Genomic DNA, 54,707 nt, shown 5'->3' on the forward strand with positions numbered 1-54,707 from the left:
CGACCTGGCCGACTTCCGGATCGGGCGGGTGCTGGTCGACGGCCGGGCCGGCCGCTACACCCACCGGGCCGGCAAGCTCCGCATCCGCCCGGCGAAGCCGCTCGCGGCGGGCGCCGCGTTCACCGTCGAGGTGCACTACACCGGCAACCCCCGCCCGGTGCGCAGCCCGTGGGGCGGCCTGGGCTGGGAGGAGCTGACCGAGGGCGCGCTGGTGGCCAGCCAGCCGGTCGGCGCGCCGTCCTGGTTCCCGTGCAACGACCGGCCGGCCGACAAGGCGACCTACCAGATCGCGGTGACCACGCCGTCCCCGTTCACCGTGGTGGCGAGCGGCCGGCTGCTGACCCGCACCACCCGGGCGTCCAGCACGACCTGGGTGTACGAGCAGAGCGCGCCGACCTCGACGTACCTGGTGACGGTGTCGATCGGCCACTACCGGGCGGTGCCGCTGGCCGCCCGGCCGGCCGTGCCGCAGACCGGGCACGTGCCGGAGCGGCTGGCCGACGGGTTCGCCCGGGACTTCGCCCGGCAGCCCGAGATGCTGAGCTACTTCGGGCAGGTCTTCGGGCCGTACCCGTTCGGCGAGTACGCGGTCGTCCTCGCCGACGAGGAACTGGACGTCCCGGTGGAGGCGCAGGGCGTCGCCACCTTCGGCACCAACCACCTCGGCGGCGGCTGGGAGCGCGAGCGGCTGATCGCGCACGAGCTGGCCCACCAGTGGTTCGGCAACAGCGTCACGATCGCCGACTGGCGGCACATCTGGCTCAACGAGGGCTTCGCCAAGTACGCGGAGTGGCTCTGGTCCGAGCACGCCGGCGGCCCGGCCGCGGCCACCCGCGCGGCCGTCGCGCACACGCTGCTGGGCGGACAGCCGCAGGACCTGATCCTCGGCGACCCGACCCGGAAGCTGATGTTCGACGACCGGCTGTACCAGCGCGGCGGTCTCGTCGTGCACGCGCTGCGGCGCACGCTGGGCGACGACGCGTTCTTCGCGATGCTGCGCGACTGGACGAGCCTCAACCGGCACGGCGTGGTGAACACGGCCGACCTGCGGGCGCACGCCTCCCGGTACACCACCACCCCGCTCGGCCCGCTCTTCGAGGCCTGGCTGGAACGGCCGGAACTGCCGCCGCTGCCGGGCTGAGCCCGCGTCGGGGCGGGGCGGTCACCCGGTCGGGGGTGCGACCCGTCCGGTCGGGGGTGCGGCTCCTCCGGTCGGGGGTGCGGCTCCTCCGGTCGGGGGCACGGCTGGTCCGGGTCGGGGGCGCTGCCCGTGCGGTCGGGGGCACGGCTGGTCCGGTCGGAGGCGCGGTATATCCGGTCGGCGGCACGGCCGGACTGGGCTACTGTCCGTCCAATGTCGACGACATTCGAAGACCACATGACCGACCTGCCCGCCGAGCTGCTGCCGGTCACCCGCCGCGCCCTGCTGCACCGGGTCGCCGTGGCCCAGGCCGAGGGGCGCGCGCCCGCCGTGGTCGCCGGGGTGGTGCGGGACGGGCAGCCGGTGTGGAGCGGCGCCCGCAGCATGATCGACGGGCACGCGCCCACCCCCGACGTCCAGTTCCGGATCGGCTCGCTCACCAAGACCTTCGTCGCCGTGCTGGTGCTGCGGCTGCGCGACGAGGGGCTGCTCGACCTCGCCGACCCGCTCTCCCGCCACCTGCCCGGCACCGCGGCCGACGACGCGACCGTCGCCCAGCTGCTCTCGCACTCCTCGGGCCTCGCCGCCGAGACCCCCGGCCCGTGGTGGGAGCGGACCGAGGGCTCGCTGCGCCCCGGCCTGGCCGACCTGCTGGAGGCCGAACGCCCGCTGAAGCACCCGGCCGGCCGCCTCCTCCACTACTCCAACCCCGGCTACGCGCTGCTCGGCGCACTGGTGGAGAAGCTGCGCGGCGAGCCCTGGGGCGAGGTGCTGCGCCGCGAGGTGCTGGCCCCGCTCGGCATGGACCGCACCACGCTGCTGCCCGAGCACCCGCACGCCGGGGGCTTCGCCGTCCATCCGTGGGCCGACGTCATGCGGCCCGAACCGCTCACCGACACCGGCCTGATGGGCCCGGCCGGCCAACTCTGGTCCACCGGCGCCGACCTGGCCCGCTGGGCGGCCTTCCTCGCCTCGGGCGACGACGAGGTGCTCGCCACCGGGACGCTCGCCGAGATGCGCCGCCCCGTCGTCGCCCCGCTCGACGACGGGTGGACCACCGCCTTCGGCCTCGGCCTGCAACTGCACCGCCACGAGGGCCGGTTGCTGTACGGGCACTCCGGCTCGATGCCCGGGTTCACGGCGGGCCTCTGGGTCAGCGCGGCCGACGGACTGGCCGCGTACGCCCTCGCCAACGCCACCAGCGGCCCCAGCACCCCTTTGCTGGCCGCCCAGTTGATCGCGCTCACCGCCGAACACGAGCCCCGGCTGCCCGAACCCTGGCGGCCGCTGCCCGAGGTCGACCAGGAGCTGCTGGCGCTCACCGGCCCCTGGTACTGGGGCGCCGCCCCGAACGTCCTGCGGCTGCGGCCCGGCGGCGTCCTGGAGCTCACCCAGCTCGCGGGCGGCACCCGCGGCTCGCGCTTCCGGCCCGAGCCGGACGGCACCTGGACCGGCCTGGACAACTACTACGCGGGCGAGACCCTGCGGGTGGTCCGGCGCTCCGACGGCACGGTCAGCCACCTCGACGTCGGCTCCTTCGTCTACACCCGCGAGCCGTACGGCCCGGCCGACGCCGTCCCGGGCGGCGCCGAGCCGGAGGGCTGGCAGGCGATGTGAGCGGGATGCCTGCGGGCACCGGGTGAGCGGGATGCCCTGCGGCATCGGGTGAGCAGGGTGGGCCGGCCCTGGCCCCCGGGGTGAGCGGGGTGACGACGGGGGTGCCCGGGGTGACCGGGTCCGCGGGGGCGTACGTGGCAGCCGTACGCCCCCGTTGTCCACCCCCTGCGGGCGAGCGCCCGGTGCCGAGCAGGTGACCGGCGGGCCACGGGTGGTCCCATTCAACAGGTGCACATCTGCGCTCCCCCGGGCCGCAACGTGGATGCCAACCGACTCGGAGAGACATACCGGGACCGGTTCGCGTCCATGCCCAACCACCTGCGGACCGGGACGGTGCCCTGGTGATCCTCGGCACCGCCGATCGTGCTGCCCTGGAGGGTCCGCCATGACCACCGTCCCCACGTACGCTCCGTCCGCAGTAGCCCCCACTCACGACGCCCCGGCGGTCCCCACCCCCCGCCGCCGGCCCGCCCCGGCCGTGGCCACCGCCACCACCGCCACCACCTACACGGTTTCCCTCGCCCGCGACGAGGACGACGTGCGCGCCGCCCAGCGGCTGCGCCACCAGGTGTTCGGCGCCGAGCTGGGCGCCGTCCTGCACAGCCCGGTGGCGGGCCTGGACGTCGACCCGTTCGACGAGTACTGCGACCACCTCCTGGTCCGCGAGGGCGAGCAGGGCACCGTCGTCGGCACCTACCGGCTGCTGCGCCCCGAGGCGGCCCGGCGGGCCGGACGGCTGTACTCCGAGGGCGAGTTCGACCTGTCCGCCCTGGCGCAGGTCCGCCCCGGCCTGGTCGAGCTCGGGCGCTCCTGCATCCACCCGGACCACCGGGGCAACGGCGCCGTCATCAACCTGATGTGGGGCGGCATCGCCCGCTACCTGGCCGACACCGGCAACACCTGGGTCGGCGGCTGCTGCTCGATCGGCCTCGACGACGGCGGCGCCACCGCGGCCCGGGTCTGGGACACCGTCAGCGCCAAGCACCTGGCCCCCGCCGAGTACCGGGTCGCCCCGCACCGCCGCTGGGACTCCACCGGTGTGCCGCGCGCCGAGCGGGGAGCCCTGCCGGCCCTGCTCCGCGGTTACCTGCGGCTCGGCGCCTGGGTCTGCGGGGAGCCCGCGTACGACCCGGACTTCGACTGCGCCGACCTGTACGTGCTGCTCTCGCTGGAGCGCACCGACCCGCGCTACCTGCGGCACTTCCTCGCCGGAACGCCCGGCACGGGCACCGCGTCATGAGCGTCTGGCTGCCCACGGCGACCTGCCGGCCCGAGACCTGCTTGGCCGACCCCTCGCCGGAGGTCTCCCACGCCCGGCGGGTGCTGCGACTGACGGCCTGTCTGGCGGTGGTCGTGGCGGGGGTGGCGCTCAGCCTGCCGGTCCGCCTCCTCCCCCGCGGCGGGCGGGAGCAGCTGATCCGGCTCTGGGCCCACGTCGTGCTGCGCACGCTCGGGGTGACCGTCCACCTCGCCGGGCCCGGCACCGGCGCCGGGCCCGCTTCCGGGTCCGGGTACGGGTGGTCCGGGAGCGCCGGTCCCGACGGCAGGGACGGGAGCGCCGCGCCCGGTGACGGGGACGGGGGCGGCGGCGGGGGCGGGGTGCTCGTGGTGGCCAACCACGTGTCCTGGCTGGACATCCCGCTGCTGGCCGCCGGACGGCCCGGCCGGTCGCTGGCCAAGGCCGAGGTCCGGCGGTGGCCGGTGCTCGGCCCGCTGGTCGCATGGGGCGGCACCGTGTTCCTGGACCGCGACCGGCTGCGGACGCTGCCGCAGACCGTCACCGCGGTGGCCGAGGTGCTGCGCGCCGGCCACCCGGTGATCGTCTTCCCGGAGGGCTCGACCTGGTGCGGACGGGAGAGCGGTCGCTTCCGGCCCGCGCTGTTCCAGGCCGCGGTGGAGGCCGGCGCCTGCGTCCAGCCGGTGACCATCCGCTACCGGCTGGCGGACGGGCGGCCCACCAGCATCCCCGCCTTCATCGGGGACGACGGGCTGCTCACCTCGCTCTCGCGGGTGGTCGCGGCGCGCGGGCTGGTCGCCGACGTGACCTTCCTGCCGCCGATCCCGCCGCCCGCCCCGCGGCCCGCCCGCTCGGGCGCCCGCCGCGACCTGGCCCGCGCGGCACAGGCGGCGGTCGAGGGGATCCACTGACCGGCCGCCACGACGGCGGCCGGTCAGGCCCGGTGGGCCCCGGCCCCGTGGGCCTCGGCCGAACCCGCCGAGGCCGGCGACTCCGCCGGGTTCGTCGGCTCCGCCGAGTCCGCCGGCTGCGGGCGCCGGGCGGCGAGGGCACCGCCCGGGCCAACCGGTCGGGCCCGGCCGAGCAGTACGGCGACCAGGACGGCGGTGACGGCGAGCGCTGCCGCGCCGCAGAGCACGGCGAGGTGGATGCCGTCGATGAACGCACCGTCCACCGCGTCCCGGACCGGGCCGGAAAGGAGAGCCGACTGCGCCGACGCCCCGGGGCCGCCGGCGCCGTGCAGCGCGCCGGCGGGCGCGTCCGCGATCGGGCCCACCGCCTCCGGCGGGACGCCGAGTCGCTGCAGGGCGGCCGTCAGGGAGTCCGTCAACCGGTTGGTCAGCACGGCGCCCAGCACGGCGATCCCGAGGACACCGCCGAGCTCCCGCAGCGTGTTGACGGTCGCCGAGGCCATCCCCGCCTGCGCCGGGGAGACCCGCATCATCACCGCGATCGACACCGGGGTGAAGGTCAGCCCCATTCCGAGGCCCATCGCGAACAGCGTCCACAGGTACTGCGGGTAGCGGGCGTGGTCGCCGTACAGCGCCAGGCCGCCGAGGCCGGCCGCGCACAGGGCGAGGCCGAGCACCAGCGGCGGCCGGGGGCCGTACCGCGCGGTCAGCCGGCCGGACAGCGGCGCGGCGACCACCAGCATCGCGGTCATCGGCAGCCCGGCGTAGCCGGCCGCGGCCGGGGACCACCCGAGGGTGCCCTGCATCATCAGCGGCAGGAAGAACAGCGCGCCGAACATCCCGAAACTGACCGTGAATCCGCTGAGCAGCGCGCCACCCAGTGCCCCGTCACGGAACAGCCGTAGCTCCAGCATCGGCTCGGCGAGGCGCAGTTCGAGCACCAGGAAGGCGATCAGCAGGACGGCGGACGCGGCGCCGCAGCCGAGCACCCGGGCATCGGTCCAGCCCCGGGACGGCCCTTCGACCAGCGCGTAGACCAGCAGCGCCAGGCCGGTGGCGGACAGCGCGAGGCCGCCGAGGTCGATCCGGCGCGGTCGCGGCGGGATGTCCGGCAGGACGCGCACCGCGAGCAGCAGGCCGGCCGCTCCGATCGGCACGTTGATCCAGAACACGCTGGCCCAGCCGAGGTGCTCGACCATCGGGCCGCCGACCACCGGGCCGACCGAGAGGCCGAGTGCGGAGACCCCGGACCAGGTGGCGATGGCCCCCGCCCGCTCGCGCTCGTCGGTGAAGACGTGCCGCAGCAGGGCGAGGCTGCCGGGGGTGAGCAGCGCCGCCCCGAAGCCCTGGAGCATCCGGGCGCCGACCAGCACACCGATCGTCCCGGCGAGGGCGGCGAGGGCCGAGCCCGCCGTGAACAGGGCGAGGCCGAGGCGGAACACCCGGGTGCGGCCGTACCGGTCGCCGAGCGCGCCACCGGTCAGCACGAGGGCCGCGTAGACCAGGCTGTAGCCCTCGGCGATCCACTGCAGGCCGCTGATCCCGGTGTCCAGGTCCTGCCCGATGCGGGGCAGGGCGTTGTTGACGATGACGTTGTCCAGCATGGACATGAACATGGTGACGCAGAGCGTGAGCAGCGCGAGCCGCCTCCGGCGGGCGCTGGACCCATCCATGGATTCCCTCCCGAGCAAGAGCCCCTAACACCGTTAGGGGCTGGTTCGACAACCACAGATTGCCCCTAACGGTGTTAGATTGCAAGTGGGACATCCACGACGGCACGGGAGGCGTCCGCACGGCCATGACCGAGAACGACACGACCACGCACGGGAGCGGCGAGACCGGACCGGCGAACGACTCCGCCCCGGAGAAGAGCCCCGGGACGCCCGCCCTGACCCGGGAGGTCCTCGCCCAGGCGGCCCTGCGCGTCCTGGAACGGGACGGTCTCGCCGGGCTGTCGATGCGCAAGGTCGCCGCCGAGGTCGGCGTCAAGGCGGCCTCGCTGTACTGGCACGTGCGCAACAAGGAAGAGCTGCTCGACCTGCTCAACGACGCGATCATGGCCTCGGCCGAGCCCCCGCCGCGCGAGGGCGACTGGCGCGTGCAGCTCCGCGGCTACTGCTGGCGTCACCGGCAGCTCCTGCACGACAACCGGGACGCCGCGAAGGTCGTCGCCGGCCGCCTCGCCCCCGGCCCCCACCTGTTCGGGCTGCTGGAGGACCAGCTGGACCGGCTGCGGGAGGCCGGGTTCTCCGATGCGCACGCCGCCCTGACGACCTACCTGCTGAGCTCGTTCGTCCAGGGGTTCGTCCTGCAGGAGCAGTCGCCGATCTCGGCCGCCGAGGCCGGCGGCGCCAGCCGGCTCGACGCCGTCACCGCCGTTCGCGACCGCTTCCTCGCCCTGCCCGTGGAGGTCTTCCCCAACCTGGTCGAGCTGGCCGGAGACCTCACCGAGCCCGACCTCGACGTCCGGTTCGAGTTCTGCGTGGAGCGCATCCTCGACGGCCTCGCGACGCTGCTGCCGCCGGAACGGCGCTGACCGGACGGGGCCGGCCCGGGTCGAACCGGGCCGGGGCGGGCCGCAGCGGGCCGGGCCGGGTGCACGGGCCCGGCCCGATGCTTCCGACCGCCCCACCCGTACCGGGGCTGCGGGGTAGGCTCGCCGGGCGCCCGCCCGTACGACCACGGAGGAGTCACCGATGCCCGGCCCGTACCCGCTCTACGAACCGTACGCCCAGGGCCTGTTGGACGTCGGCGACGGACAGCGGATGCACTGGAACGCCTCCGGCGACCCGACCGGGACCCCGGCCGCGGTGGTGCACGGCGGGCCCGGATCCGGCCACAACCCGCGCGCCCGGCGGTACTTCGACCCGGAGCGCTACCACGTCGTCCAGTTCGACCAGCGCGGCTGCGGGCAGAGCCTGCCGCACGCCGCCGATCCGTCGACCGGGATGGAGCACAACACCACCGGTCACCTGATCGCCGACATGGAGCGGCTGCGAGCGCACCTCGGCATCGACAAGTGGCTGCTGTACGGCGGCTCCTGGGGCTCGACGCTGATCCTCGCGTACGCCCAGGCCCACCCGGACCGGGTCTCCGGGATCGTGCTCTGCGGGGTCACCACGACCGACGCCGACGAACTCGACTGGCTCTACCGGGGCGTCAGCCGGCTGATCCCCGGCCCCTGGGAGGAGTTCCGGGACTTCCTGCCCGCCGCCGACCGGGACGGCGACCTCCTCGCCGCCTACAGCCGACTGCTCGACAGCCCCGACGAGACGGTCCGACGGGCCGCCGCCAACGCCTGGGCCGCCTGGGAGGACGCGGTCATCTCGCACGAGGCGCTGGGCAAGCCGAACGCGTACTCCGACCGCCCCTCCGACGCCCTGATGGCCTTCACCCGGATCACCGCGCACTACTTCGCGCGCGGGGCCTTCCTGGAGGACGGACAACTGCTGCGCGACGCCGGGCGGCTGGCCGGGATCCCGGCCGAACTGATCCACGGCCGGCTGGACCTCGGCGCACCGCTCGGCATCGCCTGGAAGCTCGCCAAGGCCTGGCCCGACGCCCGCCTGACCGTCGTCGACGAGTCCGGGCACACCGGGAGCCCGCGGATGACGGAAGCGGTCCTGGCCGCGATCGAGCGCTTCGCCTGAGCCACCGGGACCCGGCCGGCGGGCCGCGATCCGCGAGGGCGCGGCCGACCCGTTCGTCCCAAGTGGCCCATACCAATGACCCCCTACGATACGACGCATGATCGCCTACGCCCCGGCCGCCCTGTTCTTCCTGTTGTTCGGAGTCGGGGTGCTGCGCGACCGCCGCCGGTTCAGCAACGCCGTCCTCCTCGGCATCGCCGTCTCGCTCCTCTCGCTCGCCCTGCTCACCGAACTCCGCAGAGCACCCAGCCTGGTGGTGGAGGGCGTGGCGGCCGCGATCATCCTGCTGCCGGCCTTCGGCACCGTGGCCCTGGTCTGGTTCCTGATCGCCAACGGGATGACCATGATCCGCAAGGAGGGCCGGCGGCCCGCCAACCTGCTGTCGCTGCTCGCCGGGCTGGGCATCATCGCCGTCACCCTGCTGCTGCTCGCCGCCCTCGCCACCGGCTCCCGGCGGCTCGCCGTCCTGGCGGGCACCGCCGTCCTGGTGGTGCTCTACGTCTCGTTCCTGTTCGTCTGCTTCGTCGGCTACGCCTTCCTGTACAGCCGTCACCGACCGCGCCGGAACGTCGACTTCGTGGTCGTCCTCGGCTCCGGGCTGATCGACGGCGAGCGCGTCCCCCCGCTGCTGGCCAGCCGGCTGAACCGGGGCCGCGAGGCGTACGAGAAGCAGGCCGCGCGGGGCAACCCGCCGGTGCTGATCACCTCGGGCGGCCAGGGACCGGACGAGAAGCTGCCGGAGGCCCACGCGATGGCCGACTACCTGACCGAACGCGGCTTCCCGGCCGAGCACATCGAACGGGAGGACCGCTCGCGCACCACCGAGGAGAACCTGCTCCTCAGCAAGGCCGTCATGGAGCGGGCCAAGCCCGACTACCGGTGCGTCGTGGTCACCAACAACTTCCACGCCTTCCGGGCGGCGCTGCTCGCCCGCAAGACCGGCGTCAACGGGCACGTCCTCGGTTCGCCCACCGCCCGGTACTACTGGCCGACCGCGACCATCCGCGAGTTCGCGGCGGTGTTCCTCGCACACAAGCTCGTCAACTTCGGGATCTGCGGCCTCCTCGCGCTCTGCGGGGTGCTCGCGGCGCTCTGAGCCGGCCCGGCTCCGGGTTCCGGGTTCCGGGTTCCGGGTTCCGGGTTCCGCCGGGGTACGTAGGGCTTCGTCGGGGTTCGTGGGGCTCCGTGACGGTTCGTGGGCTCCGTGGGGCTCCGTCGGGCTCCGCCGACTTGTGCCCCGGCTGCTTCTGCGGCCGGGGCACGGCCGTCCCACCGGATGCTCGCCCGCTCCTCGGACCCGTCAGACCGCCGGACGGGGGGCCAGGACGGCGCACGTGGTGGTGGCGTGCGCGTAGAGCTTGCCGTTCTCCGTGCCGATCACCCGGGCTTCGGCGGTCGCCATCGTCCGGCCCAGGTGCAGCACCTCGGCCTCGCAGCGCACGGGCGCCGAGTCCGCGAACAGCGGCCGCAGCATGTGCACGTTCAGCTGGGTGGTCGTGTAACCCAGCCCGGCGGGCAGCTTGCTCAGCACGGCGCAGCCGAGTGCCGAGTCGAGAAGGGTGGCCAGGTAGCCGCCGTGCACGGTGTTCATCGGGTTGTGCAGGTGGTCGCCGAAGTGGCCCTCGAACACGGCCGTTCCCGGCTTCACCTCGGTGAGGTGGAAGCCCATGGTGCTGCAGATCGAGGGCTCCGGGATCCGCCCGGCGATCCACTCCAGCAGGATCTCCTCTCCGGTCAGGTGGGAGTACTCGGCGATCGGCGGGCCGGCCGTCCAGGTGTGGGTCCGGGTGCGCAGCTCCTGGCCGTCCGGGCGCTGCTGCTCGTCGGAGTCGATCTCGGAAGTCGTCATGAGATCAACCTGCCCGGTTCGGTGATCCGTCTCAAGTGCCTTCCGGTGTACGGCGGGTCGACCTCCGTTCGACCCGCGCCCGGCGCGGTGGCCGGACCATGGCGGATCGCGCCATGCGCGGGCGGCGGACCTCGGGTGACCACCACATGGCTCCGGGGGGCGCGGCGCGCCACGCTGCACGGGATCCGCCCCCGCTCCTCCCCCACCCAGGAGTCCCCCATGCCCCTGCGCCCCTTCGCCACCGCGCTGCTGGCCGTTGCCGCAGTCGCGGTCCCCACCGCCGCGCCCGCCGGCGCCTCCACCTCCACCACCGCGACCACGACCACGACCACGACCGCCGCCGCCGCCGCCGCCGTGAGCGGGACGTTCCAGCAGGTCACCGGGTTCGGTCCGAACCCGGGCAACCTGGCGATGTACACCTACACCCCCGCTGCGCTGCCCACCGGCGCGCCCCTGGTGGTCGCCCTGCACGGCTGTGTGCAGAGCGCCACCGACTACTACCGCGACTCCGGCTGGACCACGTTCGCCGACCGGTACGGCTTCGCCGTGGTGTTCCCGCAGACGGGCAGCGCCAACAACAGCCTGTCCTGCTTCAGCTGGTTCGACGCGGGCAAGGACTCCCGGGGCGTCGGCGAGGCCGAGTCGGTGGTCGAGATGGTCACCAAGGCCGAGGCCCTGTACGGCTCGGACGCCCGGCGGGTGTTCGTGACCGGGCTCTCCGCGGGCGGCGGGATGACCGCCGACCTGCTGGCCGACTACCCCGACGTGTTCGCCGGCGGGGCGGTCGACTCCGGTCTGCCCGCCCACTGCGCCACCACCCAGGGCGCCGCCTCGGGCTGCCAGAACAGCGACCAGGGGCTCACGCCGACGCAGTGGGGTGACAAGGTCCGGGCCGCGTACCCGGGATACACCGGACCGTGGCCCCGGGTGGCGATCTGGCAGGGCAGCGCCGACACCGTCGTCCGGCCGGTGAACGCGACCGAACTGCGCGACCAGTGGACCGACGTCCAGGGCGTCGACTCCCGGCCCACCGGCACCCGGAGCCTCCCGGGCGGCACCAGCCAGGAGCTCTACGCCGACGCGGCCGGACGCCCCGTCGTGGCACTGTTCACGGTCAGCGGGATGGGCCACGGACTGGCCGTCCACCCGGGCTCCGGCGACGACCGGTGCGGGGCGACCGGCGCCTACTTCCTCGACACCATCTGCTCCAGCTACTACACCGCCCAGTTCTGGGGCCTGGACGGCGGCACCGGACCGACCTCCCCCGGCCTGCCCGCCCCGACCGGGTTGACCGCGACCCCGGCCGGGGTGAACTCCATCACCCTCGACTGGCAGACCGTCAGCGGTGCGGCCTCGTACCGGGTCTACCGCGACGGCAGCCAGGTCGGCAGCACGGACGGACCGTCGTTCACCGACACCGGTCTCGCCGCCGGCACGACCTACGGCTACGCCGTGGCGGCGGTCGACGCGACCGGCACGGTGGGCGCCCGATCGACGGCGGTCACCGCGACCACCTCGGGGAGCGCTCCCCGGTGTTTCACTGCGAGCAACTACGCCCAGGTGCTGGCCGGCCGCGCCACCCAGAGCAGCGGCCTGACCTACGCGCTCGGCTCGGGCCAGAGCATGGGCCTCTGGAACATCTTCGTCACCCACACCCTCAAGCAGACCGGCCCCAGCTACTTCGTCCTCGCCGACGGCCAGTGCTGAGCTGACGGCAAGCAACGCGGCACCCACGAACGCCGCGATGCTCTCCGGCCCCGGCTCCGGCCCCGGCCCCGGCTCCGACTCCGACTCCGACTCCGGGGTCATCCCACCCCCTCTCGCGTCCGCAGCCCGGCGAACAGGTCGCTCTCGACCCCGCCCGCCCCGAGGGCCCCGCCTGCCTCGTCCGCTCCGTCTGCCTCGTCGGCTGCGGGCACCAGGCTGCGGGCCAGGTGGTAGTCCTCGGTCGGCCAGACCTCGCGCTCGATGTCCCGGGGGTGGGCCATGAACGCGACTCCCGGGGCGACCTGGGTGGCGTGCGCCAGCAGCGCCGCGTCCCGTACGGCGAACTGCTCGGCGCACGCGATCCGGGTGGTGGTCGCCAGGGCGGGCGGGATGTCTGGCCACTCGGCGAGCAACTCGCCCATGGCCGACGGGACGCCGCGCTGCGTCATGCCGTCGTGCAGCGCCTGGAACCAGGCCCGGGACAGCGCCAGGTGGTAGTAGAGCTTGGAGGCCCGCCAGGGCTCGCCCGCCCCGGGGTAGCGCACCGGGTCGGCGGCGGCCTCGAACGCCGCCACGGTGACCCGGTGGGTCATCACGTGGTCCGGGTGCGGGTACCCGCCGGTCGCGTCGTAGGTGATGACCACGTGCGGACGGAACTCACGGATCAGCGCGACCAGCGGCGCGGCGGCGACGTCGAGCGGTTGGGCGGCGAAGCAGCCCTCGGGCAGCGGCTCGTCCGGCCCCGGCATCCCGGAGTCGACGAAACCGAGGAACTGCTGGCGCACCCCGAGGATCTCCCGGGCGGCCGCCATCTCCTCACGCCGGATCCGGGCGAGGTCGGCCCGGACCTCGGGGCGGTCCATCGCCGGGTTGAGCACCGAGCCGCGCTCACCGCCGGTGCAGGTGGCGACCAGGACCTCCACCCCCTCGGCGGCATAACGGGCGAGGGTGGCCGCGCCCTTGCTCGACTCGTCGTCGGGGTGCGCGTGCACGGTGAGCAGGCGCAGATCGCCGGGGTGCTTGGTGAACACGGGGACCTCCATGGGATCGAGGGGTCGATCAGTCGACCGAAGGACTGTCGGTCCAGGGCGGCCACTCAAGGGCCGCGGACCGGGAAGACGTGACTGACGACCGGTCAGGCATCGGCGTTCTTACGGGTGTTCGGGTAGAGCCAGGCCGGTGCGATCGCCAGCGCGGACAGGGCCAGCACCCACCAGAAGGTCTCCCCGAAGGCCGCGCCCGGTCGCTCCGGATAACCGTGCTGCGCCTGCTGGAGGACCAGCGTCAGCACGGCCGTGCCGAGCGCCCCACCGACCCGGTTCAGCACGTTGACCGCGCCGGCCGCCGCCGGGACCTGGGCCTTCTCGACGCTCCCGTACACCGCCGCCAGGCCGGGGATCGCAATGATCCCCATGCCCGCGCCGCGCAGCGCCAGCGAGCCGGCGATCAGCCAGTGAGCGGGATCGGAGCCGCTTCCCAGCCGGGTGAAGGCGAGCGTGCCGACCAGCGAGCAGGCGATGCCGATCATGATCAGCGGACGGGGCGCGAAGCGGTCGGTTATTCGGGCGGCCAGCATCGCGGTGACCGCCGTACCGAGGGCCTGCGGGGCGAGCAGCAGTCCGGCCTCCACCGCCCCGGCGTGCTGCACCTGCTGGTAGTAGAGCGGCACCAGGAACATCGAGCTGTAGAGCGCGGCGCCCTGCAGGAAGCTGTTCGCCGTGGCCACGGAGAAGCCGCGCCGGGCGAACAGCCGCAGGTCGATCAGCGGCGCCCGGACACCGCCGCGCCCCAGCCGCAGTGCGTACCCGCCGTAGACCGTCACCAGCACGGCCCCCGTGGCGAGGACGGCCCAGCCGACCGACCCGCCGTCACCGATCGTCGAGAACCCGTAGAGCAGTCCGGTCAGGCCGGGCGAGAGCAGCAGCAGGCCGGTCACGTCCAGCCGGGGCTTCGGCGCCTCGGACGCCTCGTCGGCCGGCAGCCAGCGGGCGGCCAGCAGCAGCGTCAGCAACCCGACCGGGATGTTCAGCAGGAACATCCACCGCCAGTCGAGGTGCTCCAGCACCAGCCCGCCGAGGATCGGCCCCAGGACGGGCGCCAAGCTGATCGGGAGCATCAGGGTGCCCATCACGCGCCCGACCCTGGACGGCCCGGCCGCCTGTACGATGATCGCCTGACCGAGCGGTTGGATCATCCCGCCGCCGATCCCCTGCAGCACCCGGAAGGCGATCAGACTGCCCGTCGACCAGGCCAGGCCGCACAGCGCCGATCCGAGGACGAACAGGACGACCGAGGCCAGCCACGCCCGCCGGGCCCCGAACCGGCCGGCGGCCCAGCCCGAGAGCGGCATGGTCAACGAGATCGCCAGCAGGTACCCGGTGGCCACCCACTGCACCGCCGCGATCGAGCTGTGCAGATCGCGGCCGACGGAGTCGATGCCGACGTTCACGATCGTGGCGTCCAGCAGCGCCAGGATCGGGCCCAGCGCGAGTACCGAGGCCATCTTCCACAGGCCCGGCGGAATCGCCTCCGGTTCCGGCGCGCGGACTCCCCCGCGGCCCTTCGCAGTGACGGATGTGGTCATGCGCCCTCCCCTTGGCAGCCCCTTGAGCGAACCGCCCTACGACCCTCCGGAGGTCAATCCGGCGGGCGGTCGCCCCGGCGGTCACCCCGACCGCCCGAGAAGAACTTAGGACGGACACAGTGATTGGGTCAAGCCTAATTCCTGTACCCGACCCAGCGAACTGCGCTAGGCTCCCCGCCATGACCGAGACCGGGACCACGCCGAACCTCCGCGAGCTCAACAAGCGCCGCACCCGCGAGGCGATCTCGCACGCCGCGACCAGGCTCTTCATCGAGCAGGGCTTCGACCGGACGACCATCGCCGAGGTCGCGGCCGCCGCGGGCGTCGCCAAGATGACCGTCACCAACCACTTCCCGCGCAAGGAGGACCTCTTCTTCGACCTGCACGAGGAACTCGTCGGCCGGCTCGCCCGGGCCGTGGCCGAGCGCGCGCCCGGCGAGTCCGCGCTCGCCGCGCTGCGCCGCGACTGCCTGGCCGGGATCGACCGCCACGACGCCCGGCTCGGCTTCTCCGGCCCGGCGTTCGTCCGCACGGTCTTCGACAGCCCGGCCCTGGTCGCCCGGCTGCGCGAGGTGCACGAGCAGAGCGAGACGGCCCTCGCCGAGGCGCTCGCCGAGGCCGTGCACGAGAGACCCGTCGGCTTCGAGAGCCGGGTCGCCGCCGCGCTGCTCGCCGCCGTCGACCGGGCGGTGTTCACCGAGGTGCTGCGTCGCGTCCTGGCCGACGAGGCGCCCGCCGCGATCGCCGCCGCGGTGCGGCCCTCGGCCGTGCAGGCCTACGACCGCCTGGAGGGAGCGCTGGGCGGCTTCGCCGTGCGGGAACCCGGCGGTCCGGCCGGAACGGAGAACCCTTGACGAAAGGTTGACCTGCTCACGGCAGAAGATTGACGATCACCGCCTCTATCGTCGGCCCATGCCCTCACAGCCCATCAGGCCCACCACGCTGCCGGTCCTGCCGTACCGCAAGCCCACCCGGGGCCGTGACTACTGGGTCCTGAACGACGTCCTGCCCGATCCGGACGCCGTCCGTGAGCGCTGCCTGGCCCGCGGCGAGTGGACCGAGGGATACCCGCACCGCCCCGAGACCTGGCCCGGCCTGCGCACCATGCCGGGCCTGGAGCCCGGCGAACTGGCCCGGGTCGAGGCCCTGGTCCGCAAGGCCACCGGCGCCTCCCGGCTCTGGGTGCAGAGCACCCCGGGCGGCGGCACGCTCAACCACAACTGCGTCCAGGTGGTCGGCGCCGGGGAGTCGGAGTCCCGCCCGCACACCGACTCCCGCGCGCTCTGCCGCTACGCCGCCGTGCTCTACCTCAGCCCGGGCGCCCCCAAGGACGCCGGCACCAGCTTCTACCGCCAGCAGTTCCCCGGCGGCCGCCTCGGCGGCAACGTGGTCGACGCCCCGCACAACAACCTCGTCGAGGCGCTCGGCACCCGCCGCGTGCCCGCCGACCACTTCGTCGAGGACGTCCGCGTCCCGAACCGCTACAACCAACTGCTGCTCTACAACGCCAACCTCATCCACAGCGCCACCGGCTACTACGGCAACGAGCTGGCGGAGCGCCGGATGACGGCGGTGTTCTTCTGGATGGCCTGACGGTGTGACGGCCCGACGTCGCCGCGGCCCTGCCGGGCTCGATGGCTCGCCGGCCGTACGCCGCGGCGCACGCCGCCGGGCGGCTCAGGGGGCCCCGACGTGCGCCAGGCTCGCCCGCGTCAGCGCCGCCGCCCACCGGGCCAGGTCCTTCGCCCCGACGAGCGCCGCCAACCCCTCGGGGCTCGTCGGCAGCCCCAGCGTCCGGGCCTCCGCCAGCACCCGCTCGTCGAAGTACGGCCGTAGTGACGGCCAGACCGCCTGCGCCTCGCGCCGGAAGATCCCGGCGCCGACCGGCCCGATCCGGGGGAACTCCTGCAGCAGCTCCCCGATCCGCCCCGACTCGCCGCCGGCCTCCTCCCGCAGCCGCCGCAGGTCACCGTGCCAACGGTCGAGCAGCAGCTCGGCGCCCTTCCCGAGCGCGGTGGCGGTGCTCTCGTCGTACCGCACGTAGTGGGCCCGGCCGAGCGCGGCGATGAGCGTGCCGCGTCGGGCACCGACCATCGCGCGCGGCGTCCGCAGCCCGGCGGCCGACAGCTCGCGCGCCGCCGCCGTCGCGGTGTCGGCGCTGATCCGCACGGAGCACAGCACGGTCAGGACGAGCAGCCGGTAGAGCGGCGAGGGCTTGTCGCGCAGCGTGATCCCGGCCTCCTCCGCGTAGGTGCGGCCGAACCGGTCCAGCAGCTCGGAAACGGTCGTCTCCACGGCCATCGCCTCCTCCCTTCCACGCTTGCCCGGATTCGGACCCTTCGCACCAGGGGACGCTCGCCGCATGGACAAGCACGCAACCGACCGGCCCTCGACCGGCCCCGGCCCGACCGACCACGGCCGCCGGGACCACGACCCGACGAACCACGACCGCCCGGACCACGACGACCAGGACCGGCCCGCCGTGCCGCCGACCGAGACGATCCGCCCCGAGTGGGCCTCGATCGACGAACTGCCCACCGCCGAACTGCTCCGCCTGATGAACGCCGAGGACCGCACGGTCGCCGCCGTCGTCGGGGGGCAGCTGGAGCGGATCACCACCGTTGTCGACGCGGTGTCCGCACGAATGGCGCACGGCGGACGGCTGGTCTACGCCGGGGCGGGAACGGCCGGCCGGCTCGGTGTGCTGGACGCCGCCGAGTGCCCGCCGACCTTCGGCACCGACCCGGCACTCGTCGTCGGCCTGATCGCAGGCGGCCGGACGGCCGTGACCCAGGCCGCCGAGGGCGCCGAGGACCGCCCCGACCTCGCCGAGGCCGACGTGGCCGCGATCGCCCTCACCCCCGCCGACACCCTGGTCGGGATCTCCGCCTCCGGGCGCACGCCGTACGCGGTGGCGGCCGTCCGGGCCGCGCGGGCCGTCGGCGCCCTGACCGTCGGGCTGGCCTGCAACCGCGGCTCGGCGCTGGCGGCCGCCGCCGAGCTGGCCGTCGAGGTGGAGGTGGGCCCCGAGGTGCTGGCCGGCTCGACCCGGCTCAAGGCGGGCACCGCACAGAAACTGGTGCTCAACATGGTGTCGACGGCCGTGATGGTCCGCCTCGGCCGGACGTACGGAAACCTGATGGTCGACCTCCGGGCCACCAACACCAAGCTGCGCGAGCGCGCCCGCCGGATCGTCGCCGAGGCCACCGGAGCCGACGACCGGAGCATCAGCCACGCCCTCGGCGCGACCGACGGGCGGACCAAGGACGCCATCCTGCTCCTGCTCTCCGACGTGGACGCCCCCACCGCGGCCCGGCTCCTCACCACCGCGAACGGCCACCTGCGCGAGGCCCTGAGGGCAGCCCGCGACAGCCGGTCCGTACCGACGCCCTTCCCTCCGGGTGGCCCGGCCTGAACGGAACGGCGGACCCGTACGCCGGCGGCGACGGTGGCTGCTGCTGCGGCGACTGCGCGAACCGGCCGGGTCAGTCCTGGTCCAGCGCGGCCAGCGCGTCGCCGACCAGCCGGGTGGCGAAGTCGTTGCCGTTGCCGGAGATCCGGTTGATGTACTCGGCGAGCAGGACCGCAGTGGCCTCCAGGGGGTTCATCTCGGCCTCCGTCCAGGGGCCGTACTGGGCGCGCCACAGCGTCGGGCTCAGGCCGCTCCCCGCCGCGATGAGCAGCGCGGCCATCGTGGGGACCACCTCCGGACGGAAGGTCCTCGGCATCATCCGCATCGTGGCCACCAGACTGGGCACCACGTGGTCGACCGCGTCCTCGTCGTGCTCCTCGAACGCCGATCGCAGCCATTTCATGTACATGTAGATGAGCGTGCAGACGCCTTCCAGCAACTCCTCGGCCTCCGTGGGGCCGAAGGACGCGACGATCTCGTCGACCATCCGCTGCCGTTCCGGGTCGGTCCCGCTCTTCCCGTCGTGGACGGCTCTGAGCCGGGAGTCGATCACCAGCAGTGCTGCACTCACATCGCCTACGGGAGCGTGTGCGGGGTCGCAGGGCGGCACGGGACTCCTTCTGAAGCATCCGGGTGGTGGTTCCGGCGCGTCCCAGCGTAGGCCGCCGGCCGGACGGCGTCCGGCGCATCGCACCGGACCACCCCTGCGGGTGACGCGCCCGGAACGCCGCCCCGGTGTCCGCAGCAGTGGCGCGCGGTGGACGGGCAGAATCCGACGGATCGTCACGAGGAGGTCCGATGAAGATCCCCGGCCCCGAACCCCGGCCGGACGGCGGGGTGGGCGCCATCGCGCGGGCGGGCGGGCTGCACGCCTACCAGCTGTGGCTGCACGCCGAGTTCGGACCGGTCGCGCGCTTCCAGCTGCCCGGTGCCGGGACGGCCGTGTCGATCGCCGACCCGGTGCTGCTGGAGGCCACGGCCCACCTCGACGAGCGGCCGGAGCGGCTCTTCTCCTTCCTGGACCCGTTGTTCGAGGCGGGAAACCTCCAGGTGCTCCCGGCCGAGGAGCACACCCCGTGGCGCCGGCTGCTGCTCACGGTCCTGGCCGGACGGCCCTCGCACGAACGGCACTTCGCCCGTTTCGCGGCCCTGGCGACCGGACTCGCCGACCGCTGGGCCGCCCTGCCCACCGGCGGGCCCGTCGAACTCCAACGGGAACTCACCGGGCTCTCCCTCCGGATGATCTGCGGATACGCCGTGGGCGGTGAGGTCGAGGACCCGGACGCCGTGGTCGAGGCCTTCGAAGTGGTGCTCACCGACTACCTGGAGCGTCTCTACCTGCTCCCGCCGGAGCAGACCGCGGACCGCCGCGCCGACCGGAGCGCACAGGCGCTCGCCCGACTGCGGGCGACGGTCGACCGGGTGATCGCGGCGCACCGTCCGGGCCGCCCCGGCGACCGCAGCGACCTGATCGGCGCCCTCGTCGAGGCCGGCGAACGCCCCGCGCGGATCCGCGACACCGTCCTCGCGATGATGCTGGCCGCCCACCACACCACGGGCGTGGCCGTCTCCTGGACCCTGCACCTGCTCGGCGCGCACCCGCAGGAGACCGGGCGCGTCACCGAGGAGCTCGATCGCGTGCTCGGTGACCGCGCGGCGCCGGACCACGCCGACCTGCGGCGCCTGCCGTACCTCGGCATGGTCCTCCGGGAATCGCTCCGCCGCTACCCGCCCGGCCCGTACGGCGCCCGGCGGACCAGCGGACCACTGGCCGTCGGCGGGTACCTGATCCCCGCCGGGGCGGTCGTCTTCTACCCGTTCTGGGCCGTCCACCTGAACCCCGCGTACTGGCCCGAGCCGGAACGGTTCCGGCCGGAGCGCTTCACCCCGGAGGAGTCGGCCGGCCGCCCCCGGCTGGCGTGGATCCCGTTCGGCCTGGGCCCGCGCGGCTGCGAGGGGGCCGGACTGGCCACCGTCGAGGCGCTGTTGCTGCTTGCCGTCCTGCTCAAGCGCTTCCGCTTCCGGCCCGTGCCCGGCCACCCGGTGGTCCCGATCGAGCGGTTCGTCCTCCGGGCCGCCGACGACATCCGCATGCTGGTGAGCCCGCGGGCGGCGTAGTCTCCGGCCCCTGTACCGCCGCGCCGACCCCACTCCACGGCCAGCCACTCCACGGCCACCCCGCACCGCGGCTACGGCGCACCGCGGCTACGGCGCGTCGTCGCGCAGGGTGAGCACGTAGGTGGCGGTGAGCGCCACGGCGCGGTCGTCGTCCCCGGCCAGCCCCGCGAGGGCGCGTGACGCCGTGCTGCCCGGGATGTCCGCGAGCGCCTGGGTCAGCCGTCGGCGGGCCGGCGTGCCGGTGGTGCCGAGGGCGAGGCGGTCGACGAGCCCGGTGGCGATCCGGTCCGCCGACACGGGGTCAGCCGCCAAGGTGCTCAACGCGTCGGCCGCGTCGGCGTCGTTCCTCGCCCCGACGATCATGTCGATCAGCGTCGGGACCGCGTCGGCCACTCCGCGTTCGCCGAGCGCCAGGGCCGCGTACCCGCGGACCACGACGTCGGGGTGCGCGAGGGCGTCCCGCAGCACCGCGGTCGCCCCGTCGGTCGGGAGCTCGGCGACGGACCGGACGGCACGTTCGCGCACCGCCGCCTCGGGCGAGCCCAGCCCCTTCGCCAACGGCGCGACCGCATCCTCGCCCGACTGCGCCAGGGCCCAGCGGAGGGCTCCCGCGACGTTCGGGTCCGACTCGCCCAGCACCGCCTCGGCCAGGGCCTCCACCGGTACGGACGTCTCCTCGACGGCGGAGACCGCGGACAGCGCCGCGCGCTGCCGCGCCCCCGCGTTGTTGGACTCCAGCGCCTGGAGGAGCGAGACGATCCTGAGGACGTCCTCCCAACCGCCCGGCTCCGCGGCACCGATCCGCCGCAGCCGGGTGAGCAGCTCCGTCTCCGCCGCGATGCGGTCCAGCGTCCGGTGGATCAGGTCGTCGACGAGCTCGGCGGGCGCGAAGCCGGGATCGTCGAGGGCACGTCCGACGTCGCTCAGCGACAGCCCCAGTGAGCGCAGGCTCTCGATGTGGAAGATCCGCCGGATGTTCTCCTCGGAGTACTCCCGGTAGCCGGAGCCGGTCCGACCCGACGGCCGGACCAGGCCGAGCGATTCGTAGTGCCTGAGCATGCGGGCACTGACCCCGGACCGCTGCGCGACGTCACCGATCAACACTGGCTACCGGCCCTCCTTGTCGGCCCCGCCGAGCGCGACGACGCGCTTCGCCTCCTCGATCGCGAACTCGAATCCCGCGTCCGGGTCCCGCCACAACCCTTCCGTGGCGATCGCGTGCGCACGCACGAGGGGGTCGGGATCCGTCCCGGCGGCGCCGAGGACCGGCAGCATCACCTCCCCGAGCGCGATCAGCGCCCGACTGAGGCTCAGCTGCGTCGCCCGGTCGCCGCGCCCGAGCTGCGTGGCCAACCCTACGGCCAGTCCGTGCTCCGCACCTTCGGGCACCAGCACGACCGCCGCCCGCCAGGCGCTGCGGGCGACCTCCTCGTCGGCGTCGGACAGCAGCGCCGGCGTGATCGCCGGCCACGCCCGCCGGTCCCCGATCTTGGAGAGCGTGTGCAGGGCCTGGCTCCGTGCCTGCGCACGCTCCGAGCGGACCTCGTCGAGCAGCGCCGGGACGGTCGTCCCCGCCGCGTGGCGGGTGAGTGCCCAGGTGAGCATCTCGCGCACGGAGAAGTCGGGTTCGACCGCACACCGCTCGATCAGCCTGCCCACCGACCCCGGGTCGGGCGTCGTGCCGATCGCCAGCGCCGCCTGCAACCGGACCGACGGGGCGTCGTTCTCCAGCGCCCGGAGGGCTGGGCTCATGGCCGTGGCCGCGGCCGTGGCGGTGCTCGTGGCCGTGGCTGTGGCCGTGCTCGTGGCCGTGGTCGTGTTCTCCGTCGACATGGTCATCCGGACCACCTCCTCGGCCACAGTGAAGGCCTTGTCACCGTGTCAAGGTCAAGCGGAGCCGGACCGCAGTCGCGGACCGGCGGTCGCGGGAGAGCGGCCTTCCGCAACGAGCGGCGCCGCCGGGCTTCAGCCCAGCCGGAGGTCCCCCGTCGTCACGACTGCGCCGAGGCGCGGGAAGTCCAGTTCCACCGACGCCCGGTGCTCCTCCGCCGTGAGCGCGGCCATCGCGTCCTCGACGAACACCAGCTCGTAGCCGTGGTCGGCGGCCGCGCGGGCGCTCGACTCCACCCCGAGGTTGGTGGCGATCCCGGCGAACACCACGGTCTCCACACCCCGCTCCCGGAACAGCTCGTGCAGGCCGGTGCCCTGGAAGGCGCCGATGGTGCGCTTGACCACCACCTCGTCGGCCACCGCCTCGACCTCCGCGAGCAGTTCGCTCCCGGGCGGCTGCTCCGCGACGTTCGGCCGCTCGACCCGGACGGCGACGACCGGGGCACCGGCGGCGCGGAAGGACCGGGCGAGCTCCAACGAGGCCGCCACCACGTCCGAACCGGGGCGCGGTGCCAGCGGGTTGGCGACGATTCGGTCCATCAGGTCGATCAGGACCAGGGCCGTGCTGCGGGGATCAAGGGTGGTCATGACGCCAACCTAGCCCACTCCCCGGCGCGCCCGACTCGGGCGCCTCGGGCGACTCTGGCGACTCGGGCGCCGACGGCGACGCCGAAGAGGCCGACTCCCGGGCGATCTCGGCCCGGAACCCCTCGATCATCACGCGCAGCCCGTACTCGAAGTCGGCGTCGTGGTCGGTCATCCGCAGCACGTCGACCGCCTCGCGCAGCAGCGGCAGCTCACGCAGCGCGTCGTCCGGGAACGGCGGCCGCTCGCGGTGCGCGGCGTCCTGCCGCCACGCCTGCTCCTCCGTGACCCAGCCCATGATGTACCGGTCGACGGTCAGCAGCAGCCGCAGCGCCGTGCGCGGGCGCAGCCCGGCCCGGCAGAGGGCGCTCAACTGGGCCTCGACGGCCGGGAGTTCCTCCTCGGTGGGCAGGGTGCCTGCGTGCACCCGGGCGCCGTCGCGGTAGGCGAGCAGGGCGTTGCGCTTGGCGCGGGCGTCGGCGGCGATCCACTCCGGCCAGTGCTCCGGATCCGGTTCGCGGTCGGGCGGGAGCGCCTCGGCGAGCATCGCCTCGGCCATCAGGTCGAGCAGTTCCCGCTTGCTCTTGAAGTGCCAGTACAGCGCCGGTGACTGGACGCCGAGTTCGCGGGCGAGCCGGCGGGTGGTCAGCCCTTCGATGCCCTCCTCGTTGAGCAGGCGCAGCGCGGTGCGCACCACCTCGTCGCGTTGCAGCGCCATCCGTTCGGCCTCCCGGGTCAATCGCTTGCCAGGCCCACCTTATCGCCGATAAGTTCCCGAGGTGGAACTTATCGGCGATAAGGAGGGCCGTCGCGGCGACGGCCACGAAGGGACCAACACCCGTATGACCTCAGCCCCCGACGCCCCCGACGCCCCCGACACGCCCGGCACACCCGACGCCCACGGCTCGCCCGACCCACCCGACCGCCTCCGGTCCCGGCTGCTCCCGAACACCGCCCCCTGGCGGTTCTCCCGGGACTTCCGCCTGGCCTGGACCTCCGGCACGATCACCCTGTTCGGCTCGATCTTCACCATGACGGCGATCCCCCTGCAGATCGCCGACCTCACCGGCTCACCGTGGGCCGTGGGTGCGGTCGGCGCGGTGGAACTCGTGCCCACCGTCCTGTTCGGCCTCTACGGCGGCGTCCTCGCCGACCGGGCGGACCGCCGCACGGTCGCCCTGGTCTCCGAGGTGGCACTGGCCGTGCTCAGCGCCCTGCTGCTGGCCAACGCCCTGCTCGGCACCCCCGCCGTCTGGCCGCTCTACGCCGCCGCCGGGCTGGCGGCGGCACTGCAGGGCATCCAGCAGCCCTCGGTCGAGGCGATGATCCCGCGGCTGGTGCCGCACGATCAGCTGGTGGCGGCGGGGGCACTGCTCTCGCTGCGCTGGAGCGTCGGCGGGGTGGCGGGCCCCGCCGCCGCCGGTCTGCTGATCGCGACGGCCGGGGTCCCGGCCGCCTTCCTGGTCGACCTCGGCACCTTCTTGCTCTCGATCGCCCTGCTCGCCCGGATCCGTCCCGTCCCCTCGGAGCGGGACGCCGAGAGGCCCCGGCTGGGCGAGTTCGTCGCGGGCGCCCGGTACGCCGCCCGGCGGCCCGACCTGATCGGCACCCACCTGGCCGACCTCGCCGCCACCGTCTTCGCGCTGCCCACCGCGCTGTTCCCGTTCCTGGCGGAGGACCTGGACGCCACCTGGGCGCTCGGCCTGCTCTACTCGGCCAGTGCGGTGGGCGGCCTGATCGCCGCGGCGACCGGCGGCTGGACGGAGCGGGTGCACCGGCACGGCCGACCGGTCGTGCTCTCCGCCGCCCTGGTCGGCGCGGCGACGGCTGCCGCCGCCTTCGCCCCGGGCCTGTGGGTCGTCCTGCTCTGCCTGGTCGTCGCGGGCAGCGCGCACTGGATCGGCGACACCTTCCGCAGCGCGATCTGGAACCAGTCCATCCCGGACGAACTCCGGGGCCGTGCCGCCGGGTTGGAGATGCTGATCGGTTCCGCCGGGCCGGCCCTGGGGGACCTCCGGGCCGGCGGCCTCGCCGCCCGGCAGGGCATCCGGGCCGCGCTGCGGACCGGCGGCCTGCTCTGCTTCGGCAGCGCCGCGCTCCTGCCCGCCGCGCTCCCCGCGCTCTGGCGTTACGACCAGCGCGCACACCCCGCGCCACCGTCGTCCGAACCGTCCACCCAGCCGACCGCCGAACCGGCCACCCAACAGGCCGGCCAACCGGCCACCGAACGGGCCGCCGAACCGGCCGCGGAGCCCAGCTCGTGAGACAGGCACCTCCGGACCCAGCGGCGCGCTCACGCCGTGAGTGGCCGGGTCGACGCCGCGATCGGCGCCGGGAGTTCGGTCCGCCCGCGCAGGTAGCGGTCCACCGCCGCAGCAACTGCCCGCCCCTCGGCGATGGCCCAGACGATCAGCGACTGTCCGCGCCCGGCGTCCCCGGCGACGAACACGCCCTCCGCCGTGGTGCCGAAACCGTCGTCCCTGGCCAGGGTGCCCTCCGGCCCGGTGGCGAGGCCGAGTTGGGCGAAGAGCCGCTGGTCCGGCTCGGGCCCGGTGAAGCCGAGGGCGAGCAGGGCCAGCTGCGCCGGCAGGATCCGCTCGGTGCCGGCCCGTGGGCTGCGGTCGGCGGGTTCGGCCTCGGCCAGGCGGACGGCGGCGAGTCGGCCGCCCGGGCCCGCTTCGAAGCGGACGGTGACCGCCGCGAAGACCCGGGGCCCGGCCGCGGCGGCGCCGGACTCCTCGTGCGAGGTGGTCTCCCGGTACACCTTGGGATGGACCGGCCAGGGCTGCCCGGACGCCCGACGCTCCGGCGGGCGCGGGTTGATGTCCAACTGGGTGACCGACGCGGCGCCCTGGCGCAGCGCCGTGCCCAGGCAGTCGGCCGCGGTGTCCCCGCCGCCGACGATCACCACGTGGCGGCCCTCGGCGGAGAGCGGCGAGGCCGCGCAGTCACCCTCGTCCACCCGGTTCGCCCAGGTCAGGTAGTCCATGGCCTGGTGCACCCCGGACAGGTCGCGCCCCGGCACCGGAAGCTCCCGGCGGGCCGTCGCACCCACCGCGACGACCAGCGCGTCGTACTCGGCCCGCAGGTCCTCGCCCGGCACGTCCCGGCCGACCCACACCCCGGTGCGGAACGTGGTGCCCTCGGCCCGCAGCTGGTCGAGCCGCCGCTCCAGCCGGTGCTTCTCCAGCCGGAACGGCGGGATGCCGTACCGCAGCAGCCCGCCCGGCCGGTCGGCCCGCTCGTACACCGTGGTGGCGTGCCCGGCACGGGTCAGCTGCTGGGCGGCGGCCAGCCCGGCCGGGCCCGATCCGATCACCGCGACCCGCCGCCCGCCGCCCCGTCCGCCGACCCGCTCGGGCTGGTGCGGCCCGTCCCAGCCCTCGTCCAGGGCCCGGTCGGCGATCGCCAGCTCGACGTTCTTGATGGTCACCGCGGCCCCGTCGATCGCCAGTACGCAGGCGCTCTCGCAGGGGGCCGGGCAGAGCCGCCCGGTGAACTCCGGGAAGTTGTTGGTCGCCAGCAGCCGGGCCGCGGCCGCCCGCCAGTCCTCCGCCGCCACCAGCTGGTTCCACTCCGGCACCAGGTTCCCCAGCGGGCAGGCGTTGTGGCAGAACGGCAGCCCGCAGTCCATGCACCGCTCCGCCTGCCCGCCGACCACCGGCAGCAGCGCACCCGGCCGGTACACCTCCCGCCAGTCCCCCAGCCGCTCCCGCACGTCCCGCCGCGCCCGCTCCGCGCGCGGGGTGGTGAAGAAGGCCATCCGGTCTGCCATCGCGGCCTCCGGCAGGGCGTGCCGACACTGACCAGGCGGCCCACCCGGCGGCACGCCACCGTGTGGCCACCGTACGCCCACGAATGAGCACGCGGAAGAGGCAGCCGGTCGCACCCGCCCGACCGCCCCTCCGACCCGCGCGAATCCGCCGTGAGCACGCCAGGGACAATCTCCGTCATGACCCACACCGTGCTGATCGCCGAGGACGACCGGGCCATCCGCGACTCGCTCGTCCGCGCGCTGATGCTGGAGGGCTACCGGGTGCGGATCGCCGCGAACGGCACCCAGACCCTGGCCGTCCTCGCCGAACAGCGCCCGGACGTCCTGGTGCTCGACGTGATGATGCCCGAGCCGAACGGCCTGGAGGTCTGCCGCCGGCTGCGCGCCGCCGGCGACCGCACCCCGGTGCTGATGCTCACCGCCCGGGTGGAGGTCCCGGACCGCATCGCCGGGCTGGACGCCGGGGCCGACGACTACCTGGTCAAGCCCTTCGACGTGAACGAGCTGTTCGCCCGCCTGCGGGCCCTGCTGCGCCGCGACCGGAACGCCCCGACCGCCGAGGTCCTGAGCGTCGCGGACCTGCGGGTCGAACCGCCCGCCCGACGGGCCTGGCGGGCCGGCGAGGAGCTGGAGCTGTCCCGCACCGAGTTCGACCTGCTGGAGCTGCTGGCCCGGCACGCCGGCGCCGTCCTCGACCAGGCCACCCTGTACGAGCGGATCTGGGGCTACGACTTCGGCCCCGGTTCGAAGAACCTCGCCGTCTTCATCGGCTACCTGCGCCGCAAGCTCGACCGCCCCGGCCTGACCCCGCTCATCCACACCGTCCGCGGCGTCGGCTACACGCTGCGCGAGCCGTGAGCGGCCCGGCGCCGCGCCGCCCGCGCCTGCCGCGCCCGGGCCTGCGCACCACCCTCTCGCTCGCCTTCGCCGCGATCGCCGCCCTGGTGGCGGTCCTGATCGGCGCGCTCGGCTACCACGCCGCCGCCCGGCTGATCACGGACGACGAGACGGCCGACTTCGGCGCGGCCGTCGACTCCGTCGCCCGGCAGGCCTCGCACGAGACCCTCTTCCCGGGCGACTTCGCGGGCCCCAGCGGCCTGAGCGACGACCTGCTGCGCCCGATCCGGGTGACCTCGCAGGCGCTCGCCCCCGACGCCCGGCTGCTCCCCGGCACCGCCCGGCTCGACCTGCCGTCGACGCCGACGGACCTCGAACTCGCCCGGACCGACGAGCCCGGCCGTACCGTGACCGGGCTGCGCCGGCTGCACGGGGACACCCTCCGGGTGGGTGTGGTGTCGCTCGGCGGCCACCGCGGCGCCGTCCAGATCATCCAGCAGGTCGGCCCCACCGAGCAGCTGCTGGCCGCCCTGCGGGTCCGCACCTCCGCCCTGGTGGCGGTCGTCGCGGTGATCGCGGGCGGAGCCGGCTGGCTGCTCGCCGGACGGATCACCAGCCGGCTGGTGCGGCTCACCGAGGCGGCCGAGCTGGTCGCCGCGAGCGGGCGGCTGGACGTCCCGGTGCCGGCCGCCGGATCGGACGAGGTGGGCCGGCTCGGCCGGGCCTTCGACCGGATGCTCGTCCGGCTCGCCACCGCCAAGGAGAACCAGCGCCGCCTCGTCCAGGACGCCGGACACGAGCTGCGCACCCCGCTGACCAGCCTGCGCACCAACCTCGCCGTGCTGCCCGCCCTGGACCGGTTGCCGCCCGCCGAGCAGGCTGCTCTGATGGCCGATCTTACCGATGAGGCAAGGGAGTTGACCCAGCTGGTGGAGGAGCTGGTGGCGCTTGCCGCGGAGCGCAGGTCGGACGGGCCGCCGACGGAGGTGGTGCTGGCCGAGGTGGTCCGCGGGGCCGCCGCCCAGGCCCGCCGGCGCAGCGACCGGGAGATCCTGGTGGACGCGGACGACACCGTGGTCACCGCCCACCCGGACGCGCTGGCCCGCGCGGTGGGCAATCTGCTGGAGAACGCGGCCAAGTTCGACCCGGCCGGCGCGGGCCCGATCGAGGTGGTGGTGCGCGGCCCGCGGGTGGAGGTGCGCGACCGCGGCCCGGGCATCGACGAGGCCGACCTCGACCGGGTCTTCGACCGCTTCTACCGGGCCACCGCCGCCCGCAGCCTGCCCGGTTCGGGGCTGGGCCTGGCGATCGTGCACGAGGTGGCCCGCTCGCACGGCGGCACCGCCTTCGCCGCCAACCGCGAGGGCGGCGGCGCGGTGATCGGCTTCACGCTCGGCGGCTGACGGGCCCGGAGGCCGGGCCCGGTGCGCCCCCGAGGCCGGCCCCCGAACCCGGGAACCGGCCGGACGTCAGGCCCGGACGGACGTCAGCAGTCCCCGCCCGAGCCAGTCGGCGTCGTCCTCCACCCCGGGCAGGACGAAGAAGTACCCCCCGCCGGTCGGCGAGATGTAGTCCACCAGGGGCTCCCCGATGAGCCGGGTCTGGGTGGCCTCGAACTGCCGCACCACGTCCTGCTGGTAGCAGCAGAACACCAGGCCCATGTCCAGGTTGCCCGCCTTGTCGATGCCCCGGTCGTAGTTGAAGCCGCGGCGCAGGATGCGCGAGTCGTCGGTGTCGGCGGTGCGCGGATTGGCGAGGCGGATGTGCGCGTCGAGCGGGATCGCCTTGCCGTCCGGGTCCTTGGCGTAGTCCGGTGCGTCGGTCTCCCGGTGGCCGTCGAGCGGAGCGCCGGTGTCGCGGCGGCGGCCGAACATCTTCTCCTGCTCGGTGAGGGTGACGCGGTCCCAGAACTCGATCAGCATCCGGATGATCCGGATCACCTGGTAGCTGCCGCCGACGGCCCAGGCGGGCTCGCCCGTCGCGCCGTTCACCCAGATCAGCCGGTCCGTCTCCCGGGCCGAGCCGGTGTCCGGGTTGACGATGCCGTCCTTGAAGCCGAGCAGGTTGCGCTGGGCGCCGTCCGGCCGGGACTGGTTCTGGAAGCCGTCGATCCGCCAGAGGACCTGCAGCGCGCCCCGCGTGTGCCGGGTGATGTCGCGCAGCGCGTGCAGCACGGTGTCCTGGCGGTCGGCGCAGATCTGCAGCGAGAGGTCGCCGTGCAGTTCGGTGGCCTGCAGGTTGTCGTTGGGGAAGGTCTTCATCGGCGTCAGCTTGAGCGGCTTGGCCTTGGCGAGCCCGTAGCGGTCGTCGAAGAGGGAGGCCCCGACGCCGACCGTGACGGTCAGGTTGTCGGTGGGGAGGGTCGGGCCGAGGATGCCGCTGTCCGAGGGCGGCGCGCCGACGCCGAGGTCGGGCGGGGTGCCCCCGGCGGTGAGGAAGCGGATCCGCTCGGTCAGGGTCCGGAGGAGGTCTTCGAGGCTCTTGCGGTCCTGGGCGATCACCTGGCACGAGACGAAGGCCGCGTGCGCGGGGGCCGGGGTGGTGATCCCGGCCTGGTGGGCGCCGTGGAACGGGACGGCCCCGCTCGCCGACTGCCGGGTGTCCCCGGCGGAGGCCGGGCCGGCCCCGAGCGTGAGGGCGCCGCCGGCGAGCGCGGCCGCTCCGGCCCCGGCACCCAGCGCGGCCCGGACGACGCTGCGCCGGGCCGGACGGGCCGGGCAGCCGCTCTCCGACACGGCCCCGGCGGAGGCCCGGCCCAGGACCTGGGCCCCGGTCTGGGCATCGGTCCGAGCAGTGGCCTGAGCGGCGCCCTCGGCGGCGTCCCGGACGGTGGTGTGCGGGTACGGGCAGGAGCCGGCGGCTGCGGTGTCGTCGGTCATCAGGCGGCCTTCCGGATTTCGAGCAGGGCGGGGATCGGAGCGAGGTCTTCGAGCAGCTGGCCGGTGGCGCCGTCGAGTTGACGGCGGGTGTCGGCGGGCAGCCGGTCGACCGGGGTCCAGCCCTCGGGCGTGCGGGCGGCGGCGACGAGGTCGCCGACCCGCTCCATCCCGGCGTTCACCCGGACCAGCAGCTGCGGGTCCCGCTCGTCGAGCAGCGGCTGCAGCAGGGTCAGCAGCTCCTGGGTGCCCGCCAGGTTGGCCTGGGCGGTCGCCAGGTTGGTGCCGCTGCCCATGTCGGTGTCGCCGGTCAGCTCGAACTGGAGGGTGTTCTCCAGGATCTCGTGGGCGCGCAGCGGCAGGTCGGCCGGGTCGAAGTCCTGCGCCGGGAAGTCGTGCACCAGCTTGGCGACGTTCTGCGCCAGCTCGTCGGCGACGGGCGTCAGCTCGGCGGCGGACTGGCCGTGCCAGAGGCCGTACTCCAGGCGCAGGAAGCCGGTGAAGCCCGGGTCCCGGTACTTGTCGGGGAGGCCGTCGGGGCGCCCGTCGATCTTTCCGTCGAGGTCGGCGAAGGTGCCGTAGGCCGCGCCGAGCGAGGCGTACCGCAGGTGCGCGGTGAGCCAGTCGGCCCTGGCGGTGGCGAGGTCGCCGGAGTGCACGTCGGTCTGGAGCTTCTGGGTCTGCGTCATGAGGGTCGCGAGGCCCTGGTCGACGTAGCCCCGGTAGCCGTCGAGCGGGCCCTGGAGGTCGTCCTCGGCGACCGGCTTGACGGCCTTGACCTCGCTGCCGCCGCTGATGTGCACGGCGGCGGAGGTGACGGCGTTGCCGCCGGTGGGCACGCAGCGCCAGGCGTAGTCGCCCGCGCCGATGGTGGCGGTCAGGGCCCTGGTGGTGCCGGGGGCCAGGCCTTCGACCTCGCCGTAGACCGCGCCCGTGCCCGGGTTCACCAGGTACACCTCGGAGACCTTGTCGCCGGCGTTGTGCATCTGGAACACCTGCTGGCCGGGGCGGGGTGTGCCGAAGCCCCTGCCGCAGTCCCGCTCGGAGACGGTGACGGTGGCGGAGCCGGCCGGCTTGCCGTCGCTGACCGCGATCACGGCGCCGGCCACCACGACCGGCACGGCGACCAGCGCGGTCGGCAGCACCCAGCGTGGACGTCCGGCGCGGGCCGGCTCCGCCTTCTCCTCGGCGGGCCCGGCGTCCTCGGCGGGCGCGGCGCCTTCGGCGGACGCGGCAGCGGAACCCGCGGCCGGCGCCGCGGCCGGCGTGGCCGCACCGCCCCGGACGCCCTCGATGAACATCGTCATCACGATCCCCAGGTACGCGACGTAGCCGACGACCTGCAGGACCGTCATGGTGACGGTCAGGTTGAGCGTGCCCTGGACGAGCGTGGCGTACCAGGACGAGGCGTCCAGGTGCCCGCTCAGGTCGAAGGCGTACGTGCCGCGCCCGCCTACCAGGCCGGACTCCTGGAGGTCGCGCAGGCCGTAGCCGAGCACGCCCGCCGCGACGACGATCAGACCGGCGCCGGTGACGGTGAAGAACCGGGTGAGGTTCATCGTCAGCGCCCGCCGGTACAGGCCCCAGCACAGCCCGGTGGAGAGCAGCAGGCCGACGGCCGCGCCGATCAGCGGGCCGGTGGACTCCCCGGCGGTGCGCACGTTGGTCCACAGGAAGAGCGAGGTCTCCAGGCCCTCGCGGGCGACCGCGAGGAAGCTGGTGAGGACCAGCGCGCCGGCGCCCATCGCCAGCGAGGCCCTGACCTTCTCCTTCAGCTCGGCGGAGAGGGTACGGGCCGAGCGGCGCATCCAGAACACCATGGCGGTGACGAAGCCGACCGCGACGAGGCTGAGCACCCCGCCGAACGCCTCCTGGGCGCGGCCTGAGAGGTTGGCGGCGGTGAAGGTGAGCACGGCGCCGAAGCTCAGACTGAGCGCCAGGGCCGCCGCGACGCCCGTCCACACCTGGGGCAGACGGCCCTTCTGACCGCCCCGGACCAGCGTGGCGACCAGGATCGACACGATCAGTCCGGCTTCCAGCCCCTCGCGCAGCCCGATCAGGAAGCTGGGAAACGCCTCATCCCACATGCAGCGGGCTCCTCCCCCGGGCCGTGCCGGGCCGTCACCTGTCCTCGCCCACCGCGGTGGCGGTGTGGCGGCACGGCCGAACGCCCCGGACACGGCGGTCCGGGGCGTTGCGGCTTAGCTTAGGCAAACCTTAGAGGCGTGCAGGTCAACTGCACCCCTGCTTCAGGTAAGGGTTCGGTATGGGAACCTCCGTGCGTTTCCCGACGCGGCACGTCGGCGGGCCGACTCGGCCAGCACCGGCGGCACGGTCAACGCCCTCAGTGCCGGCAGCGCGGTCGCCGCCCGGCCGTCACCCCCACCACTGCTCGGGCACCGGCTCCGGCTCGGCCGGGACCGTCACCGGTTCGGCGCAGCGCACCAGCAGGTCGCCCGCCTCCGTCTCGGCGACCAGGTAGCCGCGCTCGCGCAACACGAGCGCGGCCGCGCCGCTCACCGCCGCGCGCGCCTCCCGGGTGGGCGGTCCGTCCGGGTCCGCGCCCGGCGTCCAGCCGACCACCACGCCCTCGGGGTGGTGGTCGATCCACAGCGGTGAGGCGCCCGGCGCGGTGTCGAACCCGGCCCGGGCCAGGGCCTCGGTGACGTCCTCGAAGAGTTCACGGTGATCCACCATTGGCGCAGCGTAGGCCGCGGACCGCGCGACCCCGGGGCACGGCGCGCGCCGAACGGCTCCAGTGGCACCCGACCGCAGCATCGGCACCCGTTGGACCGACCGGCGGCCAGCCGATCGGGCGTCAGGAACCCCCGTCCGGACCGACACGCACGGCCGGACGGGCCGATGGACGTGCACAGTCGGCCCCCTGCCGACAGCATGACAGAGTAAGCGCTCCATCACCCTGAGCAACGGGTCCAGCGGGCCGCGCAGGTCCGCGCGCCGGTCCGGCCGGCGGGCCCGTATCGAGAGGTCCCATGATCACAACACTTCGCCGGCCGCCGTTCCCGCCGACGGGGCTCCGGTCCGGCACGTCGAGGACGCCGGGGAGCACGTCGTGAGAGCCGACCAGCAGTCGCAGCCGGGACCGGTGACCAGCACCCGCGCCAAGCCCGCGAACGCGGCCGAATCCCTGGCCGACTGGACCGACGGCCGGCTCGGCATCTACTCCCTGGCCAAGGCCAACCTGCGCAAGATCTTCCCGGACCACTGGTCCTTCATGCTGGGCGAGATCGCGCTCTACACCTTCGTCATCATCATCCTCACCGGTGTCTGGCTGACCATGTTCTTCCAGCCGAGCATGAGCGAGGTCATCTACGACGGGACGTACGTCCCGCTCAGGGGCATCGAGATGTCCCAGGCCTACGCCTCGACGCTCGACATCAGCTTCGACATCCGCGGCGGCCTGCTGATGCGCCAGATCCACCACTGGTCGGCGATCGTCTTCGTCGCCGCGATGCTGACGCACATGATGCGCGTCTTCTTCACGGGCGCGTTCCGCAAGCCGCGCGAGATCAACTGGATCTTCGGCGCGGCGCTGCTGTTCCTCGGCATGTTCGACGGCTTCATGGGCTACTCGCTGCCGGACGACCTGCTCTCCGGCACCGGCATCCGGTTCATGGAGGGCGCGATCCTGGCCGTGCCCATCGTCGGCACCTACCTGCAGTTCTTCATCTTCGGCGGCCAGTTCCCGGGCTTCGTCATCATCCCGCGGCTGTTCACCGTCCACATCCTGCTGATCCCGGGGATCATGGTGGGCCTGCTCGCGGCGCACCTGATCCTGGTCTTCTACCACAAGCACACCCAGTTCGCCGGGCCCGGCCGGACCAACGACAACGTGGTCGGCATGCCACTGCTGCCGGTCTACACGGCCAAGGCGGGCGGCTTCTTCTTCCTGGTCTTCGGCGTGGTCTCGGTCATGTCGGCGATCGCCACGGTGAACCCGATCTGGGCGTACGGCCCGTACCGGCCCGACCAGGTGTCCACCGACGCCCAGCCGGACTGGTACATGGGGTTCTCCGAGGGCCTGATCCGGGTGATGCCCGGCTGGGAGGTCAGCGTCTGGGGCGGCCACACCCTCAACCTCGGGGTGTTCATCCCGCTGATGGTCTTCCCGCTCGTCCTGGTGGCCATCTGGGCCTACCCGTTCGTGGAGGCCTGGGCCGCCGGGGACCGCGGCGAGCACCACATCGCCGACCGGCCGCGCAACGCCCCGGTCCGCACGGCCTTCGGCGCGGCCTGGATGGGCCTCTACCTGGTCCTGCTGATCGGCGGCGGCAACGACCTGCTGGCCACCCACTTCCGCCTGTCGATCAACGCGATCACCTACGCGGTGCGGATCGGCGTCTTCGTCGTGCCGATCGTCGTCTTCGTGATCGTCAAGCGCTGGTGCCTGGGCCTGCAGCGGCGGGACAAGGAGAAGGTCCTGCACGGCCGGGAGACCGGCGTCATCAAGCGCCTGCAGCACGGCGAGTACGTCGAGATCCACGACCCGCTGTCGCCGGGCCGGCTCTACACCCTCACGTCGCACGACCAGCCGCAGCCCGGGGTCCTGCCACCGGAGGTGGACGAGAACGGGGTGGTCCGCAAGACGGGTCTGTGGACCCGCGCCCGGGTGAAGCTGTCCCGCGGCTTCTACGGCCGGGGCAGCCAGATCCCGAAGCCCACCGCCGAGGAGCACGAGGAGGTCACCAGCGGCCACGGCCACCACTGATCCGCTCCCGGGCAGGACGAGGGCCCGCCGCGCCGGAAACGGCACGGCGGGCCCTCGTCCTGCGTGTCGGTCGTGCGGACCGGACGGGCGGGCTCAGCCCCGCAGGGCCGCCGGGACGACGGCGAACAGCGCCGCCGCGATGGTGACGGAGAGGCAGAGCGCCGCCCAGCGGGTGCAGATCCGGCGGCATTCGCTGCGGTAGCGGGCGGCCAGCCGGCGGCAGCGTTCGACCGCGCGGTCCACGACCTCCTCGGCGTAGCGCAGCCGGTCGGCGGTGTAGGCCTGTTCGAGGCTCTCCCGTTCCGCGGCCGGGAGCCAGGGGAACTGTCCGGCGAAGGCGCGGGCGTCCCGCTCGGCCGCCGCGACCTCCGCCTCCCAGGCCAGGAAGCCCTCGATGCGGGCGAGCCCCACCCGGGAGTCCGCCCGGCGACCCGCCCCGGCGGGCCTGCCCTGGCGGGGGTTCCTTGCTCTCGGCGGACGCTGCCTGCCACCCATGACCGCTCCTCGTGTCGAGTCGTCCCGCCTGGTCGGCCGCGCGGGAGTGGGCTGTGCGTGGCGGATCGCTCCGCAACCAGGCAACTACTATCAGTGACCAGATGGGGGCAGTGGGCGACGCGCCGAGACTCCCGCGGGCCGCCCCTCCTCCGACGCGGGGCCAAAAGTTGCGCGCCGCGCACTCTTGCGCGTCACGCATCTTTTGCACCACAGTGGGGCCATGACGACGGATCAGCCCGGCTTGCGGGAACGGAAGAAGGCCGCCACACGGGAGGCACTGAGCTGGGCGGCGCTGCGCCTGGCCGTGGAGCAGGGGCTGGAGAACGTCCGGGTGGAGGACATCGCGGCCGCGGCCGGCGTGTCCCCGCGCACGTACAACAACTACTTCTCCAGCAAGGCCGAGGCGATCGTCTCCCGTCACCAGGAGCGCGTCCGGAAGGCCGCCGCGGCGCTGCGGGAACGACCCGCCGCCGAGCCGCTGTGGGAGGCGCTGACCCACGCCCTGCTCGAACCGTTCGGGCCCGTGGTCGAGCAACCGGATCCGCAGTGGACCGCCGCGGTGCGGCTGCTGCTGCGCGAACCGGTGCTCCAGGCCGAGCTGTTGCGCGGCGGGGCGGAGGCGGAGGCCGGGCTCGCCGCCGCGGTGGCCGCCAGGACCGGGACGGACGCGGCCCGGGACCTCTACCCGAAGCTGGTCGCCGCGACCGCCATGGCCGCGGTCAAGGCCGCCAACGACCAGTACCTGAACGCCGATCCGCCGGTGCCGTTCCAGCCGCTGTTCACCGCGGCGCTGCAACTGCTGGCGGCCGGGCTGCCCGATCCGTCGGCCCGATGAAACCGTGTTGTCCGAGGGGGACTTGAAATGATCCACGACGTCGCCGTCGTCGGAGCCGGCCCGAACGGGCTGATGCTGGCCTGCGAACTGGCACTGGCCGGGATCCGGCCGGTGGTGCTGGAGCGATTGCCCGAACGCTCCCCGGTCCAGAAGGCCAACGGCCTGGTCGGCCAGGTGATCCGCCTGCTCGACCACCGGGGCCTGTACGAGCCGCTCGGCGGCCCCGGGGCACCGCAGCCCGTGCCCCGCTTCGTGTTCGGCGCCTTCCCGCTGGAGCTGCACGGGCTCGACGACAACCCGCTGCACGCCCTGCCGGTGCCGCAGCACCGGATCGAGGAGGTCCTGGAGGAGCGCGCCCGCGAACTCGGCGTCACCGCGCGCCACGGCTGCGAGGTAACCGGGCTCGCCCAGGACGACACCGGGGTGACGGTCGACCACCGGGGGCCGGACGGCTCCGGGCAGCTGCGGGCCCGCTACCTGGTCGGCGCCGACGGCGGGCGAAGCACCGTCCGCAAGCTGGCCGGGATCGGCTTCCCCGGGGTCACCTCGCCCGACCCGGTCTCGCGCATCGCCCACGTCCTGCTCCCGGAGGACGTGCGCACCACCGGCACCGGCGAGTTCCTGCTGCCCGGCTTCGCCACCCCGGTCCGCCCGTTCACCCACACCCGCACCGAGCACGGCGTCCTCGTCCTCGCCCCCTTCGGACCGGACGCCACCATGGTCGCCACCCTGGAGTGGGGCGGCCCGCCGGTGGACGAGTCGAGCCCGCTCACCCTGGACGAGCTGCGCGCCAGCGTCCGCCGCGTCACCGGCGCCGACCTCGCGCTCGCCCCGGCCCGCACGCCCGGCCCGTTCACCCCGCGCCGCCAGGTCGGCCACAACACCCGGCTCGCCGAGCGCTACCGGCACGGCCGCGTCCTGCTGGTCGGCGACGCCGCGCACGTGCACGCTGCGACCGGCGGCCCGGGCCTCAACCTCGGCCTGCAGGACGCCGCCAACCTGGGCTGGAAGCTCGCCGCCCACCTGCGGGGCTGGGCCCCGCCCGGCCTGCTGGACAGCTACCACCGCGAGCGGCACCCCGTCAGCGAACGGGTCTTCATGCACTCCCAGGCCCAGATGGCGCTGATGTCCCCCGGCCCGGGGACCACGGCGGTGCGCGCCCTGTTCGGCGAACTGCTGGCGCACGAGGACAACCTCGGGCGGATCGCCGCGCTGATGGCCGGCAGCGACATCCGCTACGACACGGACTGCCCGCACCCGCTCGCCGGACGCTTCGCCCCCGACCTCGCCCTCACCACCGCCGCCGGGCCGTGCCGGATCGCCGAACTCACCCGCAGCGGCCGCCCGTTGCTGCTCGACCTCACCGGCGGGGAGCTCGCCGGGCACGCGGCGGGCTGGAAGGACCGGGTCGACGGCATCGCCGCCGACTGCGCGGAGCCCCCGGCCGGCGCTCTGCTGCTGCGCCCGGACGGCTACGTGGCCTGGGCCTGCGACGTCGGCGGGGCGGACCCGGACGGCCTCGCCGCGGCGCTGCGCACCTGGTTCGGCGAGCCCCGCACCTGAGTACGCGCACCCGGGCGCACTGAGTACTCCGGCGCTGCCCGACGGCCCGGACCGGACGGCAGCATGGGCCGCATGAGCGAACTCCCCCGCACCTCCGGCCGCGCGACCGGCTCCGCCCGCGGGCAGTGGTGGAACGCCGTGACGATCTCCACCGCGGTGTACCTGATGCTGCTTCCCCCGGCGGGGGTCCTCCGCGGTCTCGCCGAGATGACGACCGACTCCTGCGACGGCCCGGCGTCCTGCCCGTCGACCCGCGCCCATCTGGCCGTGGCGGACTACGGGTTGTTCGCGCTGCTCGCCCTGATCGTGCTCCAGTGGCCGGTCGTGTACCTGGTCCCCCGGGGCCGGGTGCTGGTCACGCTGCTCCCGGGGGTGGCGCTGCTGGTCGCCGTGGTCGCGATGTTCGGCATCGAGGGGAACACCTGACCGGCGTTCCGTACGCTCCGGCGGTACTGACCCCCGGTCAACTATGGTCGTCGCCGGCACGTTCGGCAGGAACGCGCCGCCATCCGACGAGACGGGGAAACAGTGCGCATCGGAATCATCGGCAGCGGCATGGTCGGGCAGACCCTGGGGATCAAGCTGGTCTCGCTCGGCCACGAGGTGACGCTGGGCTCCCGCAGCAAGGACAACGAGAAGGGGCTGGCCTGGGCCGCGCAGGCCGGCCCCGGCGGCGGGTGCGGGACCTTCGCCGAGGCCGCCGCCTTCGGCGAGGTGGTGCTGAACGCCACCGGCGGGACGGTCTCCCTCGCGGCGCTGCGGGCGGCCGGGGCGGAGCACCTCACGGGCAAGCTGCTGATCGACGTCTCCAACCCGCTGGTGTTCGGCCCGGAGGGCCATGTGACGCTCGACCCGGTGAGCACCGACAGCGTCGGCGAGCAGATCCAGCGCGAGTTCCCCGAGGCCCGGGTGGTGAAGGCGCTCAACACCGTCAACTGCGAGCTGATGGTGGAGCCGGGCCGGCTGAGCGGCGAGCACAACCTCTTCATCGCCGGCAACGACGCGGCGGCCAAGGCCGAGACCGTCGCGCTGCTCGGCGGCTTCGGCTGGCCGGCCGAGTGGATCATCGACCTCGGGGACATCTCGGCCGCCCGGGCGACCGAGATGATGATGCCGCTCTGGCTCCGGATGATGGGGCACTTCGGCAGCGCCGAGTTCAACTACGCGTTCCGGCGCCCCGCGTAACGCGGAAGGCCGCCCCCGGTCCGTCGGGCGCGGCCCTCCGCACTCCGGGGCCCGGCTCTCCGCCGGGCCCCGGAGTGCGGAGGGCCGCGTCGCGGTGGGGGAGAATGGACCGCATGTCCCGACGTCGCTCCGCGCCCCGCTCCGCCGCTCCGCGGCTGCTGCCCTCCTCCCCCTGCCCGTGCGGCCTGCCCGCCGCCTACGGCGACTGCTGCGGCCGACTGCACCGCGGCCAGGCGGCGGCGACCACCGCGGAGTCGCTGATGCGCTCCCGGTTCAGCGCCTTCGCCGCGCAGGACGAGGCGTACCTGTTGCGGACCTGGCACCCGGACACCCGGCCCGCCGAGGTCGACTTCGACCCGGCGCTGCGCTGGACCCGGCTGGAGGTGCTCTCCACCACCGAGGGCGGGGCGTTCCACGCGGCGGGCACGGTCGCCTTCCGGGCGCACTGGACCGAGGGCGGCGAGGAGGGCGTGCTCGCCGAGAACAGCCGCTTCGTGCGGCACGAGGGCGCCTGGGTGTACCTCGACGCCCTCTCGCTCGGCTGAGCCGACCCTCGGGGGGCGCGCCTACAGGTAGTCGTCCAGCCGGCCGAGCGTGAAGCCGGCCGCGGTGACGTCGTTGACGACCTTGCGCAGCAGGTCCGGCATGGTGGCCTTCCAGATGTCGGTGCCCCGGAAGTGGGTGAGGATGATGTCGCCCGGGTGCAGCTGCCGGTCGTCGTACCGCCACTCCATGTGGTCCGGGAAGGCCTCCTCGTTCCACATCGGCACCGCCTGCACCCCGCAGGAGGCCGCCGCGCGCAGCGTGTCGTCGTTGTACTCGCCGTACGGCGGCCGGAACAGCCGGGGGCGGACGCCGATCTGCTGCTCCAGCTGGTCCTGCTGGTTGCAGATCTCCTGGCGCTGGGTCTCGTAGTCCAGGACCTTCAGGTTGCGGTGGTTGATCGTGTGGTTGTTGATCTCCACGCCCTGGGCGTGCAGGTCCCGGAAGTAGCCGTAGTCCTCGCGGGCGAGGTAGTCGGACACGAACGCACTGATCGGCACCCCCAGCTCCGCGGCCATCCGGGAGAACGCGGGGTCCTTCTCCGCACCGTCGTCGACGGTCAGGAAGACCACCTTGTCGTCGGTCGGCACCCGGTAGACCACCGGCGGGCGGTCCTCCGCGAGCTTGACGCCCTGGACGGGGGTGAGCCGGGCCCTGGTCGCCGGACGCGGCGGGGCCTTCAGCGGCGGGCGCTCCAGGCCCCAGCGCTGCGCGGTCTCCAGCGCGGTCCGGGCGGCCGCCTCCTGGCGGGCCACCGCCTGGCTGCCGGCCTCCTCCTCCTGACGGGCCAGGCCGGGCAGCAGAGGGGGAGCCGCCGGGCGGGCGGCGCCGTGGCCGACGGCCTCGACGGCGGGCACCGGCTCCCCCTTGGCGGCGTCCGCCCTGGCCGGGGCGGCCTTCGGCCCGGCGGTCCGCGCGGTCCCGGCCGGACCGGCGCAGCCGGCGATGACGGCGCCGAGGCAGACGGTGACCAGCAAGCCGGTCCGCACCGCGCTCCGGCGTCGCTGACTCCCCCTCAAACCCCCATTATTCAGACAATCTGATGGTCTATCCATAGCTGCACTGCTCCCCCGCCACGCACCCCCGCCAATCCCTCCATCACCCGTGCGGGGCAACGGCGCGCCGGACGCCTTGCCGTTCCTTTGCCGTCCACCCGCCGTGGCGTGCCGTTCCAGGGGCCGTCGGGCCCGGCGGGGCCCCGGAAAACCGCTTGCCACGGCGACGGCACGGAACGGATCATGCGGGCATGACCGACACCGCGCCCCTCCGCCCCGACCTCTGGTCCGTCACCACCGCCGACGTGACCGCCCCCGAGGCCCTGGAGCTGCTGCGCGAGTACTACTACGACGTGGCCAACCGCTACTACCGCCTGCACCTCGGGCGGGAGGGCACCCCGGAACAGCTGGAGTCCGGCCTGGCCGGTTCCCCGAGCGACGACCTCGTCGCGCCCGACGGCCTGTTCCTGATCGGCCGCCACGACGGCGTCGCCCACTCCTGCGCCGGCCTGCGCCGACTCGACGCCACCACCGTGGAGCTGACCCGCGTCTATGTCCGCCCCGGCCTGCGCGGCACCGGCGGCGGCGCCCGCCTGCTCGCCGCCGTCGACGAGGCCGCCCGCTCGCTCGGCGCCGACCGGATCGTGCTCGACACCCGCCGCGACCTGGTCGAGGCCTGCGCGCTCTACCTCCGGCACGGGTACCACGAGATCCCGGCCTACAGCAGCGGGCCGTACGCCGAGGTCTGGTACGGCAAGGAGCTCACCGTCCGCGCGTAGCAGGGGTGCCGGGCGTGGGTGTCGGGCAGCGGTGGGTCCGCCGCGAGGGACCGGCCGCATCGGGCCCGGTCGCCGGGGCGGCCGGAGCTACACCGCGTCGACCTCCGGAGCCGCCGCCTGGCCCGCCGCCAGGGCGGCCGCCAGCTCGGCCGCCGAGGGCGGGTTGGCACCCGGCCGGGAGACGGTCAGCGCGGCGGCCGTCACCGCGTGGGTCAGGCAGGCCCGGAGGTCGGCGCCGTCGGCCCGGGTGTGCAGGAAGGCGGCCATGAAGGAGTCCCCGGCGCCGACGGTGTCCGCGACCGGCACCGGGACGGCCGCCGCCTCGGCCCGGACGCCCTCGGCGGTGCGGGCGAACGCGCCGTCGGCGCCCAGCGTCACCGCCACCACGGCGGGGCCGAGGGCCAGCCAGCGCTCCGCGACCACCTCGGGCCGCTCGCCCGGGTAGAGCCAGGCCAGGTCCTCGTCGCTCGCCTTGACCAGGTCGCTCAGCGCCACGCAGCGCTCGACCCGCCGGACGGCCGCCGCCCGCTCGCCCATCAACGCGGGGCGCACATTGGGGTCGTAGCTGATCTGCGTGCGCCCGCGCCACCGCTCGACCAGGGCCAGCACGGTGGCCGCGCCCGGCTCGGTGACGGCGCCGATCGAGCCCAGGTGGATCGCGGCGGGAGGCTGCGCGAGGTCGGTCCGCACCGGTTCGGCCGACGGCAGCGTCCAGCCGATGTCGAAGGCGTACCGGGCGCGGCCCTGCCCGTCCAGCCGCACCACGGCCGAGGGCGTCCGCGCCGCCTCGGCGGCCCGCACCCGCACGCCCGCCGACTCCAGGTGCGCCCGGATCAGCCGGCCGTCGGCGTCCGGCCCGAGCTCGGTCAGCAGCGTGACCGGGCGGCCGAGCCGCGCCAGGCCGTACGCGACGTTGGCAGGACTGCCGCCGGGGTGCACCCGGTCCGGGACGCCGTCGGCACGGACGACGTCCGCCACGCACTCGCCGATCACCAGGACACGGGAGGCTGGACTGGTCACGGCGGCTCCTGGCATCCGGTACGGGGGCGTCGTCTCGCCCGCCAGCCTACGGGGTGCGCCAGGGCATGGAAGTACGGCCGCCGGACCTGGCCAGGAGTTCCGACGGCCGTGGCCCCGTCCGTCAGGGGACGAAGCACTCCCGACGCTAGACGGCCCCCGGGGGCCGCGCCAGCACGGTGGGCCGTCCGGGCGACGACGGTGTGTCGTCGGATCCCCGGATCGGCCCCCGGCGGCCCGGCGGTCCACTGACATCCGTGCGCGGCTCTCCTGTCCCGGCGGCCCCCGCACCCCGACGGCCGGACCACCCGCCGGTACGTCTCCCGCGAGCCGATGGCCACCGAACTCGTCCGGGTCGCGGTGGGCGACCACACCGTCCCGCGAACGCACCGGCCCGCACGGCCCGCCGCTGCGCGACGTCGTCCCGACCGCGCGGGCCGCCGAACTGGAGCCGGCGCCGGCCCTGACCGCCGACCAACTGGTCCGCGCGACGTCTACCGCCTCGGCGACCGGTCGCGGCACGACTCCGGGCCGGTCGCGTCCCCGACCGCCGCGAACCTCCTCGACGGCCAACGCTGCGCGGGCGGCGTGCTGGTGCTGTTCGCCCTGCGCGAGAAGGTCGGCCAGGACGCCTTCGACCGGATCGAGCGCACCTTCCTGCGCGAGCACCGGTACGGGAACGCGACCACCGAGGACTACGTGCGCACGGCCTCCGAGGTGTCCGGGGAGGACCTGGGCGGCTTCCTCCACGACTGGCTGTACGGAGGCGCACGCCGCCGGTGCCGGGCACCCGGACTGGACCGTGGACCCGGCGGGGGACGCTCCGGGCGCCGCCGTCCGGGAGGGCGGGACCGGGGTGGCGGACGGGGCGGGGGTGGCCCGGGGCCAGGGAACTCCCTGACGGCGCCGCTGGGGCGGCTGTTGCACGCCCCGGCGCGCCGGTGTGCGTCCGGCCGCCGCGTGCGCGCCGCTGACCGGCGGGGACGGCCGGGGCCATGGTGGTTCCCACGGCCCGCCCGCCGCCCGGCCTGAGTCCCGGTCGGCGCGCGGGCCGTCCAGCTTGCGCGCGTCCTCGCCGCGCTCCGCCCGCCCGCGCCCGTCCCCTCCCCCCGCTCCGGCCGGTTGTCAGTGCCCGGTGCTAGCGTTCCCTGCACGATCGAGGAACGGTCGGGAAGCGAACGGGGGGATTTCTCATGGGTGTTGAGCTGCGGGAGTTCGGCGTCGAGGTCTACGACCGCTGGACGGCGCTGTGGAACGGCGAGCTGGCGCTGGCCGAGAAGATCATGGCGCCCGACTTCACCCTGCGGTACACGCAGGCGGGCTCGGAGATCTTCGACGAGGTGCGGACGCCGGCGGGGCTGGCCGAGGTGATCCGGCAGTGGCACGCCAAGCGGTCGGAGCTGCGGTTCGCGGCCGAGGGCGTCGCGGTGGTGGATCTGGAGTCGGTCGACGGGGCGGTGTCGGGGCTGGTGGCCCGGCCGTACCTGGCGAGCTTCTCGGACGGCGAGGGCGGCGTGGTGGCGCGCAGCGGGACGGACATCCTGCGGCTCGACGGCGGGCTGATAACCGAGGTGTGGTCGGTCTCCTCCGGCTCCTCCGGGCGGACCTTCTACCGGGCCTGACACCCCGTCGGCACGCCGGTCGGAGGGTGTGCGGGGGGCGGCCCCGGTGGGCCGCCCCCGTAACCCTTCCGGCGCAGCGTCGTTGGACCGGCCATGAAGAAGCGCAGCATGCTCGCCGTCGCCTCGCTCGCCGTGGGTGTCGTGGCCTCCCTGACCGCGCCGAGTGCGCACGCCAGCGCCGTGGGCGGACAGGAGGGTCTGCCCGGGCCGCTGAGCAGCGCGCCCGAGGTGCTGCCCGGCCAGGTCGGCGACGCGGGCGGTGTCGTCGGGCACGCCACCGGCTTCGTGACCGGGTCGGCGGACGGACTGGTCGGGGTCACCCCCGCCTAGTCATCCCCGCCCGCCGTCTCGACCCGTACCGGGGCCGCCCCGTCCGGTCAGGACATCGGGGCTCCGAGGTCCTGGGTCCAGTAGGTGGTGCCGGTCGGGCTGGTGGCCAGGCCGACGCCGACGTCCTTGAAGCCGCAGTCGAGCATGTTCGACTGGTGGATGCCGCCGTCCATCCAGTGGGCGACGACCGTGGCCGGGGCGGTGGGGCCCCGGTCGAGGTTCTCGCCCCACTGGGACCAGCGGTAGCCGGCGGCGGTGATCCGGGCGTCGGTGCGGACACCGTCCGGGTTGACGTGGTCGAAGAAGCCGCGGGCGGCCATGTCGTCCGAGTGCTTCTGCGCGGCGGAGTGCAGCCGGGGGTCGATCCGCAGCGGAGCACAGCCCACCTTGGCGCGTTCGGCGTTGACCAGGTCGACCAGCTGGCGTTCCGGGTTGGCGACCGGGGCGGGGGCGACCGTACGGGTCGGGGTCGGCGTGGGCGTCGGCGTCGGGGTGGCCGTCGCGGTGGGGGTCTCCGTGGGCGTCGGTGTCGGCACCGGCGTCGGGGCGACCGCCACGGGCGCGGGGGCGACGCTCGGGATGTCGAGGGCGGTGTCCTGAGCGGCCGCAGGGGCGGTCGGCTCCGGTGCGGCCGCCGCCGGGGGCTCGCTGTGCTGAGGCCACACCAGCGCGAGGGTGGTCACGGCCACCGCCGCCGCCGCGCCGCTCACCAGGACGGCCTTCCGGGCGGCGGTGCCGGCCCAGCCGCCGTGCCCGCCGGCACCGGCGTGCGCACCCGCTCCCGTACCGGATCCGGCGCCCGAACCCGTGCCCACGCCTGCGCCCGAAGCGGCGCCCGAGCCGGCGGCGCTCTGGGCGGCGACGGCAGCCGCGGTGTGCTGGAAGTGGAGCAGGAGCGGCGAGCCGTGCGGGATCGGCACCAGGGCGAGGCCGGCCAGCAGCCCCTCGGCGGGGAAGAGATCGCGGCCGAGGCCGTCGCAGCCGGCGCAGCCGCGGATGTGACGGGCTATGCGCTTGCGCCAGACCGAGTTCGGGGTGCCGTCGAATCCGGCGGTCATCTCGGTCAGTTCGGGGCAGCGGGGGTAGGCGCTGAGCGCGCGCACGACGACCCGGCCCGCCTCCAGCTGCTTCTTCATCCGCTGGACGCGGACGGCGGTGTGCGCCGGGCTCAGGTCGAGCGCCTCGGCGAGTTCGGCGCGGGTGAGGTCGCCCGCGGCCTCCAGCCACCACAGGGAGAGCAGTTCGCGGTCGTCGGGGTCGAGCCACCGGGTCGCTTCGGCGACCTCGCGGCGCTGGCCGGAGAGGCCGAGCCGCAGGATGGTCAGGTCGGTGAAGTCGGCCCTGGGGTCGGCGACCTCCCAGGTCTCGTCCAGCCCGCCGACGGCCTGTTGCAGACCGGCGGCATGACGGCGGCGGACCTGGTTCATGGTGATGGCGACCAGCCAGGAGCGGAACGAGTCCGGGTCGCGGAGCCCGTCCAGACCGTCCAGGGCTCGGATCATGGTCTCCTGCGCGACGTCGTCGACGTCGGCGTGGCCGCCGAGGGCGCGTCCGGCCACGTTGTAGACGAGCGGCAGCCAGGCGGCGACCAGCGCCTCCTGGGCCTGCCGGTCGCCGGCCTGCGCCGCGAGCACCAGGGTGCTCCCGGTCCTGTTCTGCACATCAGCGTTCATGGTCCGCACTCCGTCTTGCCGTGTTTCCGTCCGCCGCTGCCTCCTCGGAGACCTGTGGGGAGTGATCAGATAACAACAATGTGCGCGGAATCGGAAAATCGGCCCGGCCCGGAAGCGGATCGGGCCGGAACGGAGTGTCGTCGGATCGGTTCGGTGGTGTCCGATCGGTTCGTGGTCGGTTTCGTGCTCGGGGCCGGGTTTCGTCGTCGGGGCGGGGTTTCGGGGGCCGGGGTCAGGTTCGGGGGTCGGGTTGCGTAACCGAGGCCGGGGGCCGATCAGGCCGGTGCGGCGAACACCTGGGTCCACCACGGACCGCCGGAACCGGTCCGCACGCCCACGCCGAGCTGCTTGAACGCGCAGTTCAGGATGTTGGCGCGGTGGCCCGGGCTGTTCATCCAGGCGTCCATCACCGCGGCCGGGTCCTTCTGGCCGCGGGCGATGTTCTCGCCCCAGGTGCTCCAGCGGTAGCCGGTGGCCTCGATCCGGTGGTCGGCGTGGTAGCCCTCGGGGCTCGCGTGGTCGAAGTAGTTGCGGTTCGCCATGTCGTCGCTGTGCGACTGGGCCGCGGTGGCCAGCTTGGGGTCGGCGGTGACCGGCCCGCAACCGGCCTTGGCGCGCTCGACGTTGACCAGGTCCACGACCGCCTGGGCGTCCGAGGGGGCGGCGCCGCCGCCGACCGGGGTGGCCGGTCCGGTCGCGCTGCGCTGGGCGGCGGCCGCCCCGGCGGGGGTCGCGGTCCGGGTCGCGCTCGCGGTCGCCTTGGCGGCGGTCGCGGAGGGGGTCGGGGTGGCGGTGGCGGTCGCCGTCGGGGTGGCGGTGGCGGTCTCGGTCGGCGTCGCCGGGGCGCTCGGGGTGGCCGCCGGACCGGTCGTGGCCGCGCCGGACGGCGGCACCGGGGCGGTCGCGTTCGCTCCCCCGGCACCGGGGACCTGGATGCCGTCGTGCGTGCCGATCTCGGCCGCGATCAGCGCGTCGGCGGCCATCGCCTGGCCCATGACGTCCCGATCGGTCTGCTTGCCGCCGTACGCGGCGTAGCCGGCCCCGGCCAGCGCGGCGATCAGCCCCGTGCCGGCGACGGCCGCGACCACCGCGGTGACCGGCACGAACCCGCCGCGGCGACCCCGCCGACCGCGGCCGGCGTGCCGCTGGGCGGCCCGCCTCGCGGCCCGGCCACCGGACCGGCCCCGGCCGCCCTCACCGCCGTCGCCCGCGCCTCGGTCACCACCGGTCGCCGGGAGGATGGTCGTCCTGTCGTCGCTGTTCACGTGGTCACGCTTCCTGTTCCGGGTCGGCTGGTCGAGTGTCGACACCTGGGAGACCTCCCGGCGGCGGGCGGATAACAGAAAGTCCGAACGAATGTCCGGCGACCCGGTCACCATCTCAGCGCATCGGGGCGTCCGGGGCCATGTCGTAGGTCAGGAACTGGGTCCGAACGGCGACCTGGTCGTACTTGCCACGGGCCCGGTAGTTGGTCTCGGAGGTGATCCACCGGACGGTGTTCCAGCCGCGCTCGGCGGCGATCTCCCGCAGCCGGGCCAGCAGCTGGTCCACCGCCCCGCCGCCCCGGACGTCCGGCGCGACGAAGAGGTCGTCCAGGAAACAGCCGACGGCCCCGTGCAGCGGACGGGCGAACGGCCGGTAGTGGGCGAGCCCGACCGGCGTCCCGTCGCCGTCCCGCACCAGCAGCCCGTCCAGCTCGTGGTCCTTGTCGGTGAGCCAGGACCACACCAGTTCGGCCTTCTCCTCGGGGCACGGCAGCCGGTAGAACTCGCAGTACCCGCGGAAGAGTTCGCGCCAGGCGGCGAACTCGTCGGCCTCGGGCGCGCCCACGCTCCAGCGGACGGTGGGGGTGTCGCTCATCTCGGTCTCCTCGGGGTCGGGGCGGCTTGCGGGCCCAGCATGACGCCCCGTCGGCCCGCATCCGATCTCCACCCCGGCCAAGACCGCCGGCCCGGCACTCCACTCCGGCACTTGGGAAGGCGGGCCGCACCGGGGCGTCCCCGTGGGCCCGCGGGCCGGTCCCACGGGTAGGCCGCCACCCGTCGGGTGCGGCGACGGAGGGTGCTCACCGGACGGAGGGTACTCACCGGACGAGCCGGGTGCCGCGCCGTGCGGCGGTGCGGCCGGTGGCCGCGGCAGGGGGGTACCCCGCCCGCAGGGCTGCTGAGGCGCGGGCCGCCGGGGGCGCGGATGCTGGGTGGAGGAGGTGGTGTGGTGGCGGGGCTGGAGAGGTTGGCGGCGGCGTCGCGGGCGGTGGCCGCGGAGCCGGGGCGGCGGGCGAAGACGGGGTTGCTGGCCGGGTGCCTGCGGGAGTTGGGGCCGGTGGAGGCGCCGGCGGCGGTTGCCCTGCTGTCCGGGGAGTCGCAGCGGCTGCGGACCGGGGTCGGGCCGGCGGCGCTGCGCGGGTTGCCGGAGCCGGCCGGCGGGGCGTCGCTCGGGGTGCGGGAGGTGGAGCACGAGCTGGAGCGGATCGCGGGGGTGCACGGCGCCGGGGCGCAGGCCGAGCGGCGGCGGCTGTTGCACGGCCTGTTCGGGCGGGCGACCGGGGAGGAACAGGGGTTCCTGCGGGCGGTGCTGGTCGGGGACCTGCGGCAGGGGGCACTGGACGCGGTGGTCGGGGAGGCCGTGGCGCAGGCGGCGGGGGTGCCCTCGGCGGCGGTGCGGCGGGCGCTGATGTTCCGGGGTTCGGCCCGGGCGGTGGCGGAGGCGGCGCTGACCGGCGGGGAGGCCGCGCTGACGGCGTTCCGCCTGGAGGTGGGACGGGCCGTGCGGCCGATGCTGGCGGCCTCCGCGCCGGACGTCGCCTCGGCGCTGGAGCGCACCGGTCCGGCCGCGCTGGAGTGGAAGCTGGACGGGATCCGGGTGCAGGTGCACCGGGACGGCGACGAGGTCGCGGTGTTCACCCGCAGCCTGGACGACATCACCGCGCGCGTCCCCGAGGTGGCGCAGGCCGCGCTCGCGCTGCCGCTGCGCTCGGCGGTGCTGGACGGCGAGGCGATCGCACTCGGCGCGGACGGGCGGCCGCGCCCGTTCCAGGAGACCGCCGCGCGCACCGCGGCCCGGCGCGACCCGGAGCGACTGCGCTCCGAAGTCCCGCTCAGCGTCTTCTTCTTCGACCTGCTGCACCGGGACGGCGACGATCTGGTGGACCGCCCGGGCCGGGAGCGCTGGGCGGCGCTGGCCGAGGCGGCACCGGCGGACCTGCGGGTGGCGCGCACCGAGACCGGGGACCGCGACCTGGCCCTGGCCTTCTTCCGGGACACGCTGGCCCTCGGCCACGAGGGCGTGCTGGTGAAGGACCCGTCGGCGCCGTACGCGGCCGGGCGCCGCGGCATCGGCTGGATCAAGGTGAAGCCCCGGCACACCCTCGACCTGGTCGTGCTGGCCGCCGAGTGGGGCAGCGGGCGGCGGCGCGGGTTCCTCAGCAACCTGCACCTGGGCGCCCGGGCGGCGGGCGAGCCGGGGCTCGGCCCCTGGGTGATGCTCGGCAAGACCTTCAAGGGCCTCACCGACGAGACGCTCGCCCGGCAGACCGTCGAACTGCTCGCCCGGGAGACCGAGCGGGACGCCTGGACGGTACGGGTCCGTCCGGAGCTGGTGGTCGAGATCGCCTTCGACGGTCTGCAGCGCAGCCCCCGCTACCCCGCCGGCCTCGCCCTGCGGTTCGCCCGGGTGGTGCGCTACCGGCCGGACAAGGACGCCGCCGAGGCCGACACCATCGCGACCGTGCGGGAGATCGCCGCCGCCGAGGGACTGTCGTCGTGAACCCGCCCCGGGGGGCGGCAGAACCACTGCTTGTCGGGGTTGCGTCAATTCAAACCCGCTGCGCCGCACGGGCGTTCCGATGTGGGCCGAATCGGCCATTCTCAAGGATCCCGCCACCGCCCCCTCCGTGGACGGAGCAGCGGCGGTTAGGTTGGCAATGACAACGAGAGGCGGCCGCCGGGCAGCCGGCGGCGCACTGGCGAAAGGTGCCCGACCATGCGGGTGAACGTCGACCGGGACCGCTGCTGCAGCTCCGGGATGTGCGTCGTGAACGTTCCCGATGTCTTCGACCAGGACGAGCAGGACAGTCTGGTGAGACTCCGTCAGACCGCTTTCCGGCCCGACCAGTTCGCCGACCTGCGACTCGCCGCCCAGCTCTGCCCGGGCGGCGCGATCACCGTGACCGAGGACGAACCCGCCGCAACCGGCGACTGACCACCCCCGCGCCCCGACCCCACCACGAGGAGCGGGCCCGCCGGACCACGGCGGTCGAGCTGCACCGGAGAACACCCACGCAAGGAGCCGCACCTTGACGAGCACACCCACCACCCCCACCACCCCCACCCCCACCACCACCACGGCCACCGGCACCACCGCCGTCCGGATCCCGGCGCCGCACTCGGCCGGCTGCCCGTTCGGCCCGCCCCCCGCGTACACCGACGCCGCTGCCACCGCCGCCGTCACCCGCGCCGACCTGCCGGGGGGCGAGTCCTGCTGGCTGGCCACCGGCTACGCCGAGGTCCGCACCGTCCTGTCCGACCGCCGGTTCAGCGCGGACGCGCGCCACCCCAACTTCCCGCTGCTGGTCCCCGGCAGCCGGGAGATCATCGCCGCGAACCCGAGCTTCCTGCGGCTGGACGACCCCGAGCACGCCCGGCTGCGCCGGATGGTCACCGGGGACTTCCTGGTCAAGCGGGTCGAGGCGATGCGACCGGCCGTCCAGCGGATCGTGGACGAGGCGCTGGACGGGATGACGCTCGGCCGCACCGAGGCCGACCTGGTCGCCGACTTCGCCCTGCCGGTCCCCTCGCTGGTGATCTGCCTGCTGCTCGGAGTCCCCTACGAGGACCGTGAGTTCTTCCAGGCCGTCAGCCGGACCCTGCTCAGCAGCGACAACACCCTGGAGAAGCTCTTCGAGGCGCAGCAGGAGCTGCTGGACTACCTGAGCGCGCTGGCGGCCCGCAAGCGGGAGCAGCCGGAGGACGACATCCTGAGCCGGCTCGCCGGCCGCGACGACCTGACCGCGCACGACGTCGCGAGCACCGGCCTGCTGCTGCTGATCGCCGGGCACGAGACCACCGCGAACATGATCTCGCTGTCCACCGCGCTGCTGCTGGACCGGCCCGACCAGGTCGCCAGGCTGGCGGACCCGGCCGCGCTGCCCGGCGCCGTGGAGGAGCTGCTGCGCCACCTCACCATCGTGCACACCGGGCTGCCCCGGGTGGCCCTGGAGGACGTGCAGCTCGGCGCTACGACGATCAGGGCCGGCGAGGGTGTGATCGCGATGGTCTCCACCGCCAACCGGGACGAAGCGGTGTTCGGCGACGCCGACCGGCGGCCCGCCGACGAGCTGGACCTGGACCGGGACGCCCGGCGGCACATGGCCTTCGGCTTCGGCGTGCACCAGTGCCTCGGCCAGCCGCTGGCCCGCGCCGAGCTGCAGATCGCCCTGGCCACCCTGTTCCGGCGGCTGCCCGGCCTGCGGCTCGCGGTGCCGCGCGCCGAGCTGGCGTTCCGCACCGAGTCGTTCATCCACGGCATGCGGTCGCTGCCCGTGACCTGGTGACCCCACTCGGTCGGGATCCGGACCCGAGAAGCCCGCGGCCCCCGTTCCCCGGTCATCCGGCTGGCCCCGGCGCCGGGGCGGGGGCAGGCTGGAAGGGCGCAAGAGAACCCGGCCCGGCCGCGCCCGCGGCTCGGCGCACCCGGACCGGCCGAGGAAACGGAGCCCACGATGACCGACATGAGCGACCGGTCCGAGGTGAGCACCGACCGCGACGAGGACGTCCGTGCTGCGGACCCCGAGGAGGGCGTCACCTCGATGCAGAACCTGCACGCGCAGGACACCTCGCAGGCGGAAGGCGACGCCATGCTGGACGAACCCGGCCGGCTCGACTGACCGTCCGCCGCCGTACCGACTCGACCGCCCGGTGGGACCGGGCGGTCGCCGCGACCGCAGGTGTCGCTGCCCGGGTGGCGACTCACCGGCGGGGGAGGATAGGCGCATGACCGAACACGACCAAGGCAATCGGCAGGCCCGGCCGCCCGCGGACCCGCGCGCGTCGTGGGCGACCTGGACCACCCAGTCGATCATCAGCGGCCCCGGAGGGGTCACCACCTCCGAGGTCGGCCCGATCTCCGGCGACCTCACCGTGCACACCACCTGGGTGGACGGCGAGGCGCGGCTGACCGTCCAGTACACCGGCGCGCTGGACTGGTACACGGTGTCCGGCAGCCCGGTGCCGGCCGCCGACGAGACAACCGCCCGGGCGATACACCAGGCGATGGTGAACGGCGTCAAGACGGGCCGGGGCGCGGGGGCCCCACCGCCGCCGGCGTCCTGACCACGTCCGACGTCCTGACCACGGGGGCGCCGGGGGTTCCGAACCCTACGGCGCCTCCTCGCCCTCCGGCGGCGTGGTGCCCTCCGTAGCGGCGCCCTCCGTCCGCGTGCCCTTCGGCGTGCTACCCCCGGCCGTCGGTCCCTGCACCGTCTCGCCCTTCGGCGTCTCGCCCTTCGGCGTCTCGCCCTTCGGCGTCGGCGCGGCGGCGGTCCAGTAGGCGCGGTCGACCGGCCGGCGGGCGCGGAGGTCCACCCGGACCTCGCCGGCCAGCCGACGGGTCTCGCGCCGGTTCATGGTGGCGCCGATGCCCGCCCCGACCAGCAGCGGGGTCATCGCGGGCAGGTGGCGCAGGGAACTGCGGGTGAGCCGGCGGCCCAGCTGCCGGCGGACCTCCGCGCCGATCGCCAGCGCGGCGAAGCCGGCCGGCCGCACCAGCAGGTTCGCGTCGATCCCGCGGCGGTTGGCCCAGGCCCCGACGTACGCCCCGGCCCGCTGGGAGACGGTCCCCGGCGCCGGGACGCCGTAGACCTCGTGCAGTTCGGCGATCAGTTTGATCTCCACGGCCGCCACCGCGATCGTCTCGGCCGCGATCTCCACCGGCATCGCGGGCGGCACCGGCATCATCGCGGCCGCGCCGACGCCCGCGCCGAGCGCGCCGGAGGCCCGGACGGCTCCGGCGACCAGCCGGTCGGCCAGCTCCTCGGGGAAGGCCGCGTCGGGGTGCTGCGCCCGCAGGGTGGCGAGGTCGCGCACCGGGATCCGCGGGGCGGCCTGCAGCAGCTGCTCGGTGAGGGCCCTGCTGCCGAACGCCGCCCTCCGGGCCGCTCCCCGGGCGGCCCGCCCTCCGGTGCCGAGCAGCCGGGCGGTGTGCGCCACGACGGCCCGGCCCCGGCCGCGCTGCCGCGCCTCGTACGCGGCGGTCGGCTGCTCGCCGACGGGCCGCTCGGCCTCCTCGACCAGTTCGGCGAGCTGTTCGCCCAGGTCCGGCTCGGGGGTCGGCCGGGAACGGCCCGGCCTGCGGAAGACTGCCATGGGGATCAGGTACCCGCGGGGCGAGGACGCTAGTCGACGCTCGCCGGCGAGTCGGTGATCTCGACCCCGCGCCAGAACGCGACCCGGCCGCGCACGTGCTCGGCCGCGGGCTCCGGGTCGGTGTAGAACCACGCGGCATCGGGGTTGGTCCGCCCGTCCACGTCGAGGGTGTAGTAGCCGGCGGTGCCCTTCCAGCCGCACACCGTGGTCGTCCCGGAGGGCCGCAGGTACTCCGTGCGGACCGACTCGGCCGGGAAGTAGTGGTTCCCCTCGACGACGACGGTGTCCTCGCTCTCGGCGATGACGATGCCCTGCCAACTCGCTGTGGTCATGAGGTGATTGTGCCCGACGGGCGATCACCGCGGGCGCTGTTCCGGGCAGCCCGCTCGACCCGGAAACGACCGGCCCGGAAACGAACGGCGGTGGACCGAGCGATCCGGGACCGAACGATCCGGGACCGCGATCCGAGGTCGGCCGGTCAGGGGAGCGGATGGGCGTGGACGGGCAGGTGCGGGCTCTGGTGGCCGCCGCTGGCGAGCATCCGGACCTCGCCGGTGTCGCTGATCTCGGCCCGGACGATGCCGCTCTCGTCCTCGTACACCGGATGCCCGCCCGGGCCCGTCGCGCTGGTCCGGCTGACCACCACGACGTCCTGCGGGGCCTGGGTTCCGGGGGTGCCGGGGAAGGTGAGGGCGTAACGCATGGCGGGGTTCATCACCGGATCCTGCTCCCTGTCGGCGTGCGTCCGCGAACGCACGCTCCGATCCACGGACGCCGGTTTGCGATCCACGGCGCGGTCCAGGGCGGTCCGCTCCGACCGCTCCGACCGCTCCGGCCCCTGCGGCCCGGTCACCCGGCGGCGACCTCGGCGGCCCGGGCGTGCGAGCCGCGGACCTCCAGGTCGGCGAGCAGCCGGGCGGTGGCCTCCGCGACCGCGTCCACGGCCCGGTCGAAGGCCTCCCGGTTGTGCGCGGCCGGGGCGCGGAAGCCGGAGACCTTCCGGACGTACTGCAGGGCGGCGGCGCGGAAGTCGTCCTCGCCGGCGTCGGGGGTCACGGGCGGTCGCAGCGTCTTGATGTTGCGGCACATGCACCCAGTCTCGCGCGCGCGGGCCCCACTGGCGACTTCCTCGCGTCACACGCACCTCACGGGGGCGTCATCCGACCGGATTAGGATGCCGGACGAACGAATTCGTCCGCCGCGCGCTCCCCAGGTCGTCGGCATCACCCCGGAGTCACCCCCTTGCCTCTCGCGCTGCTCGCGCTGGCCGTCACCGCGTTCGCCATCGGCACCACCGAATTCGCCGCCATGGGCCTGCTCCCCGAGGTCGCCGACAGCCTCCACGTCTCGATCCCGCAGGCGGGCTGGCTGATCTCGGCGTACGCGCTCGG

At 74.7% G+C, this 54,707-nt stretch carries 54 protein-coding genes (2 of these 54 running past the window's edge); 30 read left to right on the top strand and 24 right to left on the bottom strand.

The window, feature by feature from the left end:
• The 4 genes from ACZ7KX_RS23250 to ACZ7KX_RS23265 all read left to right on the top strand — a co-directional run.
• Positions 1-1,141: the 3' portion of a M1 family metallopeptidase gene (locus ACZ7KX_RS23250; protein ID WP_470328123.1), read on the top strand. It extends 251 nt beyond the left edge of the window; only the last 1,141 of its 1,392 coding nucleotides appear in the window; its start codon lies beyond the left edge, outside the window; the stop codon is at positions 1,139-1,141.
• Between the two features lie 213 nt (positions 1,142-1,354).
• Complete coding sequence (locus ACZ7KX_RS23255) at positions 1,355-2,758, top strand: serine hydrolase domain-containing protein (protein ID WP_470328124.1); 1,404 nt, start codon at positions 1,355-1,357, stop codon at positions 2,756-2,758.
• A 385-nt stretch (positions 2,759-3,143) separates the two neighbouring features.
• Positions 3,144-3,998: a GNAT family N-acetyltransferase gene (locus ACZ7KX_RS23260; RefSeq protein ID WP_470328125.1), complete on the top strand. Its 855-nt coding sequence runs from the start codon at positions 3,144-3,146 to the stop codon at positions 3,996-3,998.
• Positions 3,995-4,906, top strand: a complete 912-nt coding sequence (locus tag ACZ7KX_RS23265; RefSeq protein WP_470328126.1) for a lysophospholipid acyltransferase family protein — start codon at positions 3,995-3,997, stop codon at positions 4,904-4,906. Before ACZ7KX_RS23260 ends, ACZ7KX_RS23265 begins: the two co-directional genes overlap by 4 nt.
• Positions 4,907-4,929: 23 nt before the next feature.
• On the opposite strand, the gene ACZ7KX_RS23270 is transcribed toward ACZ7KX_RS23265, so the two are convergent.
• Positions 4,930-6,579 carry an MFS transporter gene (locus ACZ7KX_RS23270; RefSeq protein ID WP_470328127.1) on the bottom strand — a complete coding sequence of 550 codons (1,650 nt, stop codon included), beginning with the start codon at positions 6,577-6,579 and terminating at the stop codon, positions 4,930-4,932.
• A 125-nt stretch (positions 6,580-6,704) separates the two neighbouring features.
• Here ACZ7KX_RS23270 and ACZ7KX_RS23275 point away from each other — a divergent pair, with 125 nt between their 5' ends.
• The 3 genes from ACZ7KX_RS23275 to ACZ7KX_RS23285 all read left to right on the top strand — a co-directional run bounded on the left by ACZ7KX_RS23275 (position 6,705) and on the right by ACZ7KX_RS23285 (position 9,652).
• On the top strand, positions 6,705-7,442 hold the full coding sequence (locus tag ACZ7KX_RS23275; protein ID WP_470328128.1) for a TetR/AcrR family transcriptional regulator: 738 nt from the start codon (positions 6,705-6,707) through the stop codon (positions 7,440-7,442).
• Positions 7,443-7,602: 160 nt separating this feature from the next.
• The gene (gene pip, locus ACZ7KX_RS23280) at positions 7,603-8,556 is read left to right on the top strand and encodes a prolyl aminopeptidase (protein ID WP_470328129.1); all 954 of its coding nucleotides are present in this window, start codon (positions 7,603-7,605) and stop codon (positions 8,554-8,556) included.
• A gap of 97 nt (positions 8,557-8,653) precedes the next feature.
• A complete protein-coding gene (locus ACZ7KX_RS23285; RefSeq protein WP_350520294.1) occupies positions 8,654-9,652 on the top strand; it encodes a YdcF family protein in 999 nt (332 codons plus the stop codon).
• A gap of 204 nt (positions 9,653-9,856) precedes the next feature.
• On the opposite strand, the gene ACZ7KX_RS23290 is transcribed toward ACZ7KX_RS23285, so the two are convergent.
• Positions 9,857-10,405: a PaaI family thioesterase gene (locus ACZ7KX_RS23290; protein ID WP_350520295.1), complete on the bottom strand. Its 549-nt coding sequence runs from the start codon at positions 10,403-10,405 to the stop codon at positions 9,857-9,859.
• 219 nt (positions 10,406-10,624) lie between these two features.
• Between ACZ7KX_RS23290 and ACZ7KX_RS23295 the strand changes: the two genes are divergently transcribed.
• Positions 10,625-12,112, top strand: a complete 1,488-nt coding sequence (locus ACZ7KX_RS23295; RefSeq protein WP_470328130.1) for an extracellular catalytic domain type 1 short-chain-length polyhydroxyalkanoate depolymerase — start codon at positions 10,625-10,627, stop codon at positions 12,110-12,112.
• A 98-nt stretch (positions 12,113-12,210) separates the two neighbouring features.
• Here the strand turns inward: ACZ7KX_RS23295 and mca are convergent, their stop codons facing one another.
• Complete coding sequence (gene mca, locus ACZ7KX_RS23300) at positions 12,211-13,143, bottom strand: mycothiol conjugate amidase Mca (RefSeq protein WP_470328131.1); 933 nt, start codon at positions 13,141-13,143, stop codon at positions 12,211-12,213.
• Between the two features lie 104 nt (positions 13,144-13,247).
• On the bottom strand, positions 13,248-14,696 hold the full coding sequence (locus tag ACZ7KX_RS23305; RefSeq protein WP_470328132.1) for an MDR family MFS transporter: 1,449 nt from the start codon (positions 14,694-14,696) through the stop codon (positions 13,248-13,250).
• 179 nt (positions 14,697-14,875) lie between these two features.
• Between ACZ7KX_RS23305 and ACZ7KX_RS23310 the strand changes: the two genes are divergently transcribed.
• Both ACZ7KX_RS23310 and ACZ7KX_RS23315 read left to right on the top strand, forming a co-directional pair.
• Positions 14,876-15,550, top strand: a complete 675-nt coding sequence (locus ACZ7KX_RS23310) for a TetR/AcrR family transcriptional regulator (RefSeq protein WP_396546641.1) — start codon at positions 14,876-14,878, stop codon at positions 15,548-15,550.
• 58 nt (positions 15,551-15,608) lie between these two features.
• Complete coding sequence (locus ACZ7KX_RS23315) at positions 15,609-16,289, top strand: DUF6445 family protein (RefSeq protein ID WP_470328133.1); 681 nt, start codon at positions 15,609-15,611, stop codon at positions 16,287-16,289.
• A gap of 84 nt (positions 16,290-16,373) precedes the next feature.
• Here ACZ7KX_RS23315 and ACZ7KX_RS23320 read toward each other — a convergent pair whose 3' ends face one another.
• Complete coding sequence (locus ACZ7KX_RS23320; RefSeq protein WP_470328134.1) at positions 16,374-16,997, bottom strand: endonuclease; 624 nt, start codon at positions 16,995-16,997, stop codon at positions 16,374-16,376.
• 61 nt (positions 16,998-17,058) lie between these two features.
• Here ACZ7KX_RS23320 and murQ point away from each other — a divergent pair, with 61 nt between their 5' ends.
• Entirely contained in the window at positions 17,059-18,111 is a 1,053-nt protein-coding gene (murQ, locus tag ACZ7KX_RS23325) for an N-acetylmuramic acid 6-phosphate etherase (RefSeq protein WP_470328135.1), read from the top strand.
• A 70-nt stretch (positions 18,112-18,181) separates the two neighbouring features.
• Here murQ and ACZ7KX_RS23330 read toward each other — a convergent pair whose 3' ends face one another.
• Positions 18,182-18,679, bottom strand: coding sequence for a hypothetical protein (locus tag ACZ7KX_RS23330; protein ID WP_470328136.1), 498 nt, complete (start codon positions 18,677-18,679; stop codon positions 18,182-18,184).
• A 227-nt stretch (positions 18,680-18,906) separates the two neighbouring features.
• On the opposite strand from ACZ7KX_RS23330, the gene ACZ7KX_RS23335 reads away from it, so the two are divergent.
• Positions 18,907-20,226 carry a cytochrome P450 gene (locus ACZ7KX_RS23335; protein WP_470328137.1) on the top strand — a complete coding sequence of 440 codons (1,320 nt, stop codon included), beginning with the start codon at positions 18,907-18,909 and terminating at the stop codon, positions 20,224-20,226.
• 87 nt (positions 20,227-20,313) lie between these two features.
• Here the strand turns inward: ACZ7KX_RS23335 and ACZ7KX_RS23340 are convergent, their stop codons facing one another.
• From ACZ7KX_RS23340 to ACZ7KX_RS23355, 4 genes are all read right to left on the bottom strand, one after another.
• Entirely contained in the window at positions 20,314-21,330 is a 1,017-nt protein-coding gene (locus ACZ7KX_RS23340) for a MerR family transcriptional regulator (protein WP_470328138.1), read from the bottom strand.
• Positions 21,331-21,333: 3 nt separating this feature from the next.
• The gene (locus ACZ7KX_RS23345; RefSeq protein WP_470328201.1) at positions 21,334-21,978 is read right to left on the bottom strand and encodes a HEAT repeat domain-containing protein; all 645 of its coding nucleotides are present in this window, start codon (positions 21,976-21,978) and stop codon (positions 21,334-21,336) included.
• 213 nt (positions 21,979-22,191) lie between these two features.
• Positions 22,192-22,704, bottom strand: coding sequence for an isochorismatase family protein (locus tag ACZ7KX_RS23350; RefSeq protein ID WP_470328139.1), 513 nt, complete (start codon positions 22,702-22,704; stop codon positions 22,192-22,194).
• Positions 22,691-23,419: a TetR/AcrR family transcriptional regulator C-terminal domain-containing protein gene (locus ACZ7KX_RS23355; protein ID WP_470328140.1), complete on the bottom strand. Its 729-nt coding sequence runs from the start codon at positions 23,417-23,419 to the stop codon at positions 22,691-22,693. The genes ACZ7KX_RS23350 and ACZ7KX_RS23355 overlap by 14 nt, the downstream gene beginning before the upstream one ends.
• A gap of 124 nt (positions 23,420-23,543) precedes the next feature.
• On the opposite strand from ACZ7KX_RS23355, the gene ACZ7KX_RS23360 reads away from it, so the two are divergent.
• Positions 23,544-24,965 carry an MFS transporter gene (locus ACZ7KX_RS23360; protein ID WP_470328141.1) on the top strand — a complete coding sequence of 474 codons (1,422 nt, stop codon included), beginning with the start codon at positions 23,544-23,546 and terminating at the stop codon, positions 24,963-24,965.
• A 29-nt stretch (positions 24,966-24,994) separates the two neighbouring features.
• Here ACZ7KX_RS23360 and ACZ7KX_RS23365 read toward each other — a convergent pair whose 3' ends face one another.
• A complete protein-coding gene (locus tag ACZ7KX_RS23365; protein ID WP_470328142.1) occupies positions 24,995-26,476 on the bottom strand; it encodes a glutamate synthase subunit beta in 1,482 nt (493 codons plus the stop codon).
• Between the two features lie 177 nt (positions 26,477-26,653).
• Between ACZ7KX_RS23365 and ACZ7KX_RS23370 the strand changes: the two genes are divergently transcribed.
• Positions 26,654-27,334: a response regulator transcription factor gene (locus tag ACZ7KX_RS23370; protein ID WP_470328143.1), complete on the top strand. Its 681-nt coding sequence runs from the start codon at positions 26,654-26,656 to the stop codon at positions 27,332-27,334.
• Positions 27,331-28,716 (top strand): HAMP domain-containing sensor histidine kinase, encoded by a 1,386-nt coding sequence (locus tag ACZ7KX_RS23375; protein WP_470328144.1) that lies wholly within the window; start codon positions 27,331-27,333, stop codon positions 28,714-28,716. The genes ACZ7KX_RS23370 and ACZ7KX_RS23375 overlap by 4 nt, the downstream gene beginning before the upstream one ends.
• 66 nt (positions 28,717-28,782) lie before the next feature.
• Here the strand turns inward: ACZ7KX_RS23375 and efeB are convergent, their stop codons facing one another.
• The 3 genes from efeB to ACZ7KX_RS23390 form a co-directional block, all read right to left on the bottom strand.
• A complete protein-coding gene (gene efeB / locus ACZ7KX_RS23380) occupies positions 28,783-30,192 on the bottom strand; it encodes an iron uptake transporter deferrochelatase/peroxidase subunit (RefSeq protein ID WP_470328145.1) in 1,410 nt (469 codons plus the stop codon).
• Positions 30,192-32,276 (bottom strand): iron uptake transporter permease EfeU, encoded by a 2,085-nt coding sequence (gene efeU, locus ACZ7KX_RS23385; protein ID WP_470328146.1) that lies wholly within the window; start codon positions 32,274-32,276, stop codon positions 30,192-30,194. The genes efeB and efeU overlap by 1 nt, the downstream gene beginning before the upstream one ends.
• Positions 32,277-32,565: 289 nt before the next feature.
• Positions 32,566-32,886 carry a hypothetical protein gene (locus ACZ7KX_RS23390; RefSeq protein ID WP_470328147.1) on the bottom strand — a complete coding sequence of 107 codons (321 nt, stop codon included), beginning with the start codon at positions 32,884-32,886 and terminating at the stop codon, positions 32,566-32,568.
• 376 nt (positions 32,887-33,262) lie between these two features.
• On the opposite strand from ACZ7KX_RS23390, the gene qcrB reads away from it, so the two are divergent.
• A complete protein-coding gene (gene qcrB / locus ACZ7KX_RS23395; protein WP_470328148.1) occupies positions 33,263-34,918 on the top strand; it encodes a cytochrome bc1 complex cytochrome b subunit in 1,656 nt (551 codons plus the stop codon).
• Between the two features lie 93 nt (positions 34,919-35,011).
• On the opposite strand, the gene ACZ7KX_RS23400 is transcribed toward qcrB, so the two are convergent.
• The gene (locus ACZ7KX_RS23400) at positions 35,012-35,329 is read right to left on the bottom strand and encodes a cytochrome C oxidase subunit I (protein ID WP_470328149.1); all 318 of its coding nucleotides are present in this window, start codon (positions 35,327-35,329) and stop codon (positions 35,012-35,014) included.
• Between the two features lie 304 nt (positions 35,330-35,633).
• Here ACZ7KX_RS23400 and ACZ7KX_RS23405 point away from each other — a divergent pair, with 304 nt between their 5' ends.
• The 5 genes from ACZ7KX_RS23405 to ACZ7KX_RS23425 all read left to right on the top strand — a co-directional run bounded on the left by ACZ7KX_RS23405 (position 35,634) and on the right by ACZ7KX_RS23425 (position 39,541).
• Positions 35,634-36,248, top strand: coding sequence for a TetR/AcrR family transcriptional regulator (locus tag ACZ7KX_RS23405; RefSeq protein WP_470328150.1), 615 nt, complete (start codon positions 35,634-35,636; stop codon positions 36,246-36,248).
• 27 nt (positions 36,249-36,275) lie between these two features.
• A complete protein-coding gene (locus ACZ7KX_RS23410; protein WP_470328151.1) occupies positions 36,276-37,811 on the top strand; it encodes an FAD-dependent monooxygenase in 1,536 nt (511 codons plus the stop codon).
• Between the two features lie 72 nt (positions 37,812-37,883).
• Positions 37,884-38,237 (top strand): hypothetical protein, encoded by a 354-nt coding sequence (locus ACZ7KX_RS23415; protein ID WP_470328152.1) that lies wholly within the window; start codon positions 37,884-37,886, stop codon positions 38,235-38,237.
• 102 nt (positions 38,238-38,339) lie between these two features.
• Entirely contained in the window at positions 38,340-38,996 is a 657-nt protein-coding gene (locus tag ACZ7KX_RS23420) for an NADPH-dependent F420 reductase (RefSeq protein ID WP_470328153.1), read from the top strand.
• 113 nt (positions 38,997-39,109) lie between these two features.
• Positions 39,110-39,541, top strand: a complete 432-nt coding sequence (locus ACZ7KX_RS23425) for a YchJ family protein (RefSeq protein ID WP_470328154.1) — start codon at positions 39,110-39,112, stop codon at positions 39,539-39,541.
• 21 nt (positions 39,542-39,562) lie between these two features.
• On the opposite strand, the gene ACZ7KX_RS23430 is transcribed toward ACZ7KX_RS23425, so the two are convergent.
• Positions 39,563-40,528: a polysaccharide deacetylase family protein gene (locus ACZ7KX_RS23430; RefSeq protein WP_470328155.1), complete on the bottom strand. Its 966-nt coding sequence runs from the start codon at positions 40,526-40,528 to the stop codon at positions 39,563-39,565.
• A 257-nt stretch (positions 40,529-40,785) separates the two neighbouring features.
• On the opposite strand from ACZ7KX_RS23430, the gene ACZ7KX_RS23435 reads away from it, so the two are divergent.
• Positions 40,786-41,313: a GNAT family N-acetyltransferase gene (locus tag ACZ7KX_RS23435; RefSeq protein WP_470328156.1), complete on the top strand. Its 528-nt coding sequence runs from the start codon at positions 40,786-40,788 to the stop codon at positions 41,311-41,313.
• 87 nt (positions 41,314-41,400) lie between these two features.
• Here the strand turns inward: ACZ7KX_RS23435 and ACZ7KX_RS23440 are convergent, their stop codons facing one another.
• On the bottom strand, positions 41,401-42,333 hold the full coding sequence (locus ACZ7KX_RS23440) for a carbohydrate kinase family protein (RefSeq protein WP_470328157.1): 933 nt from the start codon (positions 42,331-42,333) through the stop codon (positions 41,401-41,403).
• A 1,190-nt stretch (positions 42,334-43,523) separates the two neighbouring features.
• Between ACZ7KX_RS23440 and ACZ7KX_RS23445 the strand changes: the two genes are divergently transcribed.
• Both ACZ7KX_RS23445 and ACZ7KX_RS23450 read left to right on the top strand, forming a co-directional pair.
• Entirely contained in the window at positions 43,524-43,952 is a 429-nt protein-coding gene (locus tag ACZ7KX_RS23445; protein WP_350520324.1) for a nuclear transport factor 2 family protein, read from the top strand.
• A 93-nt stretch (positions 43,953-44,045) separates the two neighbouring features.
• Entirely contained in the window at positions 44,046-44,282 is a 237-nt protein-coding gene (locus tag ACZ7KX_RS23450) for a hypothetical protein (RefSeq protein ID WP_402798665.1), read from the top strand.
• A gap of 47 nt (positions 44,283-44,329) precedes the next feature.
• Here the strand turns inward: ACZ7KX_RS23450 and ACZ7KX_RS23455 are convergent, their stop codons facing one another.
• The 3 genes from ACZ7KX_RS23455 to ACZ7KX_RS23465 all read right to left on the bottom strand — a co-directional run bounded on the left by ACZ7KX_RS23455 (position 44,330) and on the right by ACZ7KX_RS23465 (position 47,815).
• A complete protein-coding gene (locus ACZ7KX_RS23455; RefSeq protein ID WP_470328158.1) occupies positions 44,330-45,955 on the bottom strand; it encodes a sigma-70 family RNA polymerase sigma factor in 1,626 nt (541 codons plus the stop codon).
• A 275-nt stretch (positions 45,956-46,230) separates the two neighbouring features.
• Positions 46,231-47,220, bottom strand: a complete 990-nt coding sequence (locus tag ACZ7KX_RS23460) for a CAP domain-containing protein (protein ID WP_470328159.1) — start codon at positions 47,218-47,220, stop codon at positions 46,231-46,233.
• Positions 47,221-47,335: 115 nt separating this feature from the next.
• On the bottom strand, positions 47,336-47,815 hold the full coding sequence (locus tag ACZ7KX_RS23465; protein ID WP_350520328.1) for a GNAT family N-acetyltransferase: 480 nt from the start codon (positions 47,813-47,815) through the stop codon (positions 47,336-47,338).
• Between the two features lie 354 nt (positions 47,816-48,169).
• On the opposite strand from ACZ7KX_RS23465, the gene ACZ7KX_RS23470 reads away from it, so the two are divergent.
• The 5 genes from ACZ7KX_RS23470 to ACZ7KX_RS23490 all read left to right on the top strand — a co-directional run bounded on the left by ACZ7KX_RS23470 (position 48,170) and on the right by ACZ7KX_RS23490 (position 52,284).
• Entirely contained in the window at positions 48,170-49,720 is a 1,551-nt protein-coding gene (locus ACZ7KX_RS23470; protein WP_470328160.1) for an ATP-dependent DNA ligase, read from the top strand.
• Between the two features lie 216 nt (positions 49,721-49,936).
• Entirely contained in the window at positions 49,937-50,155 is a 219-nt protein-coding gene (locus ACZ7KX_RS23475) for a ferredoxin (protein ID WP_470328161.1), read from the top strand.
• 94 nt (positions 50,156-50,249) lie between these two features.
• Positions 50,250-51,506: a cytochrome P450 gene (locus ACZ7KX_RS23480; protein ID WP_470328162.1), complete on the top strand. Its 1,257-nt coding sequence runs from the start codon at positions 50,250-50,252 to the stop codon at positions 51,504-51,506.
• A 168-nt stretch (positions 51,507-51,674) separates the two neighbouring features.
• Entirely contained in the window at positions 51,675-51,839 is a 165-nt protein-coding gene (locus tag ACZ7KX_RS23485) for a hypothetical protein (protein ID WP_350520331.1), read from the top strand.
• 106 nt (positions 51,840-51,945) lie between these two features.
• On the top strand, positions 51,946-52,284 hold the full coding sequence (locus ACZ7KX_RS23490; protein WP_350520332.1) for a hypothetical protein: 339 nt from the start codon (positions 51,946-51,948) through the stop codon (positions 52,282-52,284).
• Positions 52,285-52,329: 45 nt separating this feature from the next.
• Here the strand turns inward: ACZ7KX_RS23490 and ACZ7KX_RS23495 are convergent, their stop codons facing one another.
• The 4 genes from ACZ7KX_RS23495 to ACZ7KX_RS23510 form a co-directional block, all read right to left on the bottom strand.
• Complete coding sequence (locus ACZ7KX_RS23495; RefSeq protein WP_470328163.1) at positions 52,330-53,316, bottom strand: hypothetical protein; 987 nt, start codon at positions 53,314-53,316, stop codon at positions 52,330-52,332.
• A 29-nt stretch (positions 53,317-53,345) separates the two neighbouring features.
• Positions 53,346-53,648 (bottom strand): DUF427 domain-containing protein, encoded by a 303-nt coding sequence (locus ACZ7KX_RS23500; RefSeq protein ID WP_470328164.1) that lies wholly within the window; start codon positions 53,646-53,648, stop codon positions 53,346-53,348.
• A gap of 146 nt (positions 53,649-53,794) precedes the next feature.
• Positions 53,795-54,031, bottom strand: a complete 237-nt coding sequence (locus ACZ7KX_RS23505; protein WP_396546691.1) for a DUF6296 family protein — start codon at positions 54,029-54,031, stop codon at positions 53,795-53,797.
• A 134-nt stretch (positions 54,032-54,165) separates the two neighbouring features.
• Positions 54,166-54,405 (bottom strand): DUF2277 domain-containing protein, encoded by a 240-nt coding sequence (locus ACZ7KX_RS23510; protein ID WP_470328165.1) that lies wholly within the window; start codon positions 54,403-54,405, stop codon positions 54,166-54,168.
• 153 nt (positions 54,406-54,558) lie between these two features.
• Here ACZ7KX_RS23510 and ACZ7KX_RS23515 point away from each other — a divergent pair, with 153 nt between their 5' ends.
• Positions 54,559-54,707, top strand: the beginning of a protein-coding gene (locus ACZ7KX_RS23515) for an MFS transporter (protein WP_470328166.1). Its footprint extends 1,075 nt past the window's final position; 149 of the gene's 1,224 nt are visible here — the first part of the coding sequence; its start codon is at positions 54,559-54,561; its stop codon lies beyond the right edge, outside the window.

This window comes from Kitasatospora sp. NPDC038210, from assembly GCF_055600605.1.

What these genes read in the sequence shown, in the direction of transcription:
- ACZ7KX_RS23255 (WP_470328124.1), top strand. Translation starts at nt 1,355, where the DNA reads ATGTCGACGACATTCGAAGACCACATGACCGACCTGCCCGCCGAGCTG.
- ACZ7KX_RS23260 (WP_470328125.1), top strand. Translation starts at nt 3,144, where the DNA reads ATGACCACCGTCCCCACGTACGCTCCGTCCGCAGTAGCCCCCACTCAC.
- ACZ7KX_RS23265 (WP_470328126.1), top strand. Translation starts at nt 3,995, where the DNA reads ATGAGCGTCTGGCTGCCCACGGCGACCTGCCGGCCCGAGACCTGCTTG.
- ACZ7KX_RS23270 (WP_470328127.1), bottom strand. Translation starts at nt 6,579, where the DNA reads ATGGATGGGTCCAGCGCCCGCCGGAGGCGGCTCGCGCTGCTCACGCTC.
- ACZ7KX_RS23275 (WP_470328128.1), top strand. Translation starts at nt 6,705, where the DNA reads ATGACCGAGAACGACACGACCACGCACGGGAGCGGCGAGACCGGACCG.
- pip (WP_470328129.1), top strand. Translation starts at nt 7,603, where the DNA reads ATGCCCGGCCCGTACCCGCTCTACGAACCGTACGCCCAGGGCCTGTTG.
- ACZ7KX_RS23285 (WP_350520294.1), top strand. Translation starts at nt 8,654, where the DNA reads ATGATCGCCTACGCCCCGGCCGCCCTGTTCTTCCTGTTGTTCGGAGTC.
- ACZ7KX_RS23290 (WP_350520295.1), bottom strand. Translation starts at nt 10,405, where the DNA reads ATGACGACTTCCGAGATCGACTCCGACGAGCAGCAGCGCCCGGACGGC.
- ACZ7KX_RS23295 (WP_470328130.1), top strand. Translation starts at nt 10,625, where the DNA reads ATGCCCCTGCGCCCCTTCGCCACCGCGCTGCTGGCCGTTGCCGCAGTC.
- ACZ7KX_RS23305 (WP_470328132.1), bottom strand. Translation starts at nt 14,696, where the DNA reads ATGACCACATCCGTCACTGCGAAGGGCCGCGGGGGAGTCCGCGCGCCG.
- ACZ7KX_RS23310 (WP_396546641.1), top strand. Translation starts at nt 14,876, where the DNA reads ATGACCGAGACCGGGACCACGCCGAACCTCCGCGAGCTCAACAAGCGC.
- ACZ7KX_RS23315 (WP_470328133.1), top strand. Translation starts at nt 15,609, where the DNA reads ATGCCCTCACAGCCCATCAGGCCCACCACGCTGCCGGTCCTGCCGTAC.
- ACZ7KX_RS23320 (WP_470328134.1), bottom strand. Translation starts at nt 16,997, where the DNA reads ATGGCCGTGGAGACGACCGTTTCCGAGCTGCTGGACCGGTTCGGCCGC.
- murQ (WP_470328135.1), top strand. Translation starts at nt 17,059, where the DNA reads ATGGACAAGCACGCAACCGACCGGCCCTCGACCGGCCCCGGCCCGACC.
- ACZ7KX_RS23335 (WP_470328137.1), top strand. Translation starts at nt 18,907, where the DNA reads ATGAAGATCCCCGGCCCCGAACCCCGGCCGGACGGCGGGGTGGGCGCC.
- ACZ7KX_RS23345 (WP_470328201.1), bottom strand. Translation starts at nt 21,978, where the DNA reads ATGAGCCCAGCCCTCCGGGCGCTGGAGAACGACGCCCCGTCGGTCCGG.
- ACZ7KX_RS23350 (WP_470328139.1), bottom strand. Translation starts at nt 22,704, where the DNA reads ATGACCACCCTTGATCCCCGCAGCACGGCCCTGGTCCTGATCGACCTG.
- ACZ7KX_RS23355 (WP_470328140.1), bottom strand. Translation starts at nt 23,419, where the DNA reads ATGGCGCTGCAACGCGACGAGGTGGTGCGCACCGCGCTGCGCCTGCTC.
- ACZ7KX_RS23360 (WP_470328141.1), top strand. Translation starts at nt 23,544, where the DNA reads ATGACCTCAGCCCCCGACGCCCCCGACGCCCCCGACACGCCCGGCACA.
- ACZ7KX_RS23365 (WP_470328142.1), bottom strand. Translation starts at nt 26,476, where the DNA reads ATGGCAGACCGGATGGCCTTCTTCACCACCCCGCGCGCGGAGCGGGCG.
- ACZ7KX_RS23370 (WP_470328143.1), top strand. Translation starts at nt 26,654, where the DNA reads ATGACCCACACCGTGCTGATCGCCGAGGACGACCGGGCCATCCGCGAC.
- efeB (WP_470328145.1), bottom strand. Translation starts at nt 30,192, where the DNA reads ATGACCGACGACACCGCAGCCGCCGGCTCCTGCCCGTACCCGCACACC.
- efeU (WP_470328146.1), bottom strand. Translation starts at nt 32,276, where the DNA reads ATGTGGGATGAGGCGTTTCCCAGCTTCCTGATCGGGCTGCGCGAGGGG.
- ACZ7KX_RS23390 (WP_470328147.1), bottom strand. Translation starts at nt 32,886, where the DNA reads ATGGTGGATCACCGTGAACTCTTCGAGGACGTCACCGAGGCCCTGGCC.
- ACZ7KX_RS23405 (WP_470328150.1), top strand. Translation starts at nt 35,634, where the DNA reads ATGACGACGGATCAGCCCGGCTTGCGGGAACGGAAGAAGGCCGCCACA.
- ACZ7KX_RS23410 (WP_470328151.1), top strand. Translation starts at nt 36,276, where the DNA reads ATGATCCACGACGTCGCCGTCGTCGGAGCCGGCCCGAACGGGCTGATG.
- ACZ7KX_RS23415 (WP_470328152.1), top strand. Translation starts at nt 37,884, where the DNA reads ATGAGCGAACTCCCCCGCACCTCCGGCCGCGCGACCGGCTCCGCCCGC.
- ACZ7KX_RS23425 (WP_470328154.1), top strand. Translation starts at nt 39,110, where the DNA reads ATGTCCCGACGTCGCTCCGCGCCCCGCTCCGCCGCTCCGCGGCTGCTG.
- ACZ7KX_RS23435 (WP_470328156.1), top strand. Translation starts at nt 40,786, where the DNA reads ATGACCGACACCGCGCCCCTCCGCCCCGACCTCTGGTCCGTCACCACC.
- ACZ7KX_RS23445 (WP_350520324.1), top strand. Translation starts at nt 43,524, where the DNA reads ATGGGTGTTGAGCTGCGGGAGTTCGGCGTCGAGGTCTACGACCGCTGG.
- ACZ7KX_RS23450 (WP_402798665.1), top strand. Translation starts at nt 44,046, where the DNA reads ATGAAGAAGCGCAGCATGCTCGCCGTCGCCTCGCTCGCCGTGGGTGTC.
- ACZ7KX_RS23455 (WP_470328158.1), bottom strand. Translation starts at nt 45,955, where the DNA reads ATGAACGCTGATGTGCAGAACAGGACCGGGAGCACCCTGGTGCTCGCG.
- ACZ7KX_RS23465 (WP_350520328.1), bottom strand. Translation starts at nt 47,815, where the DNA reads ATGAGCGACACCCCCACCGTCCGCTGGAGCGTGGGCGCGCCCGAGGCC.
- ACZ7KX_RS23475 (WP_470328161.1), top strand. Translation starts at nt 49,937, where the DNA reads ATGCGGGTGAACGTCGACCGGGACCGCTGCTGCAGCTCCGGGATGTGC.
- ACZ7KX_RS23485 (WP_350520331.1), top strand. Translation starts at nt 51,675, where the DNA reads ATGACCGACATGAGCGACCGGTCCGAGGTGAGCACCGACCGCGACGAG.
- ACZ7KX_RS23490 (WP_350520332.1), top strand. Translation starts at nt 51,946, where the DNA reads ATGACCGAACACGACCAAGGCAATCGGCAGGCCCGGCCGCCCGCGGAC.
- ACZ7KX_RS23495 (WP_470328163.1), bottom strand. Translation starts at nt 53,316, where the DNA reads ATGGCAGTCTTCCGCAGGCCGGGCCGTTCCCGGCCGACCCCCGAGCCG.
- ACZ7KX_RS23500 (WP_470328164.1), bottom strand. Translation starts at nt 53,648, where the DNA reads ATGACCACAGCGAGTTGGCAGGGCATCGTCATCGCCGAGAGCGAGGAC.
- ACZ7KX_RS23505 (WP_396546691.1), bottom strand. Translation starts at nt 54,031, where the DNA reads ATGAACCCCGCCATGCGTTACGCCCTCACCTTCCCCGGCACCCCCGGA.
- ACZ7KX_RS23510 (WP_470328165.1), bottom strand. Translation starts at nt 54,405, where the DNA reads ATGTGCCGCAACATCAAGACGCTGCGACCGCCCGTGACCCCCGACGCC.